We start from the raw sequence: 57,671 nt of genomic DNA on the forward strand, positions 1-57,671 counted from the left end.
GGAGGTATTTGGCCTCCTGGGCCCCAATGGAGCCGGTAAAACAACAACGATACTGATGATGCTGGGCCTTAGCGAACCTACGGCAGGCAGTGCCTGGGTATCCGGGATCAATGCTACGTCGCGCCCTATTGAAGTAAAAAGAAAACTGGGCTATATGCCGGATAGTGTAGGGTTTTACGATAATATGACAGCCCTTGAAAACCTGGTGTACCTGGGACGCTTAAACGGCTTACCGGAACAGGAGGTAAAAAGCCATGCAGAAGAGATGATGCAGGTAGTGGGCCTCTCCGCTCACCTGCATCAAAAAACATCAACCTACTCGCGGGGGATGAAGCAACGCCTGGGCCTGGCTGATGTGCTTATAAAAAAACCGGAAGTAATTATACTGGATGAGCCTACACTGGGCATTGACCCTGCCGGTGTTAAAGATTTCTTGAATTTGATCAAAGAACTGAGTGTTCGGCACGGACTTACGGTCTTGCTTTCTTCTCATCACTTGCACCAGGTACAGCAGGTATGCGACCGGGTGGGCATTTTTGTAAAAGGGAAGCTTCTTGCTGAAGGAAGTATTCACGCATTGTCGGGCAACCTGTTTAACCGGGACGGTTATACTACGGCTATTACATTAGGGACAGCGCCCCTGGAACCGCTGCCATTGGATAATGAGCCCGGGCCCTGGGAGGCGATCAAAAAAACGGAACTGGTTGGAGATACTATTTATTTTTCATGCAGCAATGATATCACCGCCCGCCTTGTAAAACTGTATGTTGAAAAAGGTTTTGACGTTACAGGGGTACAGCGTAAGGAATATGGCCTGGAAGACATCTACCAGAAATATTTTGAAAATAATTCAATAGAAGAAACAGCAAATGAAAAGTCAGAGCATGTTATCAAAAAGTCTTTCTTTAGAAAGCGTAAAGCCTGGTAATACTGCCGGGCACAAAGCTCATAGTCCCTTTTGGGTAATCGTAAGCAAGGAAATGGCTGATCACATACGCAGCTGGCGTTTTATAGTATTGTTCCTGCTTATTGTGCTCACCTTCCTGGCATCGATGTATGTATCGCTGGGCAATCTGAAACAGGCGGTGGGTAATACTACTGATCCGGATCATATTTTTTTATATCTTAAGCTATTGACGGCAACCCAAAACTCCATGCCGCCCTTTCATGTTTTTCTCAGCTTTCTCGGACCCCTCCTGGGGATCAGCCTGGGTTTTGATGCTGTCAACGCTGAAAAAAACAACGGAACATTGATCAGGCTGATGGCGCAGCCGGTTTACAGGGACAACCTTTTGCTGGCCAAATTTGTAAGCACGCTCATTATTGTAAGTACTCTTTTTATTGCGTTGGTATTGCTGATGATAGGGGGAGGGCTTTTGATAACAGGTGTAAGGATGGAGCCGCAGGAATTGCTGAGAATACTGGTATTCGTTGCGATCAGTATTTTATATGTTGGTTTCTGGTTAAGCCTTTCTATACTATTGTCTATCGGCCTGAAGCAGGCGGCTACCTCAGCCCTGACGGCTATTGGTATCTGGCTTTTTTTTACAGTGTTTTACCAGGTCCTGGTTAACCTGGTAGTGCGCACCGTGTTACCGGACCCTGATTTTCTGTCATCCCAACAAATTGCCCGTTACAACGAGCTTATTTTAACGCTGCTGCGTGTATCGCCCAGCCAGCTTTATACCGATGCTACCACCACTTTATTAATGCCCTCTGTACGTAGCCTCGGGCCGGTAACCATGGAGCAAATGGCTGGTGCCATTCCTGCGCCCTTACCGTTCAGGGAAAGCCTGATGATTGTATGGCCGCAGGTAAGTGGTTTGGTGGCATCAACAGTGGTTTGCTTTGCAATAGGCTATTATATTTTTATGCGCCGTGAAATAAGAAGTTAGGAAAATTATAGCTGCCAGGATAGCGGCATATGGGCAAATGACACCAACTACCTTATATGTGTGATAGGTCAGGGAATTGCATGCCTCTGCCTTACAGACAATGGATACTCGATAACAGCCGCGCGGCTTGTAAAATGGTTTTCGCAACCATTCGTGCAGGAGCCCTCGTTACTGATCCGGCATCCTTTTTGTCTGCAACATTATACCATGGTAGGCGCACCAACTTGAGAGGCACCCTTAATAAGTGTTGTTAGCAAGTGCGCCTTTTTTAATGGAGCGATTAAAGGGGTATCGCCAGCATCTACCGGTACCACCGGATGAAGTTAGTTTTTTGCCCAAGCATCAAACTTAACCAGCCCTGCAATAAAATGGCCCTCAGGCACCAGTGCAGTTTTAGGGAAAATAAAAGACATATACCGGTTGTCATCATTGGGTATCACCCGCTCAGCGCGGTTTTTGAGGGTAAGATACCGGCTCACAAATTCGTTCATGGGACCTTTTTCGGGGCCTGCAATTTCAACGGTGCCATTTTGAGGAGGCGCCAGGGCTACACGGGTGATATAGTTAACTACATCTTCCACTGCGATGGGTTGATAATCCATCGTGGATACGTGGATGTCATTGCCTGCTCCCTGCATGGCCATAATGGTGGTAATATGCTCGTGAAACTGTGTAGACCGGATAATGGTGTAGGGCAGGCCTGATGACTTGATGAGGTCCTCCTGTGCTTTTTTGGCCCGTAGATACCCAATATGAAGAACCCGGTCGATGCCTACAATGGATAGTACGATATGATGTTTAATGCCTGTCATCTTTTCCGCTGCAACGAGGTTTTCCCCGGCCGTATGAAAAAAACGAATGGCTGTTTCTTCTTCCGGCGAAACCGAGTTAGAAAGATCGATCACCACATCGGTGCCGGTCATAGCTGTTGCAAGCCCTTCGCCGGTTATAATGTCAATGCCTGCCGAGCGTGCGCCAACAATAACCTCATGTCCCAGTTTTTTTAATTGACTGGTTACCTGGCTCCCGATCAATCCCGTTCCTCCGATTACTAAAATTTTCATGTTGTTTATTTAAATTTGAAATGAATGTTATGCTTCGATACAGATTCAGATAAGGTTGCCAAACTGGTTGCTTTACCGGTAATGACGCAGCATACTGAAACCTTTGATCAGCAATAGCTGCTTTTATTGGTATCTATTTGCGTATTTTGTAAGGGAACGCGGTTTGATCAGCGCCTTTCCAGATCTTTACTTTTGCAAAAATAAAACAGCATTACAGGCCGCAGACCATCCAGATATCAGATTCATGACAGTCCAGACTTTACCATTTTATACCATCATTAAAATCAATAAGAGCTCATCTGTTCCCGTATTTCAGCAATTAGCTAACGGAGTGGAGCAGCTCATTATAACTGGCACAATTAAACCAGGCTACAGGCTACCATCGGGTAGAGAGATGGCCCGTATCATGAAGCTGAATCGCAGTACTGTTGTTGCGGCCTACGGGGAGCTGAATGCCCGTGGATGGATTGATATTGCGTTGCGAAAAGGAGTAAGGGTGGTTGAGCAGTTGCCGGCTTTGCAGGCCCGGCAATTGAACCGGCAGGCGGCCGGTATAGAGAAGAAAAGAATACAGACCGGTTTTTACCAAAAGCTGGCTGCTGCGTTGCCTGGAGAGCCCCAGGCAAAGCCCTTTTTTAAGCTGCTGGTTGATGACGGCTACCCGGATGCCCGTATAGCGCCCTTAAATACATTAATAAGCAGGTATAAGTTTTTATTGAATAAACCATCAAAACTCACCTCTATTATCAACGAGCGGCCGGCAGGCGCTGCAGCCTTGCGGCAGGAGCTGTCATCGTTTTTGTCAAAAACACGGGGCATGCAGGTGACTCCCGACCATATACTGACCACAAGAGGTGCACAGGGTGCTATATATATGGCCGCGCAAATGATTGTAAAACCCGGAAGTAAAGTGATCGTTGGCTCCTTAAGCTATGCAATGGCCAACAAAGTGTTTGAGCACCTGGGAGCCAAATTGATCAAAGTGGGTGTTGATGAGCAGGGTATAGATGTAGACGCTATTGAATCGATATGTAAGATATCCCCGCCGGATTTACTTTATATTATTCCACATCATCATCATCCTACTACTGTTACTTTAAGTGCGGAGCGAAGAGTACGTTTACTGAACATTATTGAAACCTACCAGCTACCACTTATTGAGGATGACTATGACTACGATTTTCATTATGAAAACAACCCGGTACTACCCTTAGCCAGTACCAATCCCCAGGGTTTGATTCTTTATATCGGGTCGGTCAGCAAAACACTGGCCCTGACAGTTCGGTCGGGTTATTTGGTAGCAGATCCCGGGTTTGTAATGCAGGCTGGTAAATTGAAAGCGTTGATGGAGATCAGGGGAGACCTGTTGATGGAAGAAGCCATTGCTTATCTTTTTCAAACCGGGGACATGCAGCGTCATATTGCCCGGTCAGTAAAGCTATACAAGGAGCGGAGGGATATTTTTTGCGAATTATTGACGCATGACCTGCCACATATGCTTCATTTCAGGAAACCAGCGGGAGGCATGGCGGTATGGTCCGAGTTTCTGGCCGGCTTTCCACTTCCCCGCATAGCTGCCCAACTGGCCAAAGATCATATCTACATGAGTGATGGGAGCAACTATAACCAGGGCGATCCTTCGGTAAACGGGGTTCGGTTGGGTTTTGCTTCGATGAATGAATCAGAAATGAAAAGCCTGGTGCACGCATTGCGCAAAGCTGGCGGTTTATAGGGGCCGGCGGCACCGGGACAACTGCGATATGATATATGCCGGACTACCGCCGCTACCAGCAATTCCTCTTACGGATGCGGCTTAAAGTTTCTGGTGTAACGCCCAGGTAGCTGGCTATATGATATTGCGGCAAGCGGTTGATCCAGTGAGGGCTTTCTTTTAAAATGCGCCTGTATTTTTCATCAGGTGTTTCGGTGTGGAGCGAACCTAATTTATTTTTAAACCATGCCACTGTACGGCCACGGTTTTTGATCTGGTACAGGGCGTAATCAGGGATGGTTCGCGTAGCCTGTTCCCAGGCTTCCCGTCCCACACTAAGGATGATGCAGTCTTCTACAGCCTGCATGCCGGCCACCGAAGGGCTGCGGTTAATAAAACTATCCATCTCACCACACCACCAGCCCTCTTCGGCAAAGAACAGATTGCGCTCGGATCCCCCAGACCCTTCCTGGTATTGCCGCATACATCCCTTTAATATAAAGCCAAGGCTTTTTACGATCGTTCCCTGTTTAAAAAGCATTTCATTTTTAGCAATTGTTCGTTCCTCGAAAACGGCCACCAATTGCTGGTAGGCTTCATCGGTAAAATGATGTACTTTTTCCAGGGTTTCGCGCAGGATGTCTGTTGTCAGGGGCTTTTGCATGGGTAACAAAATAACAAAAAATACAGACAGATCGGTAATAAATACTCCGTTTAGGGAACTTTCAAAGTATATAGACCAGTGAAGCATAATTTTCTTGTCGCGCGTCAACTAATTTATCGGTTAAGAGCCGTTGTTTTGCTGATCTAAACAGAACAATATGAAAGCCTCTGAATTAATAGATTTAGGAAACGGCCTGGAAATACATTTTTGCCTGGATGCCGGTGATACCAATGCACAGTTTACTTTGTTTAAAGTAGTAATACATCCTAATGCCAAAGTGCCTGCTGCTCATTTTCATGAAAATTTTGACGAAACGCTGTATGGTCTGAAAGGCAGCCTTACCCTGCGGGTAGATGACCAGCTGCTACAGCTTAATCCTGGAGATCATTTCTTTATTAAAAGAGGACGCATACATAGTTTCATTAATGAAACAACCGAAACCGTAGAGATACTGGCCTTTGCTAACCCGGGAGTATTTACAGCAGACTATTTCAAAGATATACTTGAGCTGATGAAGGCAGGCGCACCACCGGATAGAGAACGCCTTAAAAATGTGATGCTGCAATATGGGTTGGTACCTGTAGCTTCTTAATACTATTCTCTTTATGCCTGCAACAGGTCGTTGTAACTCATGAAAGGGTATCTGTTGCTTAAAAATTTAAAGATGGACAAAATACCCGATGCTATTTATAACCGCATCAATAATAAAGTATATGAAACCCCGGGCGACATCTGGTGGGATACCAACAGTGTACTGCATATTTTAAAAACCTCGGTGAATCCCTGGAGGGTGGGGTATGCTGCTAGGGTCTTAAAACAGCTGAGCTTTAATACTACCGGCAAAACAGCATTGGAAGTAGGCTGCGGAGGCGGTATTCTTACGGAGGAGATTCATCAGCTGGGCTTCAATACAACGGGCATCGATCCGGCGGAAGCCTCGGTTCTGGCTGCAGCTAATCATGCCAAATCCAGGGGATGGCCCATCCGGTATGCGGCCGGCAGTGGAGAGCATATCCCATTTGCTGATGCCTCTTTTGATGCGGTGTTTTGTTGTGATGTATTGGAGCATGTTAAAGATTTACCCCGGGTAATAGCCGAAATATCAAGGGTGCTGAAACCGGGCGGTGTATTCATTTACGATACGATTAACCGCACATTCGTAAGTAAACTTGTTGCTATTAAAATATGGCAGGAGTGGAAGCGATGGGCCTTTATGCCACCGCATTTGCATGTATGGGATATGTTTATAAAACCATCCGAGATCAGGCAACTATTGCGGGCGAGCGGTTTGGAGTGGCAGGAACATATCGGCTCTAAACCGAATATCTCCCTCCCCAAAATGTTGGGTTACCTGCGCAACAGGGCGAAAGGGAAATGGGGCTTCGTAGAGCTGGGCCAACATTTTCAGCTGGTGGAAGATAAAGACATGAATATGCTATATGCAGGATATGCCATAAAGCCGTGAATGGAGTAGCTGCTACAGGTTTTTAATAAGGCTGTCCAACAACAACATTACTACTAACTAAAACGTTTATGAAAAGAACAACCAAAGTACTGCTGGCAATCGCCGTTTTTATTGTGGCCGGGGTGTTCAGTACCTGGATCTACCTGGCTTTTTACCTGCCGCGGGCAAACCCTGCTCCCGATATCGTAATTGAAGCCACACCGGCGCGTATTACCAGGGGGCAGTATATAGCCCACCACGTGGCGGTATGTATGGATTGCCACAGCACCAAGGACTGGTCGAAATTTGCAGGGCCTTTGAGCGGCGGGCTGGGCGCCGGGGGCGAGCGGTTTGGAAAAGAAATGGGCTTTCCGGGTACACTGTATGCGCCCAATATAACGCCCTTTAAGCTGGCAGGTTGGACAGATGGCGAGATATTAAGGGCTATTACCACGGGTGTAAATAAAGACGGTAAAGCCCTGTTTCCCTTAATGCCCTATCATCATTACGGGCAAATGGATCAGGAAGATATTTACAGTATTATTGCTTATATCAGAACCCTTCGCCCCATCAATAATGAAGTGCCCGAAAGAGTGTTAGATTTCCCTGTCAGCCTGCTGGTAAATACCATGACTGCAGAAGCTGCCTTTGCTCCCCAACCTGATACTGCTAACAGGATATTATATGGGAAATACCTGGTGAATATGTCCGGCTGCGTAGACTGTCATAGCCAGGTGGAAAAGGGCGCTTTGATAGCCGGAACCGAATACGGGGGCGGCCGGGATTTTCAGCAGCCGGCGGGCATCGTTCGCTCGCCCAATATTACACCGGATCATAAGACAGGTATTGGCGGCTGGTCGGAACAGGGTTTTATACAACGGTTTAAACAATATGCCGACAGCAGTTATAAAAGTCCTGTGATGACAGAACAAATGATCAATACGCCCATGCCCTGGCAAATGTATGCCGGCATGAGTGAAGCCGACCTGCAGGCTATTTATCAATACCTGCGAACGGTGGAGCCTATTCAAAATGCCGTACAACGATATCAACTTACGGGTGACCAAAAATAAAACACGCTGTCCCGGTGATATATCCCCACCAATGGATAGAATATAAAATAGAGACATTGATTACAACTATACCTGTCTTTAGAGAGGCCCGGGAAGAAGTCCGGGACTGTACATTCCGAAAGTATCAGCCACCGCCGGATATCGTTTAGAACAGAAGTTTGGTGTGTAAGGTGTTTTTGGCGACCTGGCCATCTAAACGATAGTCAGAAAGACTTGTTTATAATGAAGAATCCTGTTTTAGATAGAACCAGATGCAATAGCCCTGTCTTTTTTTTCGACAGCGGGGAGGATGTATGTTATGTTGGAAAAACATAATTTGTCCCCCAATAGTGTCTTTTTATTGCGGGGTGCTATTGTATTATAATTAAGTAATTTATTCTTTCCATTTTCATCCTCACAATAGCTACATTTGCGGCGCTGTAAGTTCTTTGTAAAAGATGTTGCTACCATTAATAATGGTAGCCAGCTGAGTGTCGGAAGTAGAAGTAGTTCAGCTAAAGCCAGCTCATAAATGAATGGCATTTGATATCTGTTAATTATAACGCACCCGGATTCCGGGTGTCGCAGGATATAAAGAGGATTACCTCTTATTTTTTTTCTCATGTAAAACAACGGAGGGGGTATTCTTATCTTCTCCCTTTTTTTGTTTTGTGGAATGGCTATTGGGCAAAACGATCCGTTGAAACATATGACGATATAGAGGATTTAAACCTCAATGAGCAGCAGTGCCTTGTCGGGTGGGAAGTTTAACAATAATTCCCGGCAGGAAGCGTTATCTTTATGACATGTGTAGTATCATTGTTGGCGACCTGGTAAAGTTATTACCCCCTTTTTCTTCGAAGCATGTATATGAAGTGAAAGCTGTTAGCGGCGCCTACCTCACACTTTACCGGGAAAAGGAACATAAAGACCTGGTGATTTATATCAAATGCCTTCAAAAGATCAACTAAAGGGGAATAAAAGCGGGTTAAGCTTATCGTATAGTTTGGAAACGGTACACGGCAGCATTGATATTCATACCCGCGCCTACGGATGCGAAAACATAACTGGTCCCAATAGTATGACCGGGCTTTTCCCTTTACAGATCAGGTCCGGTAAAGTAAGAACCGTGGCTACTCGTCCATTTGTTCGTTAGCCTGGTTAATCGGTATTTTTATGAATATCGCTGATATGCAGGTCGGCTTTGTCGACTGATGGTGCAGGAAGTAGCTGTTGGAAATTACCGTTTGGGGTATATAGCTGCTTGTAGCAGTTATTTCTGAACGGGTTTTGAATCTGGTTGCGTTTTTTATCACAGGTAGATAAGACGGTTGCTACGGGCAGTGGGCTCTAGGGGTCTTCGCTATTCAGTCCTCCGGTTACTGCATCTTGTAAAATACCATACGGCGTAAGGTGAACCGTTATTATTTTTGTGTGGTTGATTTTTATTAAACCCCTGTTTTCGAGCTCAACCAGCAGCACCAGCAACTTGTCTTTAGATACGGAGCATGTTTCAGTGAGGTCATTGATGTTAAGCCGGCGACAAGGATTAAACGTTTGCCTGCTTAAATGCTTTATACTTTGAAAGATTTCTATACTGGTGGTCATATTAACTGGAATAAACTCAAAGGTTCAGATGCTTGCTTACTTGTTATGCAACTGACAGCCGTTTATTTTTTCATGTCTGTAACGATATACAGTAGTATTCCGCTGGATATGTCTTCATGCCAGGTGCAGTTATTTAATTCGGTGGCTACTCCCTCCACGCGATTGCTCCAGGAAGAAATGGCATTGCCTGTAAAATATACCAGTCCTGTTGGAATGTCCTTATTGTTGAGTTGGATACGGAGTGCCTGGGGGCGCGATGTGTTATACTTCTTCATAAAAAAAGAATTTGTTTTAGAAAGTTGAAGGGCAATAAAACCAGCATTGTCTTGTTATAAAATGGAACCGTAAGTAAAGCCACTGTAAAAGATCCGGACGATGTGTACTACCGGAATGACTACTCCGGAGCTGTTTTATCGGAATACAGCAGCTGCTCCGTCATCCATTTAAATACAGATATCTCGCTCCGGGCCTCCAAAGGCAATTTGCAGCGTAATAATTGCTCCAGCAGGTGTAACTTCTGCTGGTTCAGCCGCTCATCAAAGGAAGCATAGTGGTTGATTAAAAACAGCACCTGTGCTCCATTGCTTTTGTCGAAGCTTCTGCGACTGGGAGGGCCTTCATATATCCGGGCCGCCACGCTCCAGTTATAGTGCACCATATCGAGATCATGTTTTTCAAAATGCATAAGAATGTTTTTAAAAGACACAATAGTGGTAGCTTTTGTATCTGTTTGCAGAAAATAATTGCCGGCTATTACCGGAAAAAAATCAAACGATCGAAGTTACCCGGATTCAAAAAAGAATGGAATGGGGGAGTATCTGAATAGAGAAGAATCCGACACGGGCTATATTGAGCCTGTTTTATTGTATAGGATGCTTATGCGCTTCTTGTGAAGGTAAGCTTTTTATTACGAATAAAGATTTAATATAAAGGCCAATCTTAATGCTATGATTATCAAGGTTGCTGTTGAAGACATGGTAACCAATATGCCGACTTTGGGCGATAGGAGTACCCATAAAAGTACCCTGAAAAATCTCGGCTTCCTTGCACGGGCCGGTAATAGCATTGATGAAATCCATGCCAACCGGAAGGACAATGGCTGTGAAATGTACCTTGTTTATAAAAAACGATTTAGTTAAGACCGTTAGATGGTATTTAAGGACCAGAGCTTATAAGATCGAGGCATATAAAAATACGGAGAACCTTCGTTGGTGGGATCATCGGTCGCTATTGGATATTCCGCAAATATATATTCCCAAATTTAGAGCTTAATTCGTATGCCGGCCCTTTTCCAGGAACAGCAGTAATGGATGTATAAAAATTTTTATCTTCTTTTTCAACGGGCTTCAGATCAAAATCGGAATAGATTTTTCCATAATGATTGGTCAGTTTTATTTTGCCCACCCGGGTTTCTTCGAGCCGGGCATCTATCTTTCCGTATTCTGTTTGTACAATAAGCGGGCCCGGATAGCTTTGTACTTCAACCAGGCCAAACTTCGACCGGACGGTTATATGATCTTTCACAGGCAGCATTACTTCTATTTCGATATCGACATCATGGGTGCTGTAGGCTGACATTTTTTCGCCCTTGTGTGCTTCCCTGTATTGTTCAAAATCTGCTTTCGTTTCAAATTGTTTTTTTACACCGTTTGATTCCACAAAATATAGCCGGTCGATATTTTTGAGGTCGATGGAATCTGATATCTGTAGCTTGCCGGCAACGGTTTGATCCAGCAATTCAAAGCGATTGTTCTGTTTATTGTTATTGATATTAACCGTAGCCTTTACATAGATCTCATCCCCGTTCCAGCTGCTTACTTTAACCTTAGGATAGCTGAACTGTAACAGAACCGGCTGGTCTTTAGAGGTTTTATATCTCTTTTCAATGATGTTTTGTGCTAATAAAAGCTGTAAGCTGCCCGTTAATAACAGGCAAAGCAATGCCCTTTTCATCATGGTATGAATTTTTGAATGAACAGGAAAAAATTATAATAAAAGGGAGAGGAGGGAACCTGCGCTTAATTTTTACGCAGGTAGATTTTTCCATAACTGGTTTTCAGGATCAGGTCGATACCGCCGCCATTGAGAGTTCCTTTGATCTCCGATGACCGGCCCCATTCCTTTAAACCTGTAAGATCTTCTCCGTCGCTATTTTTTTCTTTAAGCGGCTCTTTTTTAATATCCAGCCCATCGGCAGCATATATATTACCGTTTTGAGACGAAATATTGACATTGGCCTTTAAGTCAGCGGGTATGCTCACATCAACAAATTTGTGAAGCGCAACCAGCGATACCGGGCTTTTTATGGTAGATGCAAATTTTGCAGTAAGCTCTCCGTAAATAGTTTTAGCATTTACCGGACCTGTGATATTGTTTAGGGCGATGGCATTATACATGGTGTTTACTTCCAGTTCTCCTTTAAAATTACTGATATCCACACGTTTTCCGGCATCCATAACGCTGGTGGTTTTTACCTTTATGGTCATGGTATTGGGAACTTTTATGGTAAGACTGTCCTTGTCTCTTCTACCAACATAGTCCACGTCCACTACATTTCCGTTTTCGCGCACACTTAAATTCAGACCTGTATTGTCTGTGAGGCCCGAGCCCGAAACCAGCCTTAGTCCGGCTGCTCTTTCGTCTTTTTCCTCAGCCTTTAGTGCCGGCGCCCCAAAAACAATTTCACTGCCGTCGTATCCTTCAATGTATACACCAGGGATATTTATGTTAAGCGTGCCTGTTTTCCGGGACAATTTAAATTGGCGATCCTGCGCACCGGCCATGGACACGAGTACTACCGACAGTATAATGGTTGTTATTATTTTTTTCATTGTAATTGATGGTTTTAAAAATTTGTATTAGATCTCAACAGTACTGCATAAGCCTCATTGCGCACTGCATCAATAGTTAACGGGTTTTGAGTGATTTCCAGTAATTGTTGTTCTACTTTTGCTGCCTGTGCGGGTGACAGGGAAGCCAATAGTTCCATTTGTACCACCGGGTCGTCCTGTTTGTCAACTGAAGCTAAGATCAGGTTGCCAGCCTTTTCTCTTTTTTTAAGCACTTCCAGGGCTGCCAGGCGCACATTGCTGTTCTCATCATTGTTCATCGTAAAATAGAGGGATTTCATATCATCGTCTGACAACGCCATGCTTTTGCCGGAAGCTAGAACTGCTGCCAGTCGTACAGATGAGCTTTCATCCTTTAGATCTTTTTGCCAGTGATCCGGCGCCGGTTGGGTTATGGACGCTGCACTGAGGTTGTTGACAGGAGGGGGCATGGTTACCCGGTTAATCTGCGGCACTGCCGCCACTTCCGGCGCTTCTGTTGGTTCCATCGCTACAACTGCAGAGGATGAACGCTTTATCGAATCTGGGGGGACTTCCGGCGTTGCCGTTTTATTTCCCCCTGTACGGACTATTGGCCGGTTCGCCCTTTGATCCTGTTGCAAAAGCACACCGATACCGATGACGACTGCAATCACAGCGGCGGCTGCCCACCAATACCGGAACCGGACGAGTTTTGCCGGTTTTGGCGCCCCAACCGGCGCCTGGATGCCCAGCCTGGCTTGCAGCTTGCCCAATATATCAGCATCAGGCGACTGGTCGTCAAACTGGTCCCGGTTTTCATCAACAAATTTCTTTAACAGATCTCCCTTCATATTATACGGTCTCTTTTTGTAAAAGCGTCAGTATTTTCTTCCTGGCCCTATGGTATTGCGTTCGCACGGTGGCGTGCGAAATGCCTAGCAGTTCGGCGATTTCCTGCTGAGGTACGCCTTCCATTACATATAGGTTGACGATTGTTCTGAATCCTTCGGGCAATGCCTCGATCGCTTTTTTTACACCTTCAACCTTCATTTCATACAGGTCTTCATCTTCGGCTTCCTCTTCTGCAACCTGGTCGCGGTAATCCTCAAAAACAAATACCCGTTTATGAGCCCGTAAAAAACTGATCGCTTTATTGGCTGCCACGCGCCTTGAGAAATTGGCAAAATGCTGGATCTCCCTGCCTTTCATAATTTCCTGGTATAACGCCATAAATGCTTCCTGCAACAGGTCCTGGGCCTGGGCAAAGTCGGTAATTAAACGCAGGATCGTATTAAAAACCGCCTTATTGTAACGCAGGTAGAGTTCGGAGAAACACTCCGTACGGCCCTGCCGGCACAGCTCCATCAGCTCCTGGTCGTCTAAATTTTTAGATAGTTGCAATACGATCTCTTGTTTGCAGTGTTTTTAATTACCTTGTTTTTTACATTCTTTTTATTAAGGCGCGAGGTGTTGTAAAATGTTGCATGAATTTAAAAAAAAATAAAAAATTCTTTAAGTTCCTGAACCCATGGACGATGAAGACGGCGCCGGGTAGCTCAAAAACAACCTACAACCTCAACGCCGGTTGTCGCAGTCATCATTTAAATGCTGGCCTGCCGGCAGCCCGCGCCAGCAGCAGTTTCCCGGCCATACAGGCAAAAGAGTGGCTTCAATGTATTTAATTATCTGTGCATCTGTGGATATTTTAGTCATTAATCCCCATCCACCTCATTGATGCTCCCTGTTCTCAAAATAAGGTATATATATAGAAGGAACAGGTCGGTAATTACTTTAAGTATAGTGACGAATTTGCCGTACCGGGAGAATCCTGATTTTTGCCGGCAGGCTAATAAGATCATGGCAGGAGCTCCGGCCTCCGGCCTCCATTATACGCATCTTTAGTCTTTTTTGTCCCTTTATTCTTTTGGTTTTGTGATGGTTAGCGGCTATCTTGCGCCTCTCTAAACACGCAGGCCTTATTAACTGGCGTAGTTACCAAAACTGCCCCCAAGCAACTCTAAACTTTTAAAACTTTCAAAATAAGCAACAAACTAAACACTTAAAACAACCCTTACATGTTTAAAAAACCTTCTAGGCTACTGGCGGCATTGGCGCTGGGTACAGCTATGTTATTGGGCAATGCCCCAACCTCGGCCCAATGCGGCTATTTTGTTGGAGATGGATGCCCCGGAACCAACTATGCTAATTATGGAGTAGCATCAAGTGGTGCCGCTACACTGGAGTACGACAACCAGGTATCTACCTTTCACGCTACGGTAACCAGGGAATATACTGGTGTGTTCAAAATTTGGGGTGAGGGCACTGCAGCTGATGGTGTTGCCAATCTGCTTTCACCCACCGAAATTAACGCCATAAATTTTCCGGGGCTCACTGGTCGGGTATTAAAGGCAGCTGTTGGTGGAAACACTACTCCCGGGCAAACAGTTGTGTTAACAACCGATGGACTTTTTATATGGGGTAATGTAGGTTCAGTGGTAAATGCTGCTATTGCACCTGGTACCGCTGTTCAAGATATTACCGTTGACGGCAACAGCACGGGCCTGCCTGCCGGTGTTGCACCTACCCAGGTGAAAATGATGTATGTAGGGCCGCAAATGATAGCCATTACTACTTGTGACGGCAATGCTTATGTATTAAACAATAATGCTACCCCTAATCTTCGCGGCGATGGAGGTACTGGTAATACTACCTGGGCCCATGTGCAGGAGTCAACTGCCGGAAACCCTTTTTTAACCGGTGTGGTAGCTATGAGGGGATCGCTGGGCCGTTTGATGGCCCTGAAAAGTGATAATACTGTATGGACCTGGGGCACTTCCGTTTACCCGGGAGGGGGCGGAGCTGGTGTTCAAGCAACCAGGGCTGTGCAAATGGTTTTGCCGGCCGGCGAAGCAGGTAACCCCATAAAAATGATAGGGGCTAATGTAGCCTCTCATTATGTATTGTATGAAAACGGGCATTTATATGCGTTAGGATTTAATAATTTAAGGCAGTTAGGCGACTGGGGTAACACTACTACGGCCCGTCTTAACTGGGTGCAACCCCGCTATACTTCGGCTGCAGGCCCGGTTATGAACGATATATTATGGATATCGCCTAACGAACACATCGGAAACAACGCGGCTATTAATGTTATTAACAGCGCCTACCAGGTATATAGCTGGGGTAGTAATAGTGGTTTGATGATTGGCCGACCGGTAGATGGCACCAGTTATGACCCCGGTATCCCGGCAGGTATTAGTCCTACCGTGTTTTCAGTAGAAACAGGGGGGCATACCAGTATGCTTTCAAAAGCCTGTAGCCAAAATTTTGGTTATGTAGGGCATAGAATTTTTGGTAGTATGGGTAATGGTGAAGGGAGTGACATAAATGAAGCTTCTTATACATTTACTACAGCCGATGTACAGATATGTGGTGCAACTACCGTACCTCAAATGTTTACCGGCGGCAGTGGTACTACCGGTGCTTTAGGTCAGTATTGCAATGGAAGTTCGTTAACGCTATCTGGCCTCCCCACCGGCGGCACCTGGGCGGTGGTATCTGGTGCGGCAACTATCACCGGCAACCGTCTTACTTTTACGGGTGCAGGAGCCGGAGCGGTTACCATTTCTTATACAGCCACCACAACTGAGTGTGGATCGTCTGTAGCTACCGAAACCTTCCAGGTAGGCGATTGCAAAATGAATTCCGTATCTGGAACTATTTGGAACGATGCGAACGGCAATGCCAACCTTGATGGTGCAGAAGCAGGTATCGACAATGGGCTTTGGGTAAACCTGGTAGCGCCCGATCGTACGGTAGCCGGTTCGGCTAAAATAGCTAACGATGGCACTTATACTATTGCCATTTTGCAGGAAAATACCGTTGCGGGTAACTACTCCATTATTATTACCAATGGCCAAAAGCCGTTAGGAACAACTTTGGCTAGTGCCGATGCACCTAATGCCGATTATGGCTATACCGGAACCAGCTTAGGCGGTGTGCCTAATACCGGCAACCGTACCGGTATTATAGTAGTGGGCGATATGACCAGCGGCGGCGTTACTGCAGCAGACTTTGGTATCAGCAACGACCCTGCAGTATTGCCCGTTAAATTCGGCTTTGTAGCAGCTGAGCTCTTCAATAATCAGCTGCTGGTAAAATGGAATACGACCAGCGAGTTGAACAACAGCCATTTTGAGATAGAAGCATCGGTGGGCGGTACCAACTTCATCAGCATTGGTAAAGTAGACAGCAAAGCTACTAATGGTAGTTCTGCAGAGGCTATAGAGTACGAGTTTACCAAAGATACAAGCGCTGGCGTAGTAGCAGCAGGTATTGCCTTGTTAGCTGCAGGCGCTGGTTTGTTTAAAGCACGCCGTGTGCGTTATGCAATGGTGACTATTACTTTAGGCTTAATGGTATTTGCAGCTGGCTGTAATAAAAACAGGCGCGATGTATTGCCGGAAGGTAAACTGTATGTACGCGTGGCGCAGGTAGATAAAGACGGCACTAAGAGCTACTCTAAAGTGGTGACGGTAGTGAAAAGATAGGATACGTGATGCTGGGTATTGGACACCGGATAAGTGGATACTGGATACGTTGATGCTGGCTCATAGATCATAGCTCATTGATCTGGCATCTAGTATCCAGCATCCAGCATCATACAACAAGCATCTTGCAAAATAAAATCCCCTGTAGTTACTATTCCGGTGAGGAAGGTGGCTGCAGGGTTTTTGTGTGCGGGAGGCTTTTGGCGTTTAATGTCCAATATAGAACGTGCATCGTATAACCTATATCGTTCACAGTTGATGGCTGATATATAACGCGAAGAAAGAAGTGAATAGTCAATGGTGAATAATGAGTAAGGGGATAGATGACAGACCATGGATAATGACTATTGACCGATGCCAGATAAAACCACTGGGCTGGAAACCAGGTTACATGATTCCTGCAATTGTATGGCGTTATCCGGGGTAACCGTTGATGCGGCATAGATATTGTCTATATATAAATTGTAGGTAGCAATATTTTTTTGATTTTAAAGCATGGTATATGAACAGCAAAAAAAAGGAAAGCGGCTTTGAGAAGCTGGCTAATAAAATTACCTGCTGGACCGGCTCATCGCTGGCTTTTGGCCTGGCTGCAGGAGCAGTGGTTGTATGGATCATTACCGGCCCCATCTTTAAATTTTCCGATACCTGGCAACTGGTTATTAATACAGGTACCACCATTATTACCTTTCTCATGGTGTTCCTGATACAGAAAACCCAGAATAAAGATAGCAAGGCAATTCAGTTAAAGCTGAACGAGCTGATCGCCGCCAGCCGGAAGGCCAGTAACCGGATGGTAGACATTGAAGATCTCGATGAGGAAGAATTAGACACGCTGCATAAATTTTATGAGCGCTTGTCTGATAAGGCGGAAGCGGCCACAGATATACATGAATCACACTCTATTGATGCAGCCGACCAGTTGCAGGATGAAAAAAATAAGCCGGAGAATTAGTAATCACCAGCCGGTTATCCGCTTTGTGGAACTATGGTGAGTTTTGAACGGGCTTGTGCAGCACCGCTTTGCCTGAGCCCATGACAACGGCGCCTGACCCTGACCCTTACCTGTCATTCAGGGCCTTTATATAATTACAGTTGGAAATTTGTTATTATATGCTATAAATACGCAAGTTTTATTATTTAAAAAAGCGTTATGAAGCAAACCGATAATTACACCGATGATTTTCGGCATTTTATGGAGCAGCGGTTAAAAGCCTCAACTGACTTTGCAGAAGGCCGGTTTGTAGCTTTAAAAAATATATCTGCTGAAAGCCCCCGGCCACCATTTTTCCGCCTTCGGGTATTTGTATAGAAGGTGCTGAGGAGGTAAATAGTTTTAACGAAAAAGGCGCAGGCGCCTTTTGCCCGCAGCAAAAAATAGTTTCGAGGTAATGCACCAGGATGCCGATGCGCATTTGGCTTACTGGACAGGTATTCAACGCGCTACTGTGAAAATGAAAGGAAAGGAAGAGGACGTTGAATTTAACCTGCGGGTTACAGAAATATTCAGGAAAGTGAACAATGAGTGGACGCTTATCCATCGTCATGCAGATACATTGAAAGAATAAAACACTCAGGACGTATTGGTGGTGGATAGGGAAGGGATAATCAGGCGTCCCAACTGCCGCCGGGCACTTAAAATGCCGGTTCATTTAACCCGGGCAATATTTCGATCAGCTCAAAGAGTTTCATATAGCAAATCAGCCCCGCCGGGCATCACCGGGTTACCTTACCCGATATCGCACTGCTCGTTAATGAAAAAGCCCAAGGTATATATATGGATGGGGGTACAGGTGATTGCGGCGCAGCATAAGTTAGTTGAGATAGCAACGGGATTAATTTTAATATTATAAAAAACAGGTATTCAATCAATAAAATTGAATACCTGCATATAACGCTTCTAAGTGTGCTGCCGGAGGCTAGGGAAGTAATACCCTGTCTATTACATGCACCACGCCATTGGTGGTGATCATATCGGTTGCGGTAATATTAGATGCGGCTGTGTTACCCGCGCCTTTTACCTTGGCGCCGCCTGCCAGTGTTATAGTCACTTTTCCCCCATTTACCGTTGTTGGCATTGCGCCTTCTGTAAGGTCGGAAGAAAAGATACGGCCACTGACTACATGATAGGTAAGAATAGAAGCCAGCATATTGGCATTGGCGGCCTGGATATCTGCTATGCTGGCGAAGCCCGCGGCCTGGAAAGCGGCATTGGTAGGAGCGAATACCGTAAGCGGACCTGTACCCGATAATGCAGCCGCAACATTAGTGCTGCCCGTACTGGCTCTTACTACTGCTGCCACCAGGAAGGTAAAATTAGTATTGGATTGCGCCAGCTGCACAATATTAGCCGATGGAGGCATCAGCACTTTATTAATAACATGAACCACACCATTCTTCGCGTTCACATCGGCGGTGGTTACTTTGCCGCCGTTTACAAAAACACCCGAGCTGTTTTTCGTAACATAGGTTTTGATAGTAGCAGCAGTATTCAATTCGGTAGTGCCGGAAGGGATGCCTGCTGAAGTGTATTTTTCTCCTAACACATGGTATAATAATATTTTCTTCAGGTCATCTACGGGCACAGCATTAATAGCTGCTTCGGTACCCAGCCCTGCTGCCTGGAAAGCGCCATTGTCCGGCGCAAATACAGTAAGAGTTCCATTGGCCGACAAAGTTTCGGTGAGACCAGCTCTTATAACCGCTGTTTTTAAAAGAGACAGGTTGGCATTTTCGCTTACCAATATGGTAATAGATTTAGAGTTGTCGGATGGCATGTCATCATCTTTGCTACAAGAGGTTAAGAACATCACAGGGAGGGCTGCAATAAGAGCGATTTTAAATAGCTGATTCATGGTGATTTGTTTTAATAATAATATGATAATTAGTTTTACTTAATACCTTTTTTATTTATTTAGGTATTTTTATTTACTAAAAAATTAACAAAATATATGCCATTGTTTTTGTTTTAGTATATTTTTGTACAATAATTTTGTTATACTAAGCTGTTTATTAGCTTAATTCAGTTTTTGAATTGTCTAAAAAGAATTATTTGGTTTAATTATATACTATTTTTAATTTGCTATTAAATATGCTCTTTAAAAAAAATAAGTGCTATGAATTATAGTTTGATAACCGATGTGATCCGTCTTACGGAATCTTTTGAGTTGGCCAACCAGTCGGGTTTATATACAGCCGATATTAATGGTTTCAGGCAATGGGTGATGGATACCCAGGCCGGAGGACAGGGAAATGCCGAACCTGATTGGGAGGGAAAAGAAAAAGGTCGTAGTGCCGAAAGTGCTATCAGTACCCTTCTGGTGCATATGAACCGATATGCAAAATCTTATTCCAGGTCGGCTATTTACGGTTCGGAGTTTTCGACACAGGAGGAGTTCTTTTACCTGATCAACCTGAAGGCTTATGGAGCGATGAGCAAAATGAAGTTGATCAGGAGAAATATACAAGACAAGCCAACCGGTATGCAGATCATCAACCGCCTTTTAAATAACGGATGGATAGCACAACAGCCCTCGGTGGAAGACAGGCGAAGCAAAGTTGTAGACATTACAGCAGCAGGCGAACGCGTGCTGGAGCAGCAGATGGACCGGATCAGGCAGGCTACCAAAGTAGTGAGCGGCGATCTTTCAAGGCAGGAGAAAATGGAACTGATCAGGATTCTTAACCGGCTCGATCATTTTCATAAACCCATATTCGAGGCAGGTATTGATAGTGCAGCCTTGCTGGAACGCGTAACTCAGGACTTTATGCCCACCCGTAATTAATATTGTATGCAAAAAAAAATAGCAGTTATCGGATCGGGCTTTTCAGGAATTTCTGCCGCCGCTTATGCTGCAAGAGAAGGCAATGAAGTGTACGTTTTTGAAAAAAATGATGCAATTGGTGGCCGGGCCAGGCAAATGATTACGCCCAACGGCTACCTGTTTGATATGGGGCCCAGCTGGTATTGGATGCCGGATATTATAGAACAGTTCTTTAAAGATTTCGGCTACCGGACCACAGATTTTTTTGAACTGGTGCCACTGGATCCACAGTTTAAAATGGTTTTCTCAGATGAGACCATCGCCATTCCGCGGTCTTATGACTCTTTGAAGGCGCTGTTTGAAACGATGGAAAAAGGAGCGGGCACCCGGTTGGATGCCTTTATGCGATCGGCCCGGCACAAATACGATGTCGGGATGCGTGAATTGGTAACCCGCCCCTGTTACAGCTGGCTGGAGTTTGCTACGCCCGCGGTAATAAAGAGTGCTTTCAAATTGAACCTGCTGTCAGACTTCAGGAGCTATGTGGCTCGTTATTTTACGCACCCTAAATTAAAAGCCCTGATGGAGTTCCCGGTAATTTTCCTGGGGGCTTCCCCTAAAAATATCCCTGCCTTGTATAGCCTGATGAACTACGGAGGATATGTGCTCGGAACCTGGTATCCCCAAGGTGGCTTTCATGAGTTGGTAAGAGCCATGAAAACGGTTGCCGAATCTAAGGGCGCTATATTTAAAACCAATTCTAATGTAGAAAAGATTATTACCATGAAAGGTAAGGTGACAGGTCTTATCGTAAATGGCGAATATATCGAATTTGACTTTGTGATAGGATCATCAGACTATCAGCATACCGAGTCCCTGCTGGATGCGCCTTTGAGGAATTATGCTGAGCAGTTCTGGAAAAAAAAGACTTTTGCTCCTTCCTGCCTGATCTATTATTTAGGATTTAGAGAGCGTATACCCGGGCTGGAGCACCACACACTTTTTTTTGAGAACAATCTTGATGATCATATTGATGCTATTTACAAAGAGAAGAAGTGGCCGGAACATCCGTTGTTCTATGCATGCTGCCCGTCTAAAACCGACCCGGGGGTAGCGCCCAAAGGGCATGAAAACCTCTTTTTGCTGATGCCGCTGGCCACGGGCATTGATGATGATGAGCCAACAAGGGAGCGTTACCTGCAGTTGATGATCAAACGGCTCGAGCGTTTTACCGGCGCAACTGATCTGCTGTTGAAAGCAGACTATAAAAAAAGCTATTGTGTGAGCAATTTTGCCTCAGACTATAATGCCTACGAAGGAAATGCCTACGGGCTGGCCAATACGTTATCGCAAACCGCTGTATGGAAGCCTTCAATAAAAAATAAACATCTCGACAACTTATTTTATACCGGACAGCTCACTGTGCCGGGTCCGGGTGTGCCGCCTTCTATCATTTCCGGAAAAATTGTAGCAACAGAGGTTAATAAAATTAAAATGCCCTCGTTATGAAAAAGATATTTGATGACCTTTCTTACCACGTAAGTAAGCATACCACTCACCGGTATAGCACCAGCTTTTCGATGGGCATTTTTGCGCTGCAACCCGCTATCAGGCCCGCTATTTATGCGATCTACGGTTTTGTAAGGCTGGCTGACGAAATTGTTGACAGCTTTCACGATTACAATAAGTCTTTATTGCTGGGGCGTTTTAAAGAGCAGGCCACACAAGCTATTAATGAGGGGATATCGATTAATCCCATTATCAATGCTTTTCAGCAAACTGTTAAGCGCTATAATATTGATATCGCGCTTATCGATCAGTTTCTACTTAGCATGGAAATGGACCTGGAACAGGTATCTTACAATTCGGAGCTGTATAAACAATATATACTGGGCTCAGCAGAAGTAGTGGGACTGATGTGCTTGCAGGTTTTTGTAAATGGTGATGCCAGGCAATATGAGCAACTGAAGCCGCAGGCCATGAAGTTGGGCTCGGTATTTCAAAAGGTTAATTTTTTGAGGGATCTGAAGGATGATTACCACAACCTGGGCAGAACTTATTTTCCTGATATAGAAATGCAGGTGTTTAATAATACTATTAAAAATCAGATTGAGGAGGAAATAGCCGCAGAGTTTAAGGAAGCGCTTGCAGGCATTTTGAAATTACCCCGTTCATCGAGATTTGGTGTCTACCTGGCTTATAAATACTATTGGTCATTATTCGAGAAAATAAGAAAAACACCAGCCGAGCGCATTTTAAAAGAAAGGATACGGATTCCTAATGGAAGAAAGTTGTCTTTAGCAATGAGTAGCTATTTTCAATATAAATTAGCCTGGCTCTAATAGCAGTCATGAATAAGCTATCTACAATAACAATAAAAATAATGCTGTGAATCTTTTGATTGTACTGGTTACGTTTGTCTTAATGGAAGGGGCTACCTGGGTCATTCATAAGTATATTATGCATGGATTTTTGTGGACCCTGCACCGCGATCATCACGATCAGAGCAACGAAGGAAGCCTGGAGCGAAACGACTGGTTCTTTGTGATCTTCGCTATACCTACTATTATCTTATTGTATTTTGGTGTAAGAAATGATTTCGGCGCTGCATTCTTTATAGGACTGGGTATCTTTTTATATGGCATGTCTTACTTTTTTGTTCATGATATTTTTATACACCAGCGTGTTAAAATTTTCAGGCATACTCAAAATCCCTACTTCCTGGCCATTCGCAGGGCACATAAACAACATCATAAGCATATTGATAAACATGAAGGGGAGTGTTTTGGTTTTTTGTGGGTGCCGGTAAAATATTTTAGAATGTATCTTAAGAAACGACAATAATGCAACAGTATACTTATTTGTTGATCAATTTTTTTACAGTAATTATCTGTTTTATCTTTTCGTTTGACAAGCGTATTCGTTTTGACCGTTATTTTAAAGCCTTTGCTGTAGCTGCATTACTTACCGCCATCCCTTTTATAGCCTGGGATGTGTGGTTTACGGCTCAGGGTGTTTGGTGGTTTAATAAAGATTATATAACCGGGACTATGCTGGCCGGCTTACCTATGGAAGAATGGTTATTTTTTATTTGTATTCCTTTTGCCTGCACGTTTACCTATTTCTGTCTGCGCCGGTTCTTTGATATCAGCTGGGCTAACGGATTCAATAATATGATCGCGTTTACTACCTGTATTGGCTGTATATTGATCGCCCTGCTCTATCATTTTCAGCTATATACTGTTGTAACTGCTATCGCAGCAACTTTAACTATGATCTTCCTTCATTTTATAGCAAAAGCGGAATGGATTGGCGAGGCGTCTCTGGTATATTTTTGCCTGATGCCAGGCTTTTTTGTGGTGAATGGTATTTTAACCGGTACGGGCCTCGAAGCGCCCATTGTCAACTATAATCCCGATGAGATCCTGAACATAAGAATGCTGACCATTCCGGTGGAAGATGCCGTGTATGGATATACACAATTTTTGCTGGTGATTCATTTTTTTAAACGTTTTTCCCCTGTGCCAGTTTTATAAAAAGCAGGCAATTAAGGGACCGTTGCCTAACAGCTATGCTACAGGTTTATTTTCATTACAATAAAATGGCAAATGATGCCGGCCCATTCGTTTTTAATGCCGGTTTATTGATCGAAAGCGTCTTGTCACTGCGAACAACTGTTGCCCTTTATTGTTAGTACAAGGGCTGCCGTGCCTGGAAGGTTTAGCCCCAAAGGGGCCGAAGCCTGGAAGGGACGGACCATTGCCGGGATATATTGACAGTTGACAGCCCCAAACAGAGAGCAGAACGGCTTTCAGCTTAAAAAGCATTATTTTCGCATTATGACGGAATTACCTGTTACTACAAAGATCAAAAAACCAGATTGGCTACGCGTAAAATTACCGATAGGTGAGGAATACAAGCATGTACGCGGGCTGGTGGATACGCATAAATTACATACGATTTGTGAGAGCGGCAATTGCCCCAATATGGGTGAATGCTGGGGCGCCGGTACGGCCACTTTTATGATTTTGGGCAATATCTGTACCCGCAGCTGTGGCTTTTGTGCGGTAGCTACCGGCAGGCCGCTGGCGGTGGATTATGATGAGCCTCAGCGTGTAGCGGAAGCCATTTACCTGATGAAGGTGAAACATGCGGTAATTACATCCGTAGACCGTGACGAACTGAAAGATGGGGGCGCTGAAATATGGCATAATACGATTAAAGCGGTGAAAGCCCTGAATCCGGGTACTACGCTGGAAACCCTGATCCCTGATTTTAAGGGTAAAAAGGAAGACATTCAAACCGTTATGGCCGCGGCGCCTGAGGTGATCTCTCATAATATTGAAACCGTAGAACGCCTTACCCGGCAGGTGCGCATACAGGCCAAATACTGGCGCAGTATGGAAGTGATCCGTACTCTGAAAGAGGGCGGTATCCGCACCAAAAGTGGTATCATGCTGGGACTGGGTGAAACCAAAGAAGAAGTAGTGCAAACCATGCAGGACCTTAAAGACAATGGCTGCGATGTGGTAACCATTGGCCAGTACCTGCAACCTACCCAAAAACATTTACCGGTACAACGTTTTGTACACCCCGATGAATTTGCCTATTACAAAGATGCCGGTTATGAAATGGGTATCGACTATGTAGAAAGCGGGCCGTTGGTTCGTTCATCTTATCACAGCGAGCGGCATGTATTTCCGGGTCTTGGCCGGAAGGAATGGGAACAGAGCAAGAAAATGTTTGTGTAGAGGAAAGCTGATAGTTGATAGACCATAGCCCATGGAAGAGGGAGTGTCTGATTTATAATGTTGTGAGATGTGAGGTGTACAATGCGAGGTGTACGATGTACGCAATGTCGTAACAATTGAATATTAGACATTGAACATTCTCTATTCACCCTTGACTATTCACCACTACTTGCCTCTCTCAGCAATCCGTCCAGGTTCAGTCTTTTCGTATACATCTCCAATGAGCCATCCGGTTTGATGGCCATTCTTCTTTGGGTTTGTCCCAATAGAGTTCTACACCATTGCCATCGGGATCATCAAGATATAATGCTTCAGATACACCATGATCGGCTGCGCCGCTGAGTGGGTAACCGGCGTCGATCAACCTTTGCAAAGCAACAGCCAGGTCTTTGCGGGTAGGGTATAAGATAGCGGTATGGTACAGGCCGGGTGCCGATTCGGGAGCGGGTTGGCCGCCCAGGCTATGCCAGGTATTCAAACCAATGTGGTGGTGATAGCCGCCTGCAGATATAAATGCCGCTTGCGAGCCATATAAGGTCGTTATTTCAAATCCCAGCAGACCTACATAAAAATCCAGCGACTTTTGCAGGTCGGATACTTTTAAATGTATATGTCCGATACGGGTTTGAGCGGGGATTTTGTAGGCCATGGGGAGTAATGAGTGATGAATAATGAGTAATGAATGGTTTTCTTGTTTCTCGCAAAGCACGCAGAGTAGCAGAGACGCTGACCTTTTAAATCTCAAACCTACTAGCCACTTGCTACTCCCTACTAGCTTTTATTTCACGCAGAGTTCGCAAAGAAGAAGAGATGCAAAGAGGTGAAACCTTGAATATGAAACATCAACCTCCCACTTCCTACTTGCTACTCCCTACTAGCTTTTATTTCACGCAGAGTTCGCAAAGAAGAAGAGATGCAAAGAGGTGAAACTTTGAATATGAAACATCAACCTCCCACTTCCTACTTGCTATTCCCTACTAGCTTTTATTTCACGCAGAGTTCGCAAAGAAGAAGAGATGCAAAGAGGTGAAACCTTGAATATGAAACATCAACCTCCCACTTCCTACTTGCTATTCCCCACTAGCCACTGGCTACTCCCTAGTCGTATTCTATCACTGTTCCCAAACCAGCGCGCTGGCGCCCAAAATAGCTGCATCGGCTTCTTTGAGTTCGCTAAATACCAATTTCACTTTATTCTGGAAAATGGGCAGGAGGTTTTTCTCCATATGCTCCCTGGTGGGTTTCATGATATAGTCGCCGGCTTTGATCACGCCTCCAAATAATACGATCACTTCAGGAGAGGAGAACATGATAAAATTGGCCAAAGCTTCGCCTAATATTTGTCCTGTATAACGGAATACCTCTTTTGCAACAGTGTCGCCTTTTTCAGCCGCATCAAATACCGACTTGGAATCGACCTGTTCTTCAGGAATGTCGTTAAGAATCGAATCGGGGTTTTCTGCTCTCAGTTTTTTGGCGGTTACTGTAATACCCGTAGCTGAACAATATGCTTCCAGTGAACCATGCGCACCCGTGCTGTAATGTTTACGTCCGCCGGGGCGTACGATCACATGTCCCAGTTCGCCGGCAAAACCATCATGGCCATAAACTACCTGCCCGTTGCAAACAATACCGCTTCCAACACCTGTACCCAGGGTGATCATGATAAAGTCTTTTTTACCACGCGCTGCTCCATACATCATTTCCCCCATGGCTGCAGCATTGGCATCATTGGTAAGGGTACAGGGAACCCCAAACTTTTTGCTGATCAGGTTGGCGATCTCAAGAGTACCTTTCCAGGGCAGGTTAGGTGCGTATTCGATGGAACCGGTATAATAGTTTCCATTAGGGGCGCCCACACCAATTCCCTTCAACTGGTAGTTCTTTTCAAATTTTTGTATCAATGGATAGATAGCTGAGTGTAATGCGTCTACATATTCTTCAATGGTTGCATAGCCATCCGTCTTAATATCTCCTTTATCAAATATCTGTCCGCGGTGATTGACCAATCCATATTTGGTATTAGTGCCACCTATATCAATGCCAATCACCATTTCATTTGATAAATCATATATGCCCATTAGTTTCAATTAAGTTTTTGTTATTATAATGAATCAGGCGTAAAAATACTTAGATGTGTTATAACTACACATTTTTTTTATTAGTGTCCGCCGCTCACCTGGCTGTCATAGCTAATTCCCTGTGATTTCAGAATGCTTTTCACTCTAATTGCGTAAAATGTTAAATAGGCGAAGCAAACAATGCCTACAATATAACTATAATGTATAGAAGTGGAATCCGCGATAATACCTTGCAGCCAGCTGACAATACCGCCGCCCATAATCATCATTACCAGGAAACTACTTCCCTGACTTGTGCTCTTGCCCAGTCCGGCCAATGCCAAAGTAAATATACAAGGCCATAAAGTGCTGCAGAAAAGGCCCACACTTGTGAATGCATAAACGCTAACCATTCCGGTCGTAGCCATTCCTATTGCCGTAGCAATAATTCCCAGTATAGAGAAAATAAGCAGCATTCTCACCGGGCTTCCCTGGCTCATATAGTCGGCAGCAATCAAAACCAGAATGATCGCAGCATAAATGTAAAAAGCCCCCAATTCGTGTCCGGCGATAAAATTTACCAGTAAGAAAACGCTGAAAGCAAGATAGGGCGCAATTAATTTTACAAATTTTTCTGTCGATTTACTTAGATTAAAAGCTTCTACAGCGCCCGACCAGCGGCCGATCATCATGCTTGCCCAATAGAGTGAGATGTAGGGAGCTACGTCTTTAACAGAAAATCCCAGATCCTTTTCCATATATGCAGGCAAATTACTGGCTGTTGAAACCTCAACGCCTACGTACACGAAAATGGCTAACATTCCTAAAACTAATTGAGGATAATGAAGTGCAGACTTCCTGGAGATCACATTTTCGTAATTGGTTCCATCAGTCGCCGCTTCTTCAACCTCAGGTTTGTTAGGCACTTTTGAGAATTTCAAAAAGATTGCTACCAGCAAAAAGGCAACGCCCAGGCATAAATAAGGAATTTTAACACTTTCAATACTTGCCGTTGTATCAGGGTTGGTTGCCGAGCCAAAAATGGCAAAGCTTACAATTAACGGGCCGATGGTTGTTCCAAAATTATTGATGCCGCCAGCCAGCGTTAGCCTTTGTGATCCCGTTTTCTCGGGGCCCAACGCGATAGCCAGAGGATTAGCAACTGTTTGCTGAAGTGAAAAGCCCAGGCCAACTATAAATAAGCCGGATAACATTAACACAAAGGACCCTGTATTAGCGGCAGGATAGAATAAAATAGTGCCCAGCGCAGATACCACAAGCCCCAGTACCAACGCGTTTTTATATCCTATTTTATTAACCAGGTCTTTTCCGATTGCCAGGGAGATAATCATGTAAATTACGGAGCCAACAGTGTATGCCACGTAAAATGCAACTGCTACTAACTGACTCTGGCCCTGACTTAAGTCAAAGGCCTCTTTAAATACTGGAATTAGAATATCGTTACTGGCTGCCACAAACCCCCAAAAGAAAAAAACAGTGACAAGAGATATAAACTGACCCCATTGGGTAGAGCTTTTATTCATATAGCAAAATTGATTTTTCAGTTTTTATTTAATGGGTAAATATAAAATAAACCATTCACATTAACGGTGATTTTTATCAGGTTAAATATGTTTGCATAAAATGATGTTAGTTCATATTTTCTTCCTACATTAGTTGAAACGTAAGATGTAATATATGGAAATTGTGCACGTATCGGCGGAGTGTTATCCTATGGCTAAAGCAGGTGGACTTGGTGACGTTGTTGGAGCGCTCCCGAAATACCAAAACGAGTTGGGCCATGTAGCGAAAGTGGTGATGCCTATGTATCGTACCAAATTTTTGTATGATAATGAGTGGGACCTGGTACATGAGGGCGGACAGGTGTTGGGAAACCATTGGTTTAAGTATAGTGTGATCAAAGAAAAGACCGGTAAACTGGGTTTTGATTTGTACCTGGTAGATATTAATGGAGTGTTGGATCGTGAGAAGATTTATGGTTACGATGATGATGCCGAAAGATTTATTTCTTTCCAGCTGGCCGTTTGCGACTGGCTGAGCCGCTGGCAGGATAAGCCGGATATTATACACTGCCACGACCACCAGGCTGGCTTTATCCCTTTCTTCTGTAAATATGTGCACGCGTTCAGGCATCAGCTGGCAGATATACCCACTATTTTTACTATACACAACGGGCAGTACCAGGGACAGTTTAGCTGGGATAAATACTATATGATCCCCGCTTATGATACGGTGAACTGGGGTTATCTGGACTGGAATAACCTGATCAATCCCATGGCATCCGCAGTAAAATGCGCATGGAAAGTTACTACGGTTAGTCCGAATTATATGGAAGAGCTGCGGCAATCGGCTGCCGGGCTGGAGGCCTTATTTGAGTATGAAAGAGGAAAATGCAGCGGTATTATCAATGGTATCGATACGGAGGTATGGGATCCCGCTACGGATCCGTTCCTGTTGAAGGGGTATGATGCTGCTACTGTAACAGAGGGCAAAGCAAAACATAAAGCAGAGCTCACCAAACAATTTGGCCTTGACCCTAAAAAGCCCTTGATCAGCTTTATAGGAAGGCTGGTAGATGAAAAAGCGGCCGATCTGCTGCCGGAGGGCATCAGCCAGTCGATATACCAGTACGGAGGCAAAGCGTCCTTCCTGGTGCTGGGCTCCGGCAACCCTTATGTAGAAGCGGCCCTTGTGGATATGAACAAGACTTTAAAAGGTTATGTGAATACCTATATAGGTTACAGCGAGTCATTAAGCCATTTAATTTATGCAGGCTCCGACTTTTTATTAATGCCCAGCAGGGTAGAGCCTTGTGGCTTAAACCAGCTTTATGCATTGCGTTATGGTACCGTACCCATGGTGCGGAATGTGGGTGGATTAAAAGATACTGTAACAGATTATGGTGCTCCGGGTGGATTTGGTATTACCATGGAACAGTCGAGCGTAGGTGATATTGCTTACGCAGTAGGCCGGGCCATCGACCTTTACGAGAATAAACCGGGCCAGTTTAAAGAGATCAGGGAAAAGATGATGGGGATTAATCATAGCTGGACTTCCTCTGCACAAAAGTACCTGGAACTCTATGAATCAGTATTATAAAAAAACGTAATATTGCTATCGAACTATAAAGAACAAACTTTAAAAATATATACTTATGAGTATCTCGCAGGAAGTTATCGCAATGATTTTAGGAGGGGGGGCCGGAAGCAGACTTGCTCCTTTAACAAGCAGCAGGTCGAAACCGGCAGTGCCAATAGCCGGTAAGTACCGATTGGTGGATATTCCCATCTCCAACTGTATTAACTCCGATATCAATAGGATGTTTGTATTGACGCAGTACAATTCAGCTTCTTTAAACAGGCATATTAAGAACACCTACCGGTTCAGCGCTTTTAGCACCGCCTTTGTAGATATACTTGCTGCGGAACAAACACCCGATAACCCGGCCTGGTATCAGGGGACGGCCGATGCGGTAAGACAATGTTTACGACATCTCTCGGCTTTTCCCAGTGAATATGTACTTATTCTCTCGGGAGACCAGCTGTACCAGATGGACTTTAATAAAATGATCGAAAATCATAAAGCTACCGGGGCTGATATTTCGATTGCTACCATACCGGTTGGCGATCGTGAAGCGCCTGAATTTGGTATTTTGAAAGTGGACGAAGAAAGCCTGATCAGTTCTTTTATTGAAAAACCTTCCAAAGATATCCTGGGTGAATGGGTGAGCGATACCGGCGCTGCCATGCAGGCAAAAGGACGTAATTACCTCGCTTCTATGGGTATTTATGTTTTCAACAGGCAGTTGTTATTAGATCTGTTGTTAAAGATTCACCCCGATACTACAGACTTCGGTAAGGAAATCATTCCTTCCTCAATCAGCGAGTACAAGGTGGCCAGCTACCAATACGAAGGTTACTGGACCGATATCGGAACCATCTATTCTTTTTTCGAAGCCAACCTGGAATTAACCGCTGATATTCCTGAGTTTAATCTCTTCGATAACACAAAATCCATCTATACCCGTCCGCGTATGCTGCCACCGGCTAAAATAAGTGGCACCACCCTCGAAAAAACGGTAATAGCAGACGGTTGCATCATCAATGCTTCCCGCATTGAGCATAGCGTGATCGGCATCAGGTCGCGAATTGGCTATGGGTCAACTGTTGTAAGCTGTTATATTATGGGTAGCGATTATTATGAAACGATTGACGATATCAACAATGATCAGAATAAAGGCCTGCCGCCGATTGGTATTGGTAAGCGATGCTACCTGCGTAATTGTATCATCGATAAAAACTGCCGTATAGGCGACGATGTACGATTAAATGGTGGTCCGCACCTGGCCAACACCGAAACAGAATTGTATACGGTAAAAGATGGCATTATCGTAACCCGGAAGGGAGCGGTATTTCCCAATGGTTATGTAATTTAAAATAGAAACCTTCCGCCGGGCGGAGGGTTTTTTTATTGCCTCTTTTTAATGTGTACTAAATACATAATGCTATATATTTGCATTATAAAACGATTGCAATGTCTTTAAAACAAGAACTGATTCCCACGCAAAAACCGCGCTTGTCACTGGCCCGCATCGTCAATATGAGCATGGGCTTTTTGGGTATACAAATGGCCTTTGGTTTGCAGAATGGCAATGCCAGCCGTATACTCGCCAACTTTGGCGCCGATGTGCACCAGCTTTCCTGGTTCTGGCTGGTAGCGCCCATAACCGGGTTAATTGTACAGCCCATTATCGGGCATATGGGCGATAATACCTGGGGAGCTATGGGGAGGCGTAAACCTTACTTTTTAATAGGCGCCATTCTTTGTGCATTAGGCCTGGTGTTTTTACCCAACTCAGCCAGCGTTACGCATTTTTTTGCAGCCAATGTATTGTTGCTGGCTGTAGCATTTCTTACATTAATGGACGCATCGGTGAATATTTCCATGGAACCTTTCAGGGCACTGGTCGGAGATATGTTGCCTAAGGAACAGGGTACAGTGGGTTTTAGCGTACAAACTATATTGATCGGCATTGGTGCTGTTATTGGCTCTTCGCTACCAGCTATACTAACCAGCATGGGAGTGTCTAATACTGCTGAAGCCGGTTTTGTGCCAGTGAATGTGATCTATTCCTTTTATGTAGGAGCCGCTATACTGTTGGCCACTATTTTATATACAATTGCTACAACCAAAGAGTATACACCTGCCGAGCTAAGTGCCTTTGCGGGTGAGGCACATAATGCCGAAAGCAAAGCCAGCTTCTCGGACATGTTTAAGGATTTTGCCAATATTCCCGCTAATATGAAAAAGCTGGGAGTAGTGCAGTTCTTCTCCTGGTTTGCTTTGTTCTCTATGTGGGTATTTACCACCAGCGCCATAGCCACCCATCATTTTGGCCTGCAGCCCACCGATACGCATTCAGCGGCATTTAATAAGGCCGGCGATTTTGTGGGATCCTTATTTGGCTGGTATAATTTCTTTGCTATTCCCTTTGCTTTTGTGCTGATACCGCTGGCGGCTAAGATCGGTAAAAAGCAAACCCATGCACTGGCACTGGCCAGCGGTGGCCTGGGACTCATCTCGCTGTTTTTTATTAGGGATACCAGCCTGTTGTGGATCAGCATGCTGGGTATTGGTTTTGCCTGGGCCAGCATACTGGCTATGCCTTATGCCATGTTAATTGAAAGTATTCCCCAACGTAAAATGGGTATTTATATGGGCATATTTAATTTCTTTATTGTCATACCCCAAATCATTAATGGTTTGATCGGCGGCCCTATTGTCAGCAAGCTATTTCACAGCCATGCTATATACTACCTGGTAGTAGCCGGTGTACTGATGCTGGCGGGAGCGGTTTATGTACTGTTTATAAAGTTATCAGATAAATAAGTTGTCAACTAAAATAAAACGGATGATGAATAGATTGGTTTTGATACTGGTATTGTTGGGCGCGACGATTGCGGCGCAGGCGCAGCAGGTAGCTGTTTACCCTACCCATTGGTGGACGGGTATGAAATGGGACAAGCTACAGGTAATGGTAAGAGGAGAAAAAATTGCAGCTACCATACCGATGGTTAAAATGAAACCGGAAGGTATGGAACTGGCGCCGGGCGTTCATTTGAAGCAGATCAGAAGAGTGGCTAACAGTAACTATATTTTCTTTGACCTGGAAATTGCTGCCAACGCTCAACCGGGTTGGATTACTTTACCTTTTGTAGGCAAAAAGGGTATAAAATATGAGCTAAAGCCGCGTCGCATGGGTAACGGTACTGCTTATGCGAAAGGAGTGACTTCCGAAGACCTGATGTACCTGATCATGCCCGACCGCTTTAGTAATGGCGATGAAAGCAACGACCGGGTAAAAGGGATGCGGGATCAAAGCCTGAGACGGGATACGGTGTTTAATCGTCATGGCGGCGATTTGAAAGGAGTGCAAAATCACCTGGATTACCTGCAGGACCTGGGTGTAACCGCCATCTGGCTCAACCCGGTTATAGAGAACGATATGCCCGGACGAACCGAGCATGGCTATGCGTTTACCGATCATTATAAAATAGAAAGAAGGATTGGAGGAGAGCAGGCCTATCATGCATTGGTAGATGCCGCGCATGCAAAGGGGATGAAGATCATACAGGATGCAGTATATAACCATATAGGCACTGAGCATTTTTTATTTAAAGACCAGCCTGACAGCAGCTGGTTCCATCGCTGGCCAAAGTTTACCCAAACCAGCTATAAAGACCAGGTGGTATTTGATCCTTACGCCTCCGCTGCTGATAAAAAATTAATGTCTGATGGTTGGTTTGTACCGTCGATGCCCGATTGGGATCAGAGCAATGAAATGGTACAACGGTTTTTAATACAGCATGCCATTTGGACCGTGGAAGAGTTTGGCATTGATGGCTGGCGTGTTGACACTTATGCGTACAATGACCTGCCTTTTATGAACCGGTGTAACCAGGCTTTGTATGACGATTTTCCAAAGCTGACGATATTTGGGGAAACCTGGGTGCACGGTGTGCCCAACCAGAGTTATTTCTGCGAAAACAACTTTGAAGTGCCGTTTAAAAGTAACCTGCAGGCTACTACTGATTTTCAAACCTTATTTTATGGCATACAACCTGCATTAACGCAACCCTTTGGCTGGACGGAAGGAGTGAACAAATTGTATACGACCCTTGCCCAGGATTTCCTGTATAAAGATCCGATGCGCCAGGTAATATTCCTGGACAACCACGATATCGCGAGATTTTACAGCGTAGTGAACGAGGATACGGCTAAGTATAAGGCTGCTTTTGCCTGGTTGCTGACCAGCAGGGGCATACCGCAGATGTACTATGGTAATGAAATATTAATGGCAGGGACTACTTCGCCGAATGATGGCTATGTAAGGCTGGACTTCCCCGGTGGCTGGAAAGGCGATAAAGCTAATAAGTTTACGGCAGCCGGCAGAACAGCCAAAGAGAATCAGGTATTTGATTATATCAGGAAGCTGGCCAATTTTAGGAAGAATTCATCGGCAATAAAAACCGGCAAGCTGATGCAGTTTGTTCCTTACGACGGCGTGTATGTTTATTTCAGGTATGATGCGCAACAAAGCGTGATGTGCATCATGAACACCAATGATAAAGCTTTTACTCTTGGCTTAAACAGGTTTGCAGAAAGAGTGGATGGCTTTACAACGGGAAGGGATGTGGTAATGGATGTAAAGATTCCGCTAAAGGATTCAATTACTCTCCAGCCCATGACCAACCTGGTATTAGAGCTGAAGCCGTAAAAGGCCCCCATCTGGTCAAAAGCGTAAAAGGCCCCGATATCTATCAACCTTTCTGTTAAATCAGCGAATTGTTTTAAACATTGAGGAGTTAAGGGTAGTTAAGTTTAATGATGTGGTTACACAATACTTCTGAATGTGCACCTACTGAATGATTCTTAATTCCTTCATGTTTAGAAAATAAGAATACTATAAAGCTGGTCAACAAAAAAGGCTTCTCTACACGGAAGCCTTTTAAGTAGTTATTTATTGTTAATTACTGAGGAAACTGGCTCATATCCATATAAGTGATCTCCCAGTTATGTCCATCCAGATCTTCAAAGCAACGCTGCTGCATGAAGCCATAGTCTTTGGGTTCTGCATATTCATTACCGCCTGCAGCAAGGGCTTTCTTCAGCGTATCGTTTACAGCTTCGGCACTTGCCACAGAAAGCGCATTTAAAACGGCAACTGTTTTTTTGGTATCGGCAATTTCTTTAGAAGTAAAATCTTTAAAACGATCGTGTGTAAGAAGCATTATAAAGATAGTGTCGCTTACTACCATGCAGGCAGCTTTGTCATCGGTAAACTGGGGGTTGTTGGTAAATCCTATAGCCGTATAAAAGTCCATCGATTGCTGAAGATCTTTTACCGGGAGGTTAACGAAAATTTGCTGGCTCATAGTTATTGTTTTTAATGAATGATTGTTTGTTGGTACAAATGTACTGAGACAATGATTCTTGAATAAGGTATAAACAAGTCAATGATAGGGTGTTTTGCGCCGAGGGAACGGTTTTGTAATATCAACCCGGAAATCATTTATTATTTATAGTTACCGGGTTCTATTGTTGTGTAGCCGTTACAATAAGCGTTTGTCCCCGGGCATTGCTGAAGTTATCTGCTTTAATGAGAGGCGTTAAAGCAATTCCGGATCTTATTATTGGAGAAGAACGGTTAGCCTATAAAAGAGGTCTGAGGACAGTCCAATTCTTCCCCATATACTGTTTGGTTTATTGTTTATCGACAGATAATTAAAAATTATAGCTTATCCTACTTTCATATTGGTAGATAGAGCGGGGAACATCATATACCGGGGGAAGGAGAGGGTGCTCTTGAAACTGCTGGAAAATTTATCAAATAGGATACCTGGCCAGATGACGGTTATATGCGAGTCATCAATAAAAGCATTAAGTATCGTTGAACTTTTATTTCAATATAGGCTTTCAAAAACAGATTATCTATAGCAGGTCTAGGTCTATCGGAAATAAATTTAACGGTTGGATCGTCAAAAAGATAATCATCAGATTGGCTCGGACAATACTCCAGAAAACTATTTGATGACCTCATTTTCTCGAGGTCTGTAGCAAAATGGTTTCTCTGAAACCAGGGGCACATCTGAAAAAACATCTTAGTTAATATATGCCGCCTGTACTAAAGAATGTTAATTGATCCCCACAGTAACCGTCTGTACCATTTTCTTGGCTACCGGCTTTTCGCGATAAATAGCGGGCGCCCATTTAGGCATTTGTTCCATTTTTTCTATCAACATGTCGTTAAATTCTTTATCCAGACCTCTTATTATCTTAAAGTTTACCGGGGCTCCGTCTTTATCTACGATAAACTCTACCTGTGCATAGGTATGGGTAACGCTATCCGGAAGCGAAGGGGTCATGTCTTTTCCCAACTGTTTAAGATAAGTGGTATAGGCTTCGGTGCCGCCCGGAAACTCGGGCCATTTGGCTACTGCAGCCGTTTCGAGCTCTATATTTCTTACAATAGGTTTAGTAGTAGCTTTCGGGCGATGCCTTATTAGCGGCTGGAACTTCGGTACTTTGGGTAAGGCGTTGTTAACCACATACTGTCCGTCATCCTTAATCATTACAATCGGAATCTGTTTGTATTTTTCAAAGTAGTCGTAAGCATCTTCAAGCGGATCTGAAAAGTCTTTTAGCTGTTTGTTGTCTTTTGTAAGCTTGCCGAGGTAATCGTAGCTTTTCTTTACATCATATTTAATAGGGAAGATATGTACGGGAATAAAGTCCAGGCCAACAGATTTGCTGCTGGCCGTTAATACATAAAGTTCATCAATCTGGTCGTCTTTGATGGGAATACAACCTACTGTAGCACAGCCTCCGTGAATATAAATATCCCCGCCTGGTTTTACAGGGTCGCTCAATACCCGGTCTGAAGCGTTGGGATAGTTAAGTCCCAGGGATAAGTAGTAAGCGCTGTTAGGATTAAACTCGTTAATATGGTAAAATCCTTCGGGTACCTGGTAGTCTCCCTCAAATCTCTTAGGGCCCAGCGTACCCACCAATGCACAAACCTTATAAATTTTCAATAATTTATAGGGTTCGGTAACTGTATTTTTTACCCATACTTCCAGTTGGCTGTCGTATTTGAACGAGCGGATATACATGTAACGCGCAGGCCATTTAAGATTCTTAACCTCGAACAAGGCCTTCAGATTAGCCTCTTTGCGGGCAAAGGACTCGCGGGGACGTTGAAAGCCCATTTGGTAAGTGACAAAAGAAGAAGTGGCTGCATTACTGAAAGACGAGACTGAAGTTTGCGCCTGTATTTGTAAACTGCCGAGTATAACAAGAATAATCCAAAAAATATTTTTCATCATCTGCGATAAAATTGCCCGTTTAAAAGATTATCAAAAGATCCCAAGCGATAATAAAGATGTCTTATGACGATGGTCAGTAACAGGAACAGTTGAAAATCAATAATGAATCCATGTACCGGACCGGCCTACGCAGTTTTGGGACGATTTGAACCACCGTCTGCAAATTTAACAGTTACGCCGCAAAGTTTACATAAGTAAATGTTATAAATGGCAAGCTGCCAAACCCGTCGCATACCTATCTTTGCGGCATGCAAAAAATAGGAATTCTCGGCGGGGGACAATTAGGCAGGATGCTTTTACAAGCCGCAGCTAATTATCCCGTGACCACTTATGTGCTGGAAAATGACGCGCACAGCCCTGCAGCTCATCTCTGCCATTACTTTACCAAAGGCGATATCAGAAATTTCGATGATGTATACAATTTTGGCAAGGACCTGGATGCTATTACCATAGAAATAGAAAATGTAAACATTGAGGCGCTCGAAAAGCTGGAGCAGGAGGGGAAGGTTATTTTTCCTAAACCAGCTGTTTTAAAGATCATTTGTAATAAGGCTGCCCAAAAGAATTACTACACAGAGCATAAAATTCCTACTTCACCTTATGTGTTAACACATAATATTGATGACCTGGCGCAGCAAACGGAGTTTTTACCTGCAGTACATAAACTGGCTGAAGGCGGATACGATGGCAAAGGAGTGCAGGTGATCAACGATGAAAGCGATATTGCCAAAGGTTTTGACGCGCTAAGTGTTCTGGAGAAGAAAGTAAATATTGCGAAGGAAATAGCCATGATGATTGCCGTAGGTGTAGATGGTAAAATAGCATTGTACCCGGCAGTAGAAATGGTATTTGATACCAGCCTGAATCTACTGGCTTTCCAGCTTTGCCCTGCCGAGATTTCAAAAGAAGTGTATTATAAAGCTGAAGCGATTGCTTTAGCCTCGGTGAAAAATCTTAATTCACCGGGCATTTTTGCGGTAGAAATGTTTGTTACACCCGATGGTGATGTATTAGTGAACGAAATGGCGCCCAGGGTACATAATAGCGGGCACCATACTATTGAAGCGCACTACAGTTCCCAATTCGATATGTTATGGAGGATAATGCTGCAATATCCGCTGGGATCTACTGATCCTATCCAGTCTTCGCTGATGCAAAATATCATTGGCGCTGAAGGTTATAGCGGTGCCGCACATTATGAAGGACTGGAAGAGATGCTGAAGATAGAGAATGCATTTTTTCATATTTATGGCAAAGCGGAAACCAAGCCTGGCCGTAAAATGGGCCATGTAACCATTGTGAGCAATGAAAAAGCCGATCTGCTGCACAAAGCCAACAGGATCAAGCATAATTTATCAGTGGTGAGTAAGAAATAGTAAATAGGGGAATGATGAGTAGTGAATAATGAGTAATCCGTAAAATAGGTGCTATGAAGTGGCTGAACGAGGTGGTTTTAGAAACCGATAACGTAAAATTGATTCCTTTACAACGGGAACACCGGGATGCTCTTGTCGCCGCTGCGAGCGATGGAAATCTCTGGGAGTTGTGGTTTACGAGTGTACCGTCTGAAATGACCGTTAATGCGTATTTAGACAAGGCTTTTGCTGATTTTGAAAAGGATATGGCGTTGCCTTTTGCAGTGGTTGACAAAAGAACGGACACGATAATTGGCACCACCAGGTTTGCAAACGCAGTGAGCGAGCATCGAAGAGTGGAAATTGGCTATACCTGGTATGCAAAATCCTACCAGAAAACCTATGTAAATTCTGAATGTAAATTATTGATGCTCCGGTATGCTTTTGAAGAGCTGGAAGCCGTAGCAGTTGAGTTCAGAACGAACTGGTATAATTCCCACTCAAGAAATGCAATTGCGCGCCTTGGCGCCAAACAGGATGGTGTTTTAAGAAACCATCAGATCATGCCCGATGGTTCATACCGGGATACGGTCGTTTTTTCTATTTTAGAAAGTGAATGGAAAGCCTGTAAGAAATCACTTTTATATAAAATAGAGCAAATACATAACGGGCGATAAGCTTCCCCCCTGATCATAAAACTATAATATATATAATAATATTTTATATATAAAAAGAGGATAGTTGCGGATGCTTCGTATTAAAAATAGTCTTTGAAGCAGGAATTTTTATTTTTTAGCGTCTTATGTTGATTACGTACTTAATTTTAAGGCATAACGATATTTGATGATCCCTAAATATGTTCACCAAACCATAATCAGTGCAACGATTGCCTGTCTTTTTGCTGCATGTGGTTCTAAAAAGCAAGAGGCAAAATCAAAGCCCTCCCAACAACGTACTGCTCCCAGGCTGGAAGCTTACATTGTATCCACCCAATCTTTTGCGGATGTGATAGAAGTACCGGGCTCTATTGTAGCCAATGAGGTTACTGAAATACGACCCGAGGTCTCCGGTCGCATTGTGCAATTAAATATTGCCGAAGGCAAGCCGGTAGGAAAAGGGGCATTGCTGGCTAAAATATATGATGGCGACCTGCAGGCCCAGTTAAAAAAATTACAGTCTCAGTTAGCCATTGCCCAAACCAATGAGAACAGGGCCTCCCGCTTACTGGAAATTCAGGGAATCAGCCGTAATGATTATGATATTACCCTGCTTAACCTTAATAATATCCGGGCCGATATAGACGTTATCAAAACACAGATCTACCGTACGGAGATCCGCGCTCCTTTCAGTGGTAAACTAGGGCTTAGAAATGTAAGTCCGGGCGCCTATGTATCACCTGCCGATATCATTGCAACCATCAACCAGGTAAGTGACCTGAAGCTTGATTTCTCCATCCCGGAAAAATATATTGGAAGTATCGAAAACGGTCAACTGGTGGATTTCACCGTGCAGGGTAGCGATAAAACATATACCGCGCGTGTTTATGCCACCGAGTCGAATGTGGGTGTTACGAACCGGAGCCTGTTAGTGAGGGCCCGGGTAAATGGCGCTTCCAATGCATTAGTGCCCGGTGCGTTTGCAAAAGTGAAATTGGGTTTTGCTGCGAATACGAATGCCATATTTGTTCCTTCTCAGTCGGTAGTACCTACTATAAAAGGCAAGCAGGTTATTTTATACCGAAATGGAAAAGCTGTGTTCAGCGATGTGGAGATCGGCGCCCGCGATTCTGCCCGGGTAGAAGTAACCCGCGGATTAAAAGTAGGCGATACCATTTTAACCACAGGCATTATGACCACCAAGCCGGATGCGAAAGTGGAGATCGGGAAAATTGTTGAATAGTGAATAGTGAGTAGTGAATAATGAGGCCGGCATCCGGTATCGAGCATCGAGTATCTAGTATCGAGAATCCAGTATCAAGTATCTAACATCTAAAGTTCAACCTCTACGAGTGAATATTTCTGAATTAAGTTTAAGAAGGCCGGTGCTGGCGATAGTGATGAATGTGGTCATTATCGTATTTGGTGTGATTGCCTTTAAATTTTTGGGGGTAAGAGATTACCCGGCAATTGACCCTCCCAATATTGGTGTGCGAACTACGTATGCAGGAGCCAATGCAGATATTATAGAATCGCAGATTACCGAACCCCTCGAAGACGCCATTAACGGTATCCCGGGCATCCGCAATATCACTTCGAGCAGTAGTAACGGAAGCAGCAGTATCAACGTAGAATTTGACGTGGGTGTGGACCTGGAAGCGGCGGCTAATGATGTAAGAGATAAAGTAGCGGCGGCGCAAAGACAATTGCCCCCTGATCTGGAAGCACCGTCGTCAGTAAGCAAGGCTGATGCCAGTGCAGAACCGATTCTTTCGATGACTGTACAAAGCGATACCAAGAATCCGCTGGAGCTTACCGAGTATGCCAATAATATTTTAATCGACCGTTTACAAACCATACCGGGTGTAAGCAGTATTGATACCTGGGGTGAGAAAAGATTCGCCATGCGCCTTTGGCTGGATCCTAATAAAATGGCAGCTTTTGACATTACACCTGAAGAAATTCAGTCCGCTTTACAAAGAGAAAATATAGAACTGCCTTCGGGAAAACTAACCGGAGATAATACGGAACTGACCATTCGTACTTTTGGCCGTCTGGATACAGAAGAAGAGTTTGCCAATATCGTGGTAAAAAATGTGAACGGAAGCGATATCCGTGTTAAAGATGTTGCAAATGTGGTACTGGGGCCTGAAAACGAGGAATCGCAGTTAAAAGAAAGTGCAGTACCAATGGTGGCGCTCGCTATTGTTCCACAGCCGGGCGCTAATTATGTATCTATTTCAGATGAGTTTTATAAGCGCCTGGAGGATATTAAAAAAGAAGTACCTGCTGATATTAAGCTGAATATAGCGTTGGATCAGACGGAATATATCAAAAAATCGATTCTTGAGGTAGAAGAGACGCTGGTAATTGCAATTGGACTGGTGGTATTAATTGTATACCTGTTTTTCCGGGACTGGTTATTATCTATTCGTCCGCTGATTGATATTCCTGTGTCATTAATCGGAGCCTTCTTTATTATGTATATCATGGGATATACTATTAATGTATTAACGCTGTTGGCAATTGTCTTGGCGACAGGATTAGTGGTAGATGACGGTATAGTGGTGACGGAGAATATCTTTAAGAAGCTGGAGCAGGGCATGAGCAAGCGCAAGGCTGCGCTGGAAGGATCAAAAGAAATTTACTTTGCAGTAATAGCTACGTCTATTACGCTTTCAGTAGTGTTTTTGCCAATCGTGTTCCTGGAAGGTTTCGTGGGTCGCCTATTCAGGGAGTTTGGTATTGTAGTGGCCGGCGCCGTATTGATCTCGGCATTTGTATCGCTGACGTTAACCCCGGTGCTCAACGTGTTTATTTCCAAGAAAGATGTGCATAAGCATTCGTGGTTCTATCTGAAAACAGAACCTTTTTTTACGGGTATGGAAAGCCTGTATGAGCGAACCCTGAAAGCATTTATGAAATTGCGCTGGATTGCCTGGCTGGTGATCGCAGCCTGTTTTGTGGTTATTTATTTCCTGTTTACCAATATTCAATCGGAGCTGGCCCCGATGGAAGATAAAAGCCAGTTCAGGCTAAGTTTAACCGCACCTGAAGGGACTTCTTTCCTGGCCATGGATCAATATGTAAACAAGGTTTCACAATTCCTGATCGATTCGGTACCAGAGCATGAAATTGTGCTTTCGATAACCGGTTCGAGAATGAGTGGGGCCGCTAATAACGGTATGATCCGGGTAAGGTTGGTGAAACCTGGTGAGCGGGATCGCTCACAAAAAGAAATAGTGGAATATGTAAATAAACATGTTTCCAAGTACACGGAGGCCAGGGCTTTTGCCAATCAGGATCAAACGATACAGGTGAACCGTCGTGGAGGGCAGGCAGTGCAATTTGTATTACAGAATAACGACTTCGATAAACTTTCGGAAATATTGCCTCAGTTTTTAGAAGAGGCTAATAAAAGCGACATTCTGACCCAGGTAGATGCGGATTTGAAATTTAATAAACCGGAGCTGCGTGTTCACGTGGACAGGTTGAAAGCAGCACAGCTGGGTGTTTCCATCGCAGATGTATCGCAGGCACTTCAAACCGCTTACAGTAATCAGCGCCTGGGATATTTTACCCGCAGTGGTAAGCAATACCAGGTGATGGCGCAGGTAGACAGGATAGACAGGGATGATCCTAATGACCTCAAAAAGATTTTCGTGCGCAATAATGCGGGGCAATTGATCAGCCTGGATAATATTACCAACTCGGTTGAATCTACCACACCGCCTACTATTTACCGTTTCAACCGGTACAAATCGGCAACGGTGTCTGCCAACCTGGCTGAAGGATACACGGTAGGTGACGGGGTTAAGGAAATGGACCGAATTGCAAATAAGTTACTGGATGAAACCTTTACAACCTCTTTAACCGGTTCGGCCCGCGATTTTGCAGAGAGCAGCGGTAATACCATGTTTGCTTTATTGCTGGCCATTGGATTAATATACCTCATCCTTGCCGCACAGTTCGAAAGCTTTATTGATCCTTTCATTATTATCCTTACCGTACCCATGGCCTTTGCAGGAGCTTTTATTTCCCTGTGGATATTTGGCCAGACCTTTAATATCTTTTCACAAATAGGTATGATTATGCTGATTGGGCTGGTAACCAAGAATGGTATATTGATAGTCGAATTCGCTAACCAGAGCCGCGAGAAAAAGGGCATGGGTAAAACGGAAGCCGTGGTCTATGCCGCCGGTCAGCGTTTACGTCCTATCTTAATGACGAGCCTCGCAATGGCTTTGGGTGCCTTACCGATCGCAATGTCGTTGGGCGCCGCCGCAACCAGCCGTATTCCGTTAGGTATTGTGATTGTAGGAGGTATTATATTTTCGCTGGTACTTACATTATATGTATTACCGGCCATTTATAGTTACATGGCATCGGGTAAGGAAGTGAAAACTTTTGAAGAAGTGCTGGCGGATGAGGAGAAGGAACTGGTTAAAACAAATGAGGAGGCGGCGCATGATCAAAAACATTAAAATGAGACGATTGTACAGACATCGGTTGTTGATAACACTGGCAGCATTGTTGGCGATTAGCGGGAATGCCGGTGCACAGCGGATATTAACGCTGGAAGAGGCGATCGCCACTGCGTTGCAGAACAACTATGATATACAGATCGCCAAAAACGATTCGCTGGTAGCCGCAATAGATTACAGTTATCGCAATGCTGTTTTTTTACCTGCGGTTAATGCTGATGCGTCCCGTACTTTTAATAATAATAACCAGCGCCAGACTTTGGCAGATGGCACCGAACGGAAATCCAATGGTATCCGCTCCAATAATCTGCAGGCCAGTATAGGACTGGATTGGGTATTATTTGATGGCTTCCGCATGTTTGCAACCAGGGATAAAGCGGCAGCGCTGCTGGAAGCGGGTTCCCATACCGCGAAGGCGCAGGTTATTAATACAGTGGCACAGGTGGTGAACATTTATTATAATATATCGCGCCAGCAGCAATTGATCAAAGCTACGGATGTACAGATCAGGCTAAATAACGACCGGTCTCGCCTGGCACAATATAAATTGGAAATAGGCAGCGGCGCCAAGCCCGATGTATTGCAGAGTAAAGTAGACCTTAACGAACAAAAGGCGCTGAAAATGCAGCAGGAGACTTCGATCGGCCAGTTAAAGCAACAGCTGATACAGGCCATGAACAGCAATGTCAGGGAGCATGAATTTGCCATACCCGATACCATTCCTTTAAATGAGCACATTGCATTGGGCGATATACAGGAAGGTATCGAAAGAACCAATCCTGACCTGTTACTGGCCCGTTCCAACATAGAAGTAGCAAAATATACTTTGAAAGAAACCAGAGCCGGTTTATGGCCGACCATTGCTTTTGGCTCAGCTTACAATTACAGCCGCACGGTTAACAAAAGAGTATTGAATAATTTCTCTACCTTATTTAACCAACTGAATGGTTACAATTATGGTTTTACAGCAACGGTTCCCATCTTTAACCAGTTCAGGGTGCGTAGGCAAATCAGGCAGGACCGTTTAAGTGTTAGTTTGCAGGAATTAAGTTACGAGAACCAGCGTTCACTGATCAACCTTTCGGTGATCAACTCTTTTAAAGACTACCAGCAACAACAGAAATTTTTAAAGCTGGAGGAAGAAAGTATTGCTTTGGCCGAAGAGAATGTAGCTATTGTATTTGAGACCTATAAGCTGGGTGCGGCCACCCTGGTACAATTAAGAGAAGCCCAGCTAAGTCTGGCACAAGCCTATGACCGGCTGATTAGTGCACGCTATAACCTGAAGCTGGCAGAAACTGAGTTGTTGCGGTTGAAAGGCGATATTATAAAATAATAGGGTTATACATCTATGCAGCCATCGCGTCTTTTGACCAACAGTCAGGCCGATAGGTTAATTAATCTGGATGATAAAATGAATGAAAGATAATGTTGGAAATACACTACCAATGACGCAATTGATGTGATGATAAGCCGACATCGATTTTATCGAAATGCATCTGGCTGGTTTGCGGAGACACAAACCTCAGCATAGCCCTTGGCAGTGTCTCCACTGGTCGGGAAGGGGAGGTTAAAAACAGATGTAATAATAATTTTGATACTTGTTTATTATGAGTAAATATTTAAATCCAGCCAAAACTGCCTCAAAAACATGAATTTGGCCAGATTGGTTTCCCGGAAAAAAGGGTTGGTTAGAAACGGCTAATAATGCTTCAACATTTATCTTTACTTTACCTCCTGCGTGTTGTGAGGTGCAACGGTTGAGCTGTGAAATAAGAAAACCCATTTAATATGGGTTTGCAGGCCCGGTTCCAGCGAGCCCGGAGAAGAAGCAATAGTTACTTTGATTTATTTATTAATTTTCCCTCTGGAGTTACCTCGAAATTCAGCTCGTAATAGTTGGTAGTGATCATCCTGCCATTTTGTTTAGATGATTCACCCTTTTTTGTGGTTTGAATATCAAACTGGTGGCCGATTCCTCCTTTTTCAACCTTTAATGTATAATTGCCTAACCCGGCATATTCGTAATTAGTAGCATCAATTTGTTGAATAGCATCGGTAACATATTGGGCTATCTTAGAAAAATCGAATTGTGAAAGTGGCTTTGCATACCGAACCATGTCTTTGTACCAGGTAAATTCCTCCATGCTTTTTGATCCAACAGAATCTTCTGTATTTAAGCTGATTTTTATCGCCTTTAACCCCTCTGCCTTTACCACTTCAACTATTTTGGCCTCCTGTGTAAAAGATTGGCTGTTCTTGAAATCAAAATCCACTTCAAGAAGCTGCTCTTCAGGTTGTATTTTTTTTGCGATAATCCCCGGTATTTTGTTTACCTGGTCCTGCTGGCTCATGTCTACACCTCCACCGAAATTCTCTTTGACGGCTTTACAGGCCGACAGGCTGAAAATAAAAGCGGCAACCAGGATTATAATAGTATTGTTAAGTTTCATGATGCTTGAGATTTGTTTGCTCAAAAATATAAACCAGATGAATGGTTTTACAGTCTAATTAATATTCGCTGAATATTAGATAATATTCGCCCGCCCGGCCATATTTTTAGCTGATAGACAGCATATAATTATAACTAATTGTCAACGCAGTTATAAAGAAGTGGTTAGAATGCGTTGTTGCTATAGAAGCTGAGTACTTTTTTTCTCAGTATATAATCGTAACGTGCGTTTACCAGGTTACGGCTGGCCCGGTCCAGGTTGTTCTTAGCTGTTAAATAATCAATGGAGTTGCCCACACCCTCATTGAATCTTGCTTCAGCCGCTTCAAAAGATTCCCTGTAAGCGGCTACCTGTTGTAGCAGGGTCTCGTATTTTTCTATTGCCGTCTGCATATTTAATGTAGCAACGTCAATATCCTGTTGTAGCTGTCTTTTAGTATCAGCTGCTATTGTAGCATTGCGTTTTACCTCCAGCTGTGCCTGTTTTATTTTGTTGCGTTGTTGCAATGCATTAAAAATAGGAATGCTTAAAGTTAGATTGAGTGAAGAGTTCAGGTTATTGTTGAGCTGTGTGCCATATGGAATGGAGCTTGTCAGGTAATTGTCCTGTTTAACAAATAAAGGGTACTGTTGTCCATTGAGCGCCACATAGTCTTCTGTCTGCCTGAAGCTGGTGTTTTGAAATTGGTTCTGCCTGGCTACGCTGGAATATTGTGTATAGGCATTTCCGCCCAGGCTTAATGTAGGCCAAAGACCACCTCTGGCCATCTGCACCGATTTTATAGAACTGAAAGTTCGCAGATCAACTGCTTTAACCAGCGCCAGTTGTTGCAGGGCAGCCTGGTAAATGCTACTTGAACTCCTGTTGTCAGCCATCGGCAAATAGCTGTCCATGGGTTCAAAGTTAAGGGTTGAATCATAGGGGATATTCATCAGCCGGAACAGGCTTAAACGGGCATTACCCAGGTTGTTTTTATTATCGGTAATTGTAAGCCGGTCATTCGCAAACTGGCCTTTAAGATCAGATAGCTCCGAAGGTTTTATCGCACCCTCTCTATTGAGTATATCCAGCCGGTCTACCTGTTGTAAGGATAATTTTGCCTGGTCTTCCAGCAGATAAGCCTGTTCAGTAAGACTTAACACCTGCAGGTAGGCGAGGGTGATGTTGATAGCCAGGTTGTCTTTTTCCTGTTGCAGTTCCATTTGTGCAGCTTTCCGGCTGAGGTCTGCCCGCCTGATATTATTCATTCGGGATAGTCCGCTGAATAACACAAGGCCACTGGCTAAACTAAAGTTGGAAGAGTTGAACGATTGCGTAACGGGTGAGTTGGTAAAAGGGTCAATGCTGCGCCCCTGGTTGAATCCATGACCTGCGCTACCGTTCAGGTCAGGCAGCAGGTTGAGCTTGCTTTGTTGATACTCCAGCTGTTCCGATTGTGCTGCAATGCGTCTTTGCTCCACGTCAAAATTTTCCCGGATGCCTGTGTCAATACATTGTTCCAGGGTCATTGTCTTTTGCGCACTGCTTAAAGAGCTGATGCATAAAAAGACTGCTAATAGCCATATCTTCGATTGATCATTCATTTCTGATTCTTCTGTTTTTATATGCTGCGGGCACATCAATTATTTTTCGATCATCCCGTCCAGGAGGCTGATGATACGGTTGCCGTAAGTCGCATTTTTCTCTGAATGAGTTACCTGTATTATGGTGGTGCCTTCTTTATTGAGTTGGGTAAAAAGTTCCATGATCTCTTCGCCCTGTTTGGAATTAAGGTTACCGGTAGGTTCATCTGCCAGTAACAAGTTCGGCCGGGCAATCAACGCACGGGCGATACCTACCAACTGCTGCTGACCACCCGACAGCTGTGCCGGGAACAAGTCTTTCTTAGCAACAATATTAAAACGGTCGAGCATATCGGCTACCATCGCCTTACGGTCACTTCCTTTAACATTTTGATAAAGTAGCGGTGTTTCAATATTTTCATAAACCGTCAATTCATCTATCAGATGGTAAGCCTGAAATACAAACCCGATATGCTGTTTGTATAAATTGGTTCTTTGCTTTTCTTTGAGCTGGTGTACCGACTCCCCAAGAAATTCGTAGGCTCCTTCGTCGAAGGTATCCAGCATGCCGATAACATTCAGTAAGGTTGATTTACCTGAACCCGATGGCCCCATAATGGATACGAATTCGCCTTCATGAATAGTGAGATTAATGTCTTTTAACAGGAAAATACGTTGATTACCGTTGTTGACCCACTTGTAAATTTTTTTTAGTTCTAACATTCGATTTGATTGTAATTTTTAATAAGACCAGTTGATGCTGATCGATTTTTATCTAAGTATGTTTAATTCTTTATTGTAGATTGTACCTCATTCAGTTCTCAAGCTCTTAACAGGATTAGCTATGGCGGCTTTGATGGATTGAAATGAAACTGTTACAAAGGTTATTAATAAAGACAATAGCGCACTTAATACAAAAACGCTGGCTCCGATACTAATGCGATAATCATAATTCAGTAGCCATTTATGTAAAAAATAAAAGGAAACCGGAGTAGCAATTAAACAGCTGATCAGCACCAGTAGCAAAAAGTATTTCGATAATAATATCCATACCTGGCGTACAGATGCTCCGAGAACTTTTCTGATGCCTATTTCCTTTCTTCGCTGCTCTGCAACATAAGCAGCTAAGCCAAACAAACCAAGGCAGGAAATGAAAACAGAGAGCGAGGCGAATAGGGCGGCTAACTTTCCTATTAATTGTTCGAGGTTAAACTTGGTTGCATATTGCTGGTCGGAAAAAGCATACTCATAGGGGTAAGCCGGGGCGTATTTATTAAAAATTGCAGTTAGCTGTACAATGGAATGCTGCGTTTCTTTGTTAGCAGATAACCGGTATAACAAATTTCCCTGGGGCCCTGCTACGCAAAAAAACATCGTGGGATCTGCTTTCTTAAACGGAGATACCATTAAGGCATCTTTTACAATGCCGGCGATGGTATAATTTTTTTCCTGCCAGGTTATCTTTTGTCCCACAGGATTTTTTAATCGTAGCCGTTGAATCGCCGTTTCATTAAATATTACGCTTGTACTATCGTAAGCATTTGAAAATTCCCTCCCTTCATGCATATTCATTCCAACTGTTTTAAAATAATCTTCAGACACCAGTATAGTGCCCATCTCAATCGTTTCACCTGCGTTTTTACCAGGCCAGTAGTCAATGTCAGAATGCCACCAAACATCAGTTGCCGGGCTGGTTGCGGTTGAAACCGATGAAGCAATTCCCTTTGATAGTAGCTCGTTCTTTAAAGCAGTGAAATTTTTTTGCAGATCATCGTTTATGTTAGTTGACATCAGCCTGTTTAAACTATAACCACTCGGTCTGTTTTTTGCGTATTGAATTTGTTTATAAATGATAAGGGTGCTAATGATCAGCGCAACAGAGCAACTGAACTGTATAATAACCAGCAGTTTTCTTGGAAAAGAAGATTGGCCTGTTGGGGAAAAGCCTTTTAATACCTTGACAGGATTAAATGATGAAAGATGAAATGCAGGCCTGCTACCCGCAAGCAAAGTGATTAAAAACAGGCATCCTGTAACAGCCAGCCAGAAATAAAAACTGCCGGCCGGTACACTGATATGGCTTTGGGTAAAGGTGTTGAATACGGGTAATAATAACAATGTAAAAAGAAAAGCAAAAACAAAGGCGGTTGTTGTCAGCAGAAACGACTCCGTCAGAAATTGAATAACAAGATGCTTTTTTTGAGAGCCGACCGCTTTTCTTACGCCCACTTCTTTCGCTCTTTTATCGGAACGTGCTGTTGTCAGATTAACGAAATTGATGCAGGCTATGATTAAAACCAGCAAACCTATAATCGAAAACATTTTCACATAGCTCAAAAAACCTGCGGTGTCTTTACCGTTAATATAATTTGAGTACAGGTGCCATCGATCCATCCGTTGCAGAATTACATAAGAATTCAACGCATTGATATTGCCTTTTTCAGCATGCTCTATATTCCTGATTTTGGGTGCAACCTGTTCATAAGAAACACCCGGCTTTAACTTCACAAATATTTGGAGATTATTATTGCTGAAACTACTCAGGCCATCTATCTTTATTTGTGGGTTAGTAGCATATACGAAAGAGCTCGGGACTATATAATCAAAAGTAAACGTGGCATTTGACGGCACATTTTTAATAATACCTGTTACTGTAAGATCGTGTGCATTATCGAAACGGATGGTTTTATTTATCGCTGCATCTTCATTGCCAAAAAGTGATTTTGCCAGTGATTGAGTCAATACTATTGAATAAGCATTTTTAAAGGCAGCATCAGCATTTCCTTTGATAAACGGATGTTGCAGGATTTTAAAAATATCTGCACCCGCAGTGGCGCCGTTCACATACAACTTTTTTGTGCCAACAAGTAACACATGATTCCGTGTCCAATCGCTTTCAGCTACGTATTGTACTTCCGGAATTTGGGTACGTAAGGCATCGGCTAGCTTTAGCGATGTGGTAGGAAAAGTAAGCGTATCGCCATTGCTATTAAAGTTTCTTTGCACGCGATAAACAGATTGATATTCCGGCAGGAACCTGTCAAAAGAGTATTGCTGGTGTACCCACAAACCGATTAATAGTGTTACACACATTCCTATAGAAAGCCCTGTTACATTCAATATACTATATCCTATAGAGCTAAGTATATTTCTCCAGGCTATTTTCATATAACTGCGGAACATATAATTATTATTAAAAATTTTGTATTCGTGGCATTTCGTTTTACTCCGTTCTTAAGCTTTTTACGGGGTTTGTTAACGCTGTTTTTATGCTTTGTAAGCCGATTATTGCGATGGTGACAAATGCCAGGCATGTTACGGAAATGATAAAGGGTGTTGATGTGAGGGTTATCCGGTACGCGTAATCCTCTAGCCAATTGCTCATGATAAGATAAGCTACGGGGCAGGCGATCAGTCCGCCAATCAATACGATCACCAGGAAATCCCTGATAAAGAGAATCAGAATGCCTGTAACCGACGAGCCCAGCACTTTCCTTATCCCGATTTCTTTTGTGCGATGCCTGATGCTTAGTGATATCAGCCCTATGACTCCAAGTAGCACAATAATCAATGCCAATATTGTAGCTACATACGCCGCCTTCTTTAATTGTATTTCCGATTTATATAAATTGGCTAAGGTGTCGTCCATGAATTTATACTCAAAGGGAGCTTTACCCAGTAATGTCGACCACTTTTTTTGTAATACATCAATATCAGAAGACAGGTTCCCGGGAGCCAGTTTAAACGACAGGTACCGGTATATTTGCGAAAACTGCACGTTGGCTATAATAACAGGTTGCACTTTTTGTTGCATTGAGCCAAAATGAAAGTCATTGGTAATGCCGGTAATTTCAAAAATGGTGGGATCGCCTAAAAATCTTACCTGTTGGCCCAAGGCATCTTCCGAAGTATTAAATCCCAGAGACCGAATAGCTGTTTCATTCATAATAATTTTACCCGAGTCAAGTCTGTTGCCCAGGAAACCGGTTCCGCCTGTTAAGGAAATCTGGTACAGGTTAATAAACTGCTCATCGGAGCTAAGGAATTGCATGGGTAAGGCTTTGGCAGTATCTGTGCCCTGCCGGTAGATATACGCTTGCCCGGCATTATTTCCGTCCGGAACCTCATAAGACAAGGATACATCTTTGATCCCCGGCAGCATTTTAAACTGGTTTCTTGTTGCTATCATTTTATCCACCCCTGCCTGCGACCAGTCTCTTGGCACCTGAGCAGATATAATATAATCTTTGTTATACCCCAGCTTTTTGCTCAGGAAGAAGTTAACCTGTTTGGAAATGACAATAGCTCCGACAAAAGCAACCGTTGCTGTAATAAACTGAAAAACCACAAGGCCTTTACGTAATAACACATTGTCTTTTACCGAGCCTGATTTTCCTTTTAGTGATTCAACCGATTTTAAGGATGCGAGTACAAAAGCGGGGTAAAGACCGGCTCCCATGCCTACAAAAAAAATGAATAGTATGGGGTATAGAATATAATAAACCGGGAAGTCGCTAAGGGAAGGGATGTTTTTGCCAAGCAGGTTGCTAAAGAAGCTTTTTGTGAGCAGGTATACTGTAAAAGCCGCTACTGTAGCCAGCAATACAATGATGACTGATTCGGTAAGAAACTGGATGACCAGTTGTTTTTTTATGCCGCCCAGCACTTTCCTGATGCCAATTTCCTTCATTCTTGCCGAAGAGCGGCTTACCGACATATTAATGAAGTTGATAACAGCCATCCCTAGTATAAATAATGCTACTGCTGACAGGGCATATATCATTTTTCTTACAACTCCATTATTTTGATCGAGGTAATAAGTTTTCAGAGGTACAAGATAGGGGGTAAGATCTTCCTGGAATTTAGTCGGTGCATCCCTTTTCATAATTTGAGCAATGGGCTGTTCAAGATCTTTTGCAGACACGCCATGCTGCAGCTCAATATAATTAGCAATTGAAGGGTTTTGCCAGCTCATCTCCCTGTTAAAAAAATCAAGGTTATCGTTGGATATAAAAAAATCACTTGGATAATCTTCTGAGAGTTGTGTCACGGAGTTTTTAGCATACCTGTTGAGCACACCGGTAATCTGGAAATCATGTTTGGCGCCGGAGAAGTTTTCCAGGGTTAGTGTCTGACCGACAATATTTGTTTTGCCAAAATATTTTTGAGCAGCCGGCTCTGTTATAACAATAGTAAAAGGTTGCGTAAGAGCTGTCGATGCATCGCCAGCTATGAGCCTGAAGCCATACATATTCAATAAAGTGCTGTCGCCAATCTGGATACTCTCCCTGAAGCTTTTATCCTTCTTATAAATGTTTGATGTAATACCATCAAACCGGTAATAGTTTTTTACAAGACTGGGATAATCTTCTTTCAGGGTTTTTGCCAGTGGTCCAAGCGTTGCAATTTCGAACCCTTCGCCTGGGTTTTTCCATCTGCTTTGGATAACATATTGTTGCGCTATATTTTTTAAATTTCGGTTTACCTGTAGCTCTCCCCATACATAGGCCGCAATAATCAATGTAAATGCAATACCGGTAGCCAGGCCTATAACAGTAATAGCGGTGTAAAACCTGCTCTTTACAATATTCCTCCACGCTATTTTTATATAGTTCCTGAACATGATATTTAGTATTTAATATTTTTAGTTTAAGATTTTACATTCCCTTCTATTCCGTTCTGAGGCTTTTTACAGGGTTGGCAAGGGCTGCTTTTATGGTATGTAAACTAATGGTAGCTATCGCAACAACTAATGCTGCTGCTCCACTTAAAGCAAAAGCCTGCCATCCAATAGTTACACGATATGGAAAATCAGACAGCCAGCTTTGCAGGAACATAAGCGCAAGGGGGATCGCTATTATCACTCCTGTTACTATTAAAAACAAAAAGTCTTTGGATAGTAAGGCAGTTAGGTTTTGCACGGAAGCGCCTAACACTTTTCGAACCCCTATTTCTTTAACCCGTTGATTGACCAATAAGGCGGTCATAGCAAACAAACCGAGGCAGGAAAGAAAAATAGCCAGACCCGTAGCAATGGCGAGAACCCTGGAGAAGCGTTTTTCCTTTTTAAACCACCTGTCTACATTTTCGGTAATAAAACTTCCATTAAAATCATTATTGGGCTCAAGCTGTTTAAATTCTTTTTTTATCAGATCCATTATTTGGGATGGATTTGGAGTATTCACATTTATTAAGGCATAACTGAGGAAGTCATTATTGCCGGCCATGTATATTGAAAGGGGAGCGGTTTTTTTATGGGGAGAGTATAAGTGAAAATCGGGAACCACTCCAATAACTACGGAGCGAGGCTCTGAACTATCGGTTATATAAGAAAACCCGACTGGATCTTTCATCCCCAGCTTATTGGCCATGCTTTCGTTTATAATTACGTTTCTTAAGGTATCACTGCCAAAACTTTTATCAAAATCCCGCCCTGCTTTTAATTTTATTCCCATTGTTTTTAAAAAATCATAATCTACGGTAAGCAGGTTAGTACGAACCAGGTTATCATGAAGTTTAAAACCAATAGAAGATGTTGAAGTGCTTCCGTCTTTACCTAAACCAAAATTAATATCGCTTCCTGTGACACTAATAACCGCCGTCTGCGATGATAGTCTTCGACGCAGTTCGTCAACAATATGTTTACCATTTTCGGGATGTTCAATCGGAACGGTGATTACAGCTGCCTGGTTATATCCTAAAGGCATAGAACGCATAAATTCAAATTGCCGGAACACGGTAAGCCCGCATACCATTAACAAAACGGCCAAAGAAAATTGAACAACAATTAATAGGTTTCTTAGTATGCCGGGACGCTTCACTGAAACCGTTCCTTTTAAAATTTGTACCGTGTTTAGCTTTGATACAAGCAGTGCCGGGTATCCTCCTGCAAAAAGCGAGACCAGGAATACCATCAGAATAATATATAGCAGCGTGGCGGGCTGATATAAATGGCGCAGTGATATGTTTTGTCCCAGCAGTTGGTTGAACGGTTTGATTAAGATCGCCAATGCGGTTATGCCGATAATAACCGCCAGGAGGCAAACAAGAAAGCTTTCACCCCAAACCTGCAAAAAAATTTGGCGGGTGCCTGCTCCGATGCTCTTACGTACGCCTACCTCTTTAATGCGGGTGAAGGCCTGGGCTATATTTAAATTAATGAAGTTGAACGCGGCTATTAGTAGTATAAACAGGCCGACAAGAACTAATGTATACAAATAGCTTTTTGCCATTACAGGTCCTGTTCCTATTTGGGTGTCGAAATGTATTTCGGAAAGTGGCAAAAGTTTTAGAGTATAAACATCACCGTTTTTATCAGGCTTTACGCCCAATTTCTTCATTTCATCAATATCTGCAGCTCTATACTTTTTAACAAGTGGTTTGATTTCATTTTCTACCACCTCCCTCGTTACGCGGGGTTTGATTTTAATATACACACTATGATCCTGATGGTTCCAGTTATTTTTATCTGCCGGATAGGCAGGATTTAGCTCTGAACGGACTAATACGTCGAATGTAATGGATGAGTTTTGAGGAAAGTCTTTTACAATAGCAGATATGGAAAGATCTTTCCAGCCTCCCCCGATTTTAACTTTTATAATTTTATCAATAGGATTTTCATTGCCCAACAATTTTTTTGCGGCATACTCACTTAATACAACATTGCCTACACTGCCCAGAGGCGTATGGCGGTTGCCTGCAATTACCGGAAATGAAAAAATGCCGAAGAAATCATCATCTACATAATTTACCTGCAGGCTTTGTTCTTTATTTTGATACATGGCGCCGTTTTCCCCATTTAAAATGCGTGTTACTTTTTCAATGCCCGGCACTTCATTTTTAAGCATGGGCGTAACGGGTATACTCATGGCGGCGCTACGGGTAATTCCTTCGTTGTTAACGGGACTACTGTAGTTATTGTATACTTTGAATATTTGATCTTTATTGTCATGAAACCGGTCAAATGAAAATTCATAAGCGGTAGTCAAAAACAAGAAAGTACAGCAGGTAAAAGCTACGGCCAGGCCAAGTGTGCTTATTGCGGTGTTTGCCTTACGTTTTGCTATATTACGCCAGGCTATTTTTATATAGTTTTTAAACATATTGCCGGTTGATGATTTGATATTGACACTTTGTGTCAACGATTTTATATCGAGTATTATTCTGTTCTTAAACTTTTTACAGGGTTGGCTCTCGCCGCTTTTATTGCCTGAAAGCCAAGCGTGCCCATTGCAATAAAAGTAACAGCGGCTCCGCCCAAAAGAAATAACCACCAGCTTATTTCTACCCTGTAAGCGTAATCCTGTAGCCAGTGATGCATATAGTACCAGGCAAGCGGTGCCGCAATAGCAAATGCAGCTATCACTAATAAGATAAATTCTTTCGAAAACAAATAAATAATACTGCCTGCCGAGGCCCCGAGAACTTTGCGGATACCTACTTCCTTTCTTCTTTGAGCGGTCATAAAAGAGGCCAAACCGTACAGGCCTAAGCAGCCGAGAAAAATAGCAAGCGCGGAAAATATTTTATAAAACTGACTCAACTGCATTTCCTGTTTATAAAAACCCCCGATCTTATCGTCTAAAAATTTGTATTCATAAACAAAGCCGGGAAATGTTTGCTCCCATATTGCTTTCACCGGGGCTAATGTAGCTGCTATGTTTCCAGTTTCCAGTTTAATGCCGGCAACGCTGTACATGGTAACGTTTGTGGCAATAAGTTCGGGGGCTGTTTCATAACGAAAAGAGCGGTTGTTAAAGTCTTGTAACACGCCCACAACCGGGCATTTGATCACACCGTTCCAAATGCTTATTTCTTTTCCTAATATATCTTCAGGGTTTTTAAATCCCAGTTTTTTCACCAGCAATTCGTTGACCAGGAACTCCCTGGTCAAATTTGAAGGCTGTAGGTTTCTTCCGGCAACCAGGTGTAGCTTATAAGTGGGTATATACCCGGTGTCGGCAAATTTGGTAATTATTTTAAAGCCCGTTTCCTTAATAGCGTTATCAAATTTAAAAGTGCTCCAGGTATTATTGGCTTCTTCAACAGGCGTAGCAGAACTAAAGCTTACTGCTGTCACACCTTTTACCTGTAATAATTGATCCCTTAAATAATTCAGCCGGCTGATCCGGAGACTATCCACCCTGAAGGGTACATTGATGATGGCATCTTTATCAAACCCAAGGGGACGGGCCATAAAGTAATTCATTTGCTTTGCAATCACCAACGTGCCTATGATCAATGCCTGGGCAATAACAAACTGTAATACAACCAGGCCTCTTCTTAATGAAATGCCTTTTGTTGTGTTAGTGATTAGTTTACTTTTTAAAGCATGAATGGGATTGAAGCGGGATAGAACAATAGATGGATAAAACCCTGCAAG

The 57,671-nt window shown here is 43.6% G+C and carries 49 protein-coding genes (2 of these 49 only partly in view); 28 read left to right on the forward strand and 21 right to left on the reverse strand.

The features are described from left to right. Together U0035_RS21435 and U0035_RS21440 are read left to right on the forward strand one after the other, a co-directional pair. A protein-coding gene (locus U0035_RS21435) for an ABC transporter ATP-binding protein (protein WP_114791012.1) crosses the window boundary here: on the forward strand, positions 1 to 928 show its 3' portion. 89 nt of this gene lie to the left of the window's left edge; only the last 928 of its 1,017 coding nucleotides appear in the window; its start codon lies beyond the left edge, outside the window; it ends in the stop codon at positions 926 to 928. Further along, complete coding sequence (locus U0035_RS21440) at positions 885 to 1,895, forward strand: ABC transporter permease (RefSeq protein WP_114791013.1); 1,011 nt, start codon at positions 885 to 887, stop codon at positions 1,893 to 1,895. Before U0035_RS21435 ends, U0035_RS21440 begins: the two co-directional genes overlap by 44 nt. 323 nt (positions 1,896 to 2,218) lie before the next feature. Here the strand turns inward: U0035_RS21440 and U0035_RS21445 are convergent, their stop codons facing one another. Continuing rightward, positions 2,219 to 2,959, reverse strand: coding sequence for an SDR family oxidoreductase (locus U0035_RS21445; RefSeq protein ID WP_114791014.1), 741 nt, complete (start codon positions 2,957 to 2,959; stop codon positions 2,219 to 2,221). A 244-nt stretch (positions 2,960 to 3,203) separates the two neighbouring features. Between U0035_RS21445 and U0035_RS21450 the strand changes: the two genes are divergently transcribed. Further along, entirely contained in the window at positions 3,204 to 4,691 is a 1,488-nt protein-coding gene (locus U0035_RS21450; RefSeq protein ID WP_162817866.1) for an aminotransferase-like domain-containing protein, read from the forward strand. A 52-nt stretch (positions 4,692 to 4,743) separates the two neighbouring features. Here U0035_RS21450 and U0035_RS21455 read toward each other — a convergent pair whose 3' ends face one another. Next, on the reverse strand, positions 4,744 to 5,334 hold the full coding sequence (locus U0035_RS21455; RefSeq protein WP_162817867.1) for a Crp/Fnr family transcriptional regulator: 591 nt from the start codon (positions 5,332 to 5,334) through the stop codon (positions 4,744 to 4,746). A gap of 157 nt (positions 5,335 to 5,491) precedes the next feature. Here U0035_RS21455 and U0035_RS21460 point away from each other — a divergent pair, with 157 nt between their 5' ends. From U0035_RS21460 to U0035_RS21475, 4 genes are all read left to right on the forward strand, one after another. Continuing rightward, positions 5,492 to 5,926 (forward strand): cupin domain-containing protein, encoded by a 435-nt coding sequence (locus tag U0035_RS21460; protein ID WP_114791017.1) that lies wholly within the window; start codon positions 5,492 to 5,494, stop codon positions 5,924 to 5,926. 72 nt (positions 5,927 to 5,998) lie between these two features. Next, positions 5,999 to 6,799 (forward strand): bifunctional 2-polyprenyl-6-hydroxyphenol methylase/3-demethylubiquinol 3-O-methyltransferase UbiG, encoded by an 801-nt coding sequence (gene ubiG, locus U0035_RS21465; RefSeq protein ID WP_114791018.1) that lies wholly within the window; start codon positions 5,999 to 6,001, stop codon positions 6,797 to 6,799. 68 nt (positions 6,800 to 6,867) lie between these two features. Next, complete coding sequence (locus tag U0035_RS21470; RefSeq protein ID WP_114791019.1) at positions 6,868 to 7,851, forward strand: c-type cytochrome; 984 nt, start codon at positions 6,868 to 6,870, stop codon at positions 7,849 to 7,851. 725 nt (positions 7,852 to 8,576) lie between these two features. After that, positions 8,577 to 8,801, forward strand: coding sequence for a hypothetical protein (locus tag U0035_RS21475; protein WP_327138709.1), 225 nt, complete (start codon positions 8,577 to 8,579; stop codon positions 8,799 to 8,801). 699 nt (positions 8,802 to 9,500) lie between these two features. On the opposite strand, the gene U0035_RS21480 is transcribed toward U0035_RS21475, so the two are convergent. Both U0035_RS21480 and U0035_RS21485 read right to left on the reverse strand, forming a co-directional pair. Then, entirely contained in the window at positions 9,501 to 9,713 is a 213-nt protein-coding gene (locus U0035_RS21480; RefSeq protein ID WP_114791022.1) for a hypothetical protein, read from the reverse strand. 119 nt (positions 9,714 to 9,832) lie between these two features. Then, positions 9,833 to 10,123 carry a hypothetical protein gene (locus tag U0035_RS21485; RefSeq protein ID WP_114791023.1) on the reverse strand — a complete coding sequence of 97 codons (291 nt, stop codon included), beginning with the start codon at positions 10,121 to 10,123 and terminating at the stop codon, positions 9,833 to 9,835. 262 nt (positions 10,124 to 10,385) lie between these two features. Between U0035_RS21485 and U0035_RS21490 the strand changes: the two genes are divergently transcribed. Continuing rightward, a complete protein-coding gene (locus U0035_RS21490; protein WP_114791024.1) occupies positions 10,386 to 10,577 on the forward strand; it encodes a hypothetical protein in 192 nt (63 codons plus the stop codon). Positions 10,578 to 10,665: 88 nt separating this feature from the next. Here U0035_RS21490 and U0035_RS21495 read toward each other — a convergent pair whose 3' ends face one another. From U0035_RS21495 to U0035_RS21510, 4 genes are all read right to left on the reverse strand, one after another. Next, positions 10,666 to 11,394: a DUF4097 family beta strand repeat-containing protein gene (locus tag U0035_RS21495; protein WP_114791025.1), complete on the reverse strand. Its 729-nt coding sequence runs from the start codon at positions 11,392 to 11,394 to the stop codon at positions 10,666 to 10,668. A 62-nt stretch (positions 11,395 to 11,456) separates the two neighbouring features. After that, on the reverse strand, positions 11,457 to 12,269 hold the full coding sequence (locus tag U0035_RS21500) for a DUF4097 family beta strand repeat-containing protein (RefSeq protein ID WP_114791026.1): 813 nt from the start codon (positions 12,267 to 12,269) through the stop codon (positions 11,457 to 11,459). Positions 12,270 to 12,283: 14 nt separating this feature from the next. Then, positions 12,284 to 13,099 (reverse strand): hypothetical protein, encoded by an 816-nt coding sequence (locus U0035_RS21505; protein WP_114791027.1) that lies wholly within the window; start codon positions 13,097 to 13,099, stop codon positions 12,284 to 12,286. A 1-nt stretch (position 13,100) separates the two neighbouring features. Continuing rightward, positions 13,101 to 13,649 (reverse strand): RNA polymerase sigma factor, encoded by a 549-nt coding sequence (locus tag U0035_RS21510; protein ID WP_114791028.1) that lies wholly within the window; start codon positions 13,647 to 13,649, stop codon positions 13,101 to 13,103. A gap of 83 nt (positions 13,650 to 13,732) precedes the next feature. On the opposite strand from U0035_RS21510, the gene U0035_RS21515 reads away from it, so the two are divergent. The 5 genes from U0035_RS21515 (at position 13,733) to U0035_RS21535 (ending at position 18,366) form a co-directional block, all read left to right on the forward strand. Continuing rightward, complete coding sequence (locus tag U0035_RS21515; RefSeq protein ID WP_114791029.1) at positions 13,733 to 13,930, forward strand: hypothetical protein; 198 nt, start codon at positions 13,733 to 13,735, stop codon at positions 13,928 to 13,930. A 393-nt stretch (positions 13,931 to 14,323) separates the two neighbouring features. Beyond that, positions 14,324 to 16,798 (forward strand): RCC1 domain-containing protein, encoded by a 2,475-nt coding sequence (locus U0035_RS21520; RefSeq protein WP_114791030.1) that lies wholly within the window; start codon positions 14,324 to 14,326, stop codon positions 16,796 to 16,798. Positions 16,799 to 17,300: 502 nt separating this feature from the next. Beyond that, the gene (locus U0035_RS21525; protein WP_114791031.1) at positions 17,301 to 17,753 is read left to right on the forward strand and encodes a low affinity iron permease family protein; all 453 of its coding nucleotides are present in this window, start codon (positions 17,301 to 17,303) and stop codon (positions 17,751 to 17,753) included. A 198-nt stretch (positions 17,754 to 17,951) separates the two neighbouring features. Next, a complete protein-coding gene (locus U0035_RS21530; protein ID WP_162817870.1) occupies positions 17,952 to 18,110 on the forward strand; it encodes a hypothetical protein in 159 nt (52 codons plus the stop codon). Positions 18,111 to 18,159: 49 nt separating this feature from the next. Further along, positions 18,160 to 18,366 carry a Cif family virulence factor gene (locus tag U0035_RS21535; RefSeq protein ID WP_162817871.1) on the forward strand — a complete coding sequence of 69 codons (207 nt, stop codon included), beginning with the start codon at positions 18,160 to 18,162 and terminating at the stop codon, positions 18,364 to 18,366. A gap of 351 nt (positions 18,367 to 18,717) precedes the next feature. Here U0035_RS21535 and U0035_RS21540 read toward each other — a convergent pair whose 3' ends face one another. Next, entirely contained in the window at positions 18,718 to 19,653 is a 936-nt protein-coding gene (locus U0035_RS21540) for a fasciclin domain-containing protein (RefSeq protein WP_114791033.1), read from the reverse strand. Between the two features lie 261 nt (positions 19,654 to 19,914). Between U0035_RS21540 and U0035_RS21545 the strand changes: the two genes are divergently transcribed. From U0035_RS21545 to lipA, 6 genes are all read left to right on the forward strand, one after another. Next, positions 19,915 to 20,583, forward strand: a complete 669-nt coding sequence (locus U0035_RS21545; RefSeq protein ID WP_114791034.1) for a MarR family winged helix-turn-helix transcriptional regulator — start codon at positions 19,915 to 19,917, stop codon at positions 20,581 to 20,583. Between the two features lie 6 nt (positions 20,584 to 20,589). Next, positions 20,590 to 22,071 carry a phytoene desaturase family protein gene (locus tag U0035_RS21550; RefSeq protein WP_114791035.1) on the forward strand — a complete coding sequence of 494 codons (1,482 nt, stop codon included), beginning with the start codon at positions 20,590 to 20,592 and terminating at the stop codon, positions 22,069 to 22,071. After that, entirely contained in the window at positions 22,068 to 22,904 is an 837-nt protein-coding gene (locus U0035_RS21555; protein WP_114791036.1) for a phytoene/squalene synthase family protein, read from the forward strand. Before U0035_RS21550 ends, U0035_RS21555 begins: the two co-directional genes overlap by 4 nt. Positions 22,905 to 22,950: 46 nt before the next feature. Further along, positions 22,951 to 23,406 carry a sterol desaturase family protein gene (locus tag U0035_RS21560; RefSeq protein WP_114791037.1) on the forward strand — a complete coding sequence of 152 codons (456 nt, stop codon included), beginning with the start codon at positions 22,951 to 22,953 and terminating at the stop codon, positions 23,404 to 23,406. After that, complete coding sequence (locus tag U0035_RS21565; protein ID WP_114791038.1) at positions 23,406 to 24,098, forward strand: lycopene cyclase domain-containing protein; 693 nt, start codon at positions 23,406 to 23,408, stop codon at positions 24,096 to 24,098. The genes U0035_RS21560 and U0035_RS21565 overlap by 1 nt, the downstream gene beginning before the upstream one ends. Before the next feature lie 303 nt (positions 24,099 to 24,401). Beyond that, a complete protein-coding gene (lipA, locus tag U0035_RS21570; protein WP_114791039.1) occupies positions 24,402 to 25,313 on the forward strand; it encodes a lipoyl synthase in 912 nt (303 codons plus the stop codon). A gap of 196 nt (positions 25,314 to 25,509) precedes the next feature. On the opposite strand, the gene U0035_RS21575 is transcribed toward lipA, so the two are convergent. From U0035_RS21575 to U0035_RS21585, 3 genes are all read right to left on the reverse strand, one after another. After that, positions 25,510 to 25,962, reverse strand: a complete 453-nt coding sequence (locus U0035_RS21575) for a VOC family protein (RefSeq protein ID WP_245957720.1) — start codon at positions 25,960 to 25,962, stop codon at positions 25,510 to 25,512. Positions 25,963 to 26,425: 463 nt separating this feature from the next. Continuing rightward, positions 26,426 to 27,394, reverse strand: coding sequence for an ROK family protein (locus tag U0035_RS21580; protein WP_114791040.1), 969 nt, complete (start codon positions 27,392 to 27,394; stop codon positions 26,426 to 26,428). A gap of 80 nt (positions 27,395 to 27,474) precedes the next feature. Then, on the reverse strand, positions 27,475 to 28,917 hold the full coding sequence (locus tag U0035_RS21585) for an MFS transporter (RefSeq protein WP_114791041.1): 1,443 nt from the start codon (positions 28,915 to 28,917) through the stop codon (positions 27,475 to 27,477). Positions 28,918 to 29,071: 154 nt separating this feature from the next. Between U0035_RS21585 and U0035_RS21590 the strand changes: the two genes are divergently transcribed. The 4 genes from U0035_RS21590 (at position 29,072) to U0035_RS21605 (ending at position 35,171) form a co-directional block, all read left to right on the forward strand. Next, positions 29,072 to 30,493 (forward strand): glycogen synthase, encoded by a 1,422-nt coding sequence (locus U0035_RS21590; RefSeq protein WP_114791042.1) that lies wholly within the window; start codon positions 29,072 to 29,074, stop codon positions 30,491 to 30,493. Positions 30,494 to 30,548: 55 nt separating this feature from the next. Further along, entirely contained in the window at positions 30,549 to 31,829 is a 1,281-nt protein-coding gene (locus U0035_RS21595) for a glucose-1-phosphate adenylyltransferase (protein WP_114791043.1), read from the forward strand. A 98-nt stretch (positions 31,830 to 31,927) separates the two neighbouring features. Beyond that, positions 31,928 to 33,283 carry an MFS transporter gene (locus U0035_RS21600; RefSeq protein ID WP_170138305.1) on the forward strand — a complete coding sequence of 452 codons (1,356 nt, stop codon included), beginning with the start codon at positions 31,928 to 31,930 and terminating at the stop codon, positions 33,281 to 33,283. Between the two features lie 22 nt (positions 33,284 to 33,305). Further along, on the forward strand, positions 33,306 to 35,171 hold the full coding sequence (locus U0035_RS21605; RefSeq protein WP_170138306.1) for a glycoside hydrolase family 13 protein: 1,866 nt from the start codon (positions 33,306 to 33,308) through the stop codon (positions 35,169 to 35,171). Between the two features lie 253 nt (positions 35,172 to 35,424). On the opposite strand, the gene U0035_RS21610 is transcribed toward U0035_RS21605, so the two are convergent. After that, positions 35,425 to 35,829 (reverse strand): VOC family protein, encoded by a 405-nt coding sequence (locus tag U0035_RS21610; RefSeq protein ID WP_114791045.1) that lies wholly within the window; start codon positions 35,827 to 35,829, stop codon positions 35,425 to 35,427. A 759-nt stretch (positions 35,830 to 36,588) separates the two neighbouring features. Next, the gene (locus U0035_RS21615; RefSeq protein WP_327138710.1) at positions 36,589 to 37,779 is read right to left on the reverse strand and encodes a L,D-transpeptidase family protein; all 1,191 of its coding nucleotides are present in this window, start codon (positions 37,777 to 37,779) and stop codon (positions 36,589 to 36,591) included. A 248-nt stretch (positions 37,780 to 38,027) separates the two neighbouring features. On the opposite strand from U0035_RS21615, the gene U0035_RS21620 reads away from it, so the two are divergent. The 5 genes from U0035_RS21620 (at position 38,028) to U0035_RS21640 (ending at position 45,610) form a co-directional block, all read left to right on the forward strand. Next, positions 38,028 to 39,155, forward strand: a complete 1,128-nt coding sequence (locus tag U0035_RS21620; protein WP_114791047.1) for a 5-(carboxyamino)imidazole ribonucleotide synthase — start codon at positions 38,028 to 38,030, stop codon at positions 39,153 to 39,155. Between the two features lie 53 nt (positions 39,156 to 39,208). Then, the gene (locus tag U0035_RS21625; RefSeq protein ID WP_114791048.1) at positions 39,209 to 39,811 is read left to right on the forward strand and encodes a GNAT family N-acetyltransferase; all 603 of its coding nucleotides are present in this window, start codon (positions 39,209 to 39,211) and stop codon (positions 39,809 to 39,811) included. A gap of 166 nt (positions 39,812 to 39,977) precedes the next feature. Beyond that, entirely contained in the window at positions 39,978 to 41,033 is a 1,056-nt protein-coding gene (locus tag U0035_RS21630; protein WP_114791049.1) for an efflux RND transporter periplasmic adaptor subunit, read from the forward strand. A gap of 109 nt (positions 41,034 to 41,142) precedes the next feature. Beyond that, positions 41,143 to 44,274 (forward strand): efflux RND transporter permease subunit, encoded by a 3,132-nt coding sequence (locus U0035_RS21635; protein ID WP_114791050.1) that lies wholly within the window; start codon positions 41,143 to 41,145, stop codon positions 44,272 to 44,274. Between the two features lies 1 nt (position 44,275). Next, entirely contained in the window at positions 44,276 to 45,610 is a 1,335-nt protein-coding gene (locus U0035_RS21640; protein ID WP_114791440.1) for a TolC family protein, read from the forward strand. Positions 45,611 to 46,112: 502 nt separating this feature from the next. Here the strand turns inward: U0035_RS21640 and U0035_RS21645 are convergent. The 7 genes from U0035_RS21645 to U0035_RS21675 all read right to left on the reverse strand — a co-directional run. Continuing rightward, entirely contained in the window at positions 46,113 to 46,727 is a 615-nt protein-coding gene (locus U0035_RS21645; RefSeq protein ID WP_114791052.1) for a hypothetical protein, read from the reverse strand. 164 nt (positions 46,728 to 46,891) lie between these two features. Further along, positions 46,892 to 48,310 carry a TolC family protein gene (locus tag U0035_RS21650; RefSeq protein ID WP_162817872.1) on the reverse strand — a complete coding sequence of 473 codons (1,419 nt, stop codon included), beginning with the start codon at positions 48,308 to 48,310 and terminating at the stop codon, positions 46,892 to 46,894. Between the two features lie 39 nt (positions 48,311 to 48,349). Then, positions 48,350 to 49,012 carry an ABC transporter ATP-binding protein gene (locus U0035_RS21655; RefSeq protein ID WP_114791054.1) on the reverse strand — a complete coding sequence of 221 codons (663 nt, stop codon included), beginning with the start codon at positions 49,010 to 49,012 and terminating at the stop codon, positions 48,350 to 48,352. 87 nt (positions 49,013 to 49,099) lie between these two features. Further along, a complete protein-coding gene (locus U0035_RS21660) occupies positions 49,100 to 51,472 on the reverse strand; it encodes an ABC transporter permease (protein WP_114791055.1) in 2,373 nt (790 codons plus the stop codon). Between the two features lie 40 nt (positions 51,473 to 51,512). Beyond that, the gene (locus U0035_RS21665) at positions 51,513 to 53,912 is read right to left on the reverse strand and encodes an ABC transporter permease (RefSeq protein ID WP_114791056.1); all 2,400 of its coding nucleotides are present in this window, start codon (positions 53,910 to 53,912) and stop codon (positions 51,513 to 51,515) included. 46 nt (positions 53,913 to 53,958) lie between these two features. Beyond that, on the reverse strand, positions 53,959 to 56,391 hold the full coding sequence (locus U0035_RS21670) for an ABC transporter permease (RefSeq protein WP_114791057.1): 2,433 nt from the start codon (positions 56,389 to 56,391) through the stop codon (positions 53,959 to 53,961). A gap of 56 nt (positions 56,392 to 56,447) precedes the next feature. Next, positions 56,448 to 57,671: the 3' end of an ABC transporter permease gene (locus U0035_RS21675; protein ID WP_114791058.1), read on the reverse strand. Its footprint extends 1,224 nt past the window's final position; the window shows 1,224 of its 2,448 coding nt (coding positions 1,225–2,448); its start codon lies off the right edge, out of view; the stop codon is at positions 56,448 to 56,450.

It is taken from the genome of Niabella yanshanensis, assembly GCF_034424215.1.
Classification (GTDB): domain Bacteria; phylum Bacteroidota; class Bacteroidia; order Chitinophagales; family Chitinophagaceae; genus Niabella; species Niabella yanshanensis.

Coding starts and splice junctions, on each gene's coding strand:
- U0035_RS21505 (WP_114791027.1), bottom strand. CDS start 13,099: ATGAAGGGAGATCTGTTAAAGAAATTTGTTGATGAAAACCGGGACCAG.
- U0035_RS21645 (WP_114791052.1), bottom strand. CDS start 46,727: ATGAAACTTAACAATACTATTATAATCCTGGTTGCCGCTTTTATTTTC.
- U0035_RS21575 (WP_245957720.1), bottom strand. CDS start 25,962: ATGGCCTACAAAATCCCCGCTCAAACCCGTATCGGACATATACATTTA.
- U0035_RS21585 (WP_114791041.1), bottom strand. CDS start 28,917: ATGAATAAAAGCTCTACCCAATGGGGTCAGTTTATATCTCTTGTCACT.
- U0035_RS21515 (WP_114791029.1), top strand. CDS start 13,733: ATGAATTTAAAAAAAAATAAAAAATTCTTTAAGTTCCTGAACCCATGG.
- U0035_RS21610 (WP_114791045.1), bottom strand. CDS start 35,829: ATGAGCCAGCAAATTTTCGTTAACCTCCCGGTAAAAGATCTTCAGCAA.
- U0035_RS21580 (WP_114791040.1), bottom strand. CDS start 27,394: ATGGGCATATATGATTTATCAAATGAAATGGTGATTGGCATTGATATA.
- U0035_RS21555 (WP_114791036.1), top strand. CDS start 22,068: ATGAAAAAGATATTTGATGACCTTTCTTACCACGTAAGTAAGCATACC.
- U0035_RS21530 (WP_162817870.1), top strand. CDS start 17,952: ATGAAGCAAACCGATAATTACACCGATGATTTTCGGCATTTTATGGAG.
- U0035_RS21550 (WP_114791035.1), top strand. CDS start 20,590: ATGCAAAAAAAAATAGCAGTTATCGGATCGGGCTTTTCAGGAATTTCT.
- U0035_RS21495 (WP_114791025.1), bottom strand. CDS start 11,394: ATGATGAAAAGGGCATTGCTTTGCCTGTTATTAACGGGCAGCTTACAG.
- U0035_RS21640 (WP_114791440.1), top strand. CDS start 44,276: ATGAGACGATTGTACAGACATCGGTTGTTGATAACACTGGCAGCATTG.
- U0035_RS21490 (WP_114791024.1), top strand. CDS start 10,386: ATGATTATCAAGGTTGCTGTTGAAGACATGGTAACCAATATGCCGACT.
- U0035_RS21540 (WP_114791033.1), bottom strand. CDS start 19,653: ATGAATCAGCTATTTAAAATCGCTCTTATTGCAGCCCTCCCTGTGATG.
- U0035_RS21660 (WP_114791055.1), bottom strand. CDS start 51,472: ATGTTCCGCAGTTATATGAAAATAGCCTGGAGAAATATACTTAGCTCT.
- U0035_RS21615 (WP_327138710.1), bottom strand. CDS start 37,779: ATGATGAAAAATATTTTTTGGATTATTCTTGTTATACTCGGCAGTTTA.
- ubiG (WP_114791018.1), top strand. CDS start 5,999: ATGGACAAAATACCCGATGCTATTTATAACCGCATCAATAATAAAGTA.
- U0035_RS21595 (WP_114791043.1), top strand. CDS start 30,549: ATGAGTATCTCGCAGGAAGTTATCGCAATGATTTTAGGAGGGGGGGCC.
- U0035_RS21485 (WP_114791023.1), bottom strand. CDS start 10,123: ATGCATTTTGAAAAACATGATCTCGATATGGTGCACTATAACTGGAGC.
- U0035_RS21470 (WP_114791019.1), top strand. CDS start 6,868: ATGAAAAGAACAACCAAAGTACTGCTGGCAATCGCCGTTTTTATTGTG.
- U0035_RS21565 (WP_114791038.1), top strand. CDS start 23,406: ATGCAACAGTATACTTATTTGTTGATCAATTTTTTTACAGTAATTATC.
- U0035_RS21450 (WP_162817866.1), top strand. CDS start 3,204: ATGACAGTCCAGACTTTACCATTTTATACCATCATTAAAATCAATAAG.
- U0035_RS21520 (WP_114791030.1), top strand. CDS start 14,324: ATGTTTAAAAAACCTTCTAGGCTACTGGCGGCATTGGCGCTGGGTACA.
- U0035_RS21455 (WP_162817867.1), bottom strand. CDS start 5,334: ATGCAAAAGCCCCTGACAACAGACATCCTGCGCGAAACCCTGGAAAAA.
- U0035_RS21620 (WP_114791047.1), top strand. CDS start 38,028: ATGCAAAAAATAGGAATTCTCGGCGGGGGACAATTAGGCAGGATGCTT.
- U0035_RS21590 (WP_114791042.1), top strand. CDS start 29,072: ATGGAAATTGTGCACGTATCGGCGGAGTGTTATCCTATGGCTAAAGCA.
- U0035_RS21545 (WP_114791034.1), top strand. CDS start 19,915: ATGAATTATAGTTTGATAACCGATGTGATCCGTCTTACGGAATCTTTT.
- U0035_RS21460 (WP_114791017.1), top strand. CDS start 5,492: ATGAAAGCCTCTGAATTAATAGATTTAGGAAACGGCCTGGAAATACAT.
- U0035_RS21605 (WP_170138306.1), top strand. CDS start 33,306: ATGATGAATAGATTGGTTTTGATACTGGTATTGTTGGGCGCGACGATT.
- U0035_RS21525 (WP_114791031.1), top strand. CDS start 17,301: ATGAACAGCAAAAAAAAGGAAAGCGGCTTTGAGAAGCTGGCTAATAAA.
- U0035_RS21600 (WP_170138305.1), top strand. CDS start 31,928: ATGTCTTTAAAACAAGAACTGATTCCCACGCAAAAACCGCGCTTGTCA.
- U0035_RS21630 (WP_114791049.1), top strand. CDS start 39,978: ATGATCCCTAAATATGTTCACCAAACCATAATCAGTGCAACGATTGCC.
- U0035_RS21500 (WP_114791026.1), bottom strand. CDS start 12,269: ATGAAAAAAATAATAACAACCATTATACTGTCGGTAGTACTCGTGTCC.
- U0035_RS21625 (WP_114791048.1), top strand. CDS start 39,209: ATGAAGTGGCTGAACGAGGTGGTTTTAGAAACCGATAACGTAAAATTG.
- U0035_RS21665 (WP_114791056.1), bottom strand. CDS start 53,912: ATGTTCAGGAACTATATAAAAATAGCGTGGAGGAATATTGTAAAGAGC.
- U0035_RS21650 (WP_162817872.1), bottom strand. CDS start 48,310: ATGAATGATCAATCGAAGATATGGCTATTAGCAGTCTTTTTATGCATC.
- U0035_RS21445 (WP_114791014.1), bottom strand. CDS start 2,959: ATGAAAATTTTAGTAATCGGAGGAACGGGATTGATCGGGAGCCAGGTA.
- U0035_RS21655 (WP_114791054.1), bottom strand. CDS start 49,012: ATGTTAGAACTAAAAAAAATTTACAAGTGGGTCAACAACGGTAATCAA.
- lipA (WP_114791039.1), top strand. CDS start 24,402: ATGACGGAATTACCTGTTACTACAAAGATCAAAAAACCAGATTGGCTA.
- U0035_RS21440 (WP_114791013.1), top strand. CDS start 885: ATGTTATCAAAAAGTCTTTCTTTAGAAAGCGTAAAGCCTGGTAATACT.
- U0035_RS21480 (WP_114791022.1), bottom strand. CDS start 9,713: ATGAAGAAGTATAACACATCGCGCCCCCAGGCACTCCGTATCCAACTC.
- U0035_RS21670 (WP_114791057.1), bottom strand. CDS start 56,391: ATGTTTAAAAACTATATAAAAATAGCCTGGCGTAATATAGCAAAACGT.